At 68.3% G+C, this 56,444-nt stretch carries 55 protein-coding genes (2 of these 55 running past the window's edge); 21 read left to right on the plus strand and 34 right to left on the minus strand.

Features of this window, described 5'->3' with window-relative positions; genetic code table 11:
- The 3 genes in view from alc to GON09_RS11615 are tightly spaced (each overlapping or abutting the next) and all read right to left on the minus strand, a layout consistent with a single transcriptional unit that may run on beyond the window.
- Window positions 1-624 carry the 5' portion of an allantoicase gene (gene alc / locus GON09_RS11605; protein WP_213931907.1) on the minus strand. Its footprint begins 345 nt before the window's first position, so only the first 624 of its 969 coding nucleotides appear in the window; the start codon lies at window positions 622-624; the stop codon falls past the left edge of the window.
- Complete coding sequence (gene allB, locus GON09_RS11610) at window positions 621-1,973, minus strand: allantoinase AllB (protein WP_213931908.1); 1,353 nt, start codon at window positions 1,971-1,973, stop codon at window positions 621-623. The genes alc and allB overlap by 4 nt, the downstream gene beginning before the upstream one ends.
- Entirely contained in the window at window positions 1,970-3,244 is a 1,275-nt protein-coding gene (locus GON09_RS11615) for a DUF6986 family protein (RefSeq protein WP_213931909.1), read from the minus strand. Before GON09_RS11615 ends, allB begins: the two co-directional genes overlap by 4 nt.
- Window positions 3,245-3,410: 166 nt before the next feature.
- On the opposite strand from GON09_RS11615, the gene GON09_RS11620 reads away from it, so the two are divergent.
- A complete protein-coding gene (locus GON09_RS11620; protein WP_213931910.1) occupies window positions 3,411-3,791 on the plus strand; it encodes a helix-turn-helix domain-containing protein in 381 nt (126 codons plus the stop codon).
- Window positions 3,792-3,794: 3 nt separating this feature from the next.
- Here GON09_RS11620 and GON09_RS11625 read toward each other — a convergent pair whose 3' ends face one another.
- The 3 genes from GON09_RS11625 to GON09_RS11635 form a co-directional block, all read right to left on the minus strand.
- Window positions 3,795-4,388 (minus strand): ATP-dependent Clp protease proteolytic subunit, encoded by a 594-nt coding sequence (locus GON09_RS11625; protein ID WP_213931911.1) that lies wholly within the window; start codon window positions 4,386-4,388, stop codon window positions 3,795-3,797.
- The gene (locus GON09_RS11630; protein WP_213931912.1) at window positions 4,385-4,993 is read right to left on the minus strand and encodes a ClpP family protease; all 609 of its coding nucleotides are present in this window, start codon (window positions 4,991-4,993) and stop codon (window positions 4,385-4,387) included. Before GON09_RS11630 ends, GON09_RS11625 begins: the two co-directional genes overlap by 4 nt.
- Before the next feature lie 78 nt (window positions 4,994-5,071).
- Complete coding sequence (locus GON09_RS11635; protein ID WP_307854357.1) at window positions 5,072-5,509, minus strand: hypothetical protein; 438 nt, start codon at window positions 5,507-5,509, stop codon at window positions 5,072-5,074.
- A gap of 563 nt (window positions 5,510-6,072) precedes the next feature.
- Here GON09_RS11635 and GON09_RS11640 point away from each other — a divergent pair.
- Entirely contained in the window at window positions 6,073-7,599 is a 1,527-nt protein-coding gene (locus GON09_RS11640) for an AMP-binding protein (protein ID WP_213931913.1), read from the plus strand.
- Window positions 7,600-7,624: 25 nt separating this feature from the next.
- On the opposite strand, the gene GON09_RS11645 is transcribed toward GON09_RS11640, so the two are convergent.
- The gene (locus tag GON09_RS11645; RefSeq protein WP_213931914.1) at window positions 7,625-8,941 is read right to left on the minus strand and encodes an MFS transporter; all 1,317 of its coding nucleotides are present in this window, start codon (window positions 8,939-8,941) and stop codon (window positions 7,625-7,627) included.
- 33 nt (window positions 8,942-8,974) lie between these two features.
- The gene (locus GON09_RS11650) at window positions 8,975-9,463 is read right to left on the minus strand and encodes a VOC family protein (RefSeq protein WP_213931915.1); all 489 of its coding nucleotides are present in this window, start codon (window positions 9,461-9,463) and stop codon (window positions 8,975-8,977) included.
- Window positions 9,464-9,562: 99 nt separating this feature from the next.
- Between GON09_RS11650 and GON09_RS11655 the strand changes: the two genes are divergently transcribed.
- Complete coding sequence (locus GON09_RS11655) at window positions 9,563-10,081, plus strand: phosphatase domain-containing protein (protein ID WP_213931916.1); 519 nt, start codon at window positions 9,563-9,565, stop codon at window positions 10,079-10,081.
- A gap of 36 nt (window positions 10,082-10,117) precedes the next feature.
- Here the strand turns inward: GON09_RS11655 and GON09_RS11660 are convergent, their stop codons facing one another.
- Window positions 10,118-10,330: a hypothetical protein gene (locus tag GON09_RS11660; protein WP_213934631.1), complete on the minus strand. Its 213-nt coding sequence runs from the start codon at window positions 10,328-10,330 to the stop codon at window positions 10,118-10,120.
- A gap of 26 nt (window positions 10,331-10,356) precedes the next feature.
- On the opposite strand from GON09_RS11660, the gene GON09_RS11665 reads away from it, so the two are divergent.
- Together GON09_RS11665 and GON09_RS11670 are read left to right on the plus strand one after the other, a co-directional pair.
- Window positions 10,357-10,932 carry a CGNR zinc finger domain-containing protein gene (locus tag GON09_RS11665; protein WP_213931917.1) on the plus strand — a complete coding sequence of 192 codons (576 nt, stop codon included), beginning with the start codon at window positions 10,357-10,359 and terminating at the stop codon, window positions 10,930-10,932.
- A gap of 103 nt (window positions 10,933-11,035) precedes the next feature.
- Window positions 11,036-11,698, plus strand: coding sequence for a pentapeptide repeat-containing protein (locus GON09_RS11670; RefSeq protein ID WP_213931918.1), 663 nt, complete (start codon window positions 11,036-11,038; stop codon window positions 11,696-11,698).
- A gap of 161 nt (window positions 11,699-11,859) precedes the next feature.
- Here GON09_RS11670 and GON09_RS11675 read toward each other — a convergent pair whose 3' ends face one another.
- The 3 genes from GON09_RS11675 to GON09_RS11685 form a co-directional block, all read right to left on the minus strand.
- Entirely contained in the window at window positions 11,860-12,525 is a 666-nt protein-coding gene (locus GON09_RS11675) for a potassium channel family protein (RefSeq protein ID WP_213931919.1), read from the minus strand.
- Complete coding sequence (locus tag GON09_RS11680) at window positions 12,518-13,873, minus strand: TrkH family potassium uptake protein (protein ID WP_213934419.1); 1,356 nt, start codon at window positions 13,871-13,873, stop codon at window positions 12,518-12,520. The genes GON09_RS11675 and GON09_RS11680 overlap by 8 nt, the downstream gene beginning before the upstream one ends.
- Before the next feature lie 76 nt (window positions 13,874-13,949).
- On the minus strand, window positions 13,950-15,173 hold the full coding sequence (locus GON09_RS11685) for an MFS transporter (RefSeq protein ID WP_244865494.1): 1,224 nt from the start codon (window positions 15,171-15,173) through the stop codon (window positions 13,950-13,952).
- A gap of 76 nt (window positions 15,174-15,249) precedes the next feature.
- Between GON09_RS11685 and GON09_RS11690 the strand changes: the two genes are divergently transcribed.
- Window positions 15,250-16,128, plus strand: a complete 879-nt coding sequence (locus GON09_RS11690) for a LysR family transcriptional regulator (RefSeq protein WP_213931920.1) — start codon at window positions 15,250-15,252, stop codon at window positions 16,126-16,128.
- Between the two features lie 22 nt (window positions 16,129-16,150).
- Here GON09_RS11690 and GON09_RS11695 read toward each other — a convergent pair whose 3' ends face one another.
- Genes GON09_RS11695 through GON09_RS11710 form a run of 4 tightly spaced genes read right to left on the minus strand, consistent with a single transcriptional unit; the run spans window position 16,151 to window position 21,001 of the window.
- Complete coding sequence (locus tag GON09_RS11695) at window positions 16,151-17,578, minus strand: xylulokinase (protein WP_213931921.1); 1,428 nt, start codon at window positions 17,576-17,578, stop codon at window positions 16,151-16,153.
- Entirely contained in the window at window positions 17,575-18,507 is a 933-nt protein-coding gene (locus GON09_RS11700; protein WP_213931922.1) for a carbohydrate kinase family protein, read from the minus strand. The genes GON09_RS11695 and GON09_RS11700 overlap by 4 nt, the downstream gene beginning before the upstream one ends.
- A complete protein-coding gene (locus GON09_RS11705; RefSeq protein WP_213931923.1) occupies window positions 18,504-19,976 on the minus strand; it encodes a mannitol dehydrogenase family protein in 1,473 nt (490 codons plus the stop codon). Before GON09_RS11705 ends, GON09_RS11700 begins: the two co-directional genes overlap by 4 nt.
- Window positions 19,967-21,001 (minus strand): NAD(P)-dependent alcohol dehydrogenase, encoded by a 1,035-nt coding sequence (locus tag GON09_RS11710; RefSeq protein ID WP_213934421.1) that lies wholly within the window; start codon window positions 20,999-21,001, stop codon window positions 19,967-19,969. The genes GON09_RS11705 and GON09_RS11710 overlap by 10 nt, the downstream gene beginning before the upstream one ends.
- A gap of 129 nt (window positions 21,002-21,130) precedes the next feature.
- Here GON09_RS11710 and GON09_RS11715 point away from each other — a divergent pair, with 129 nt between their 5' ends.
- The 7 genes from GON09_RS11715 to GON09_RS11745 all read left to right on the plus strand — a co-directional run bounded on the left by GON09_RS11715 (window position 21,131) and on the right by GON09_RS11745 (window position 27,758).
- Window positions 21,131-22,192, plus strand: a complete 1,062-nt coding sequence (locus GON09_RS11715; RefSeq protein WP_060651860.1) for a sugar-binding transcriptional regulator — start codon at window positions 21,131-21,133, stop codon at window positions 22,190-22,192.
- An 11-nt stretch (window positions 22,193-22,203) separates the two neighbouring features.
- A complete protein-coding gene (locus tag GON09_RS11720; protein ID WP_238588621.1) occupies window positions 22,204-23,559 on the plus strand; it encodes an ABC transporter substrate-binding protein in 1,356 nt (451 codons plus the stop codon).
- Window positions 23,556-24,521, plus strand: a complete 966-nt coding sequence (locus GON09_RS11725; protein ID WP_016693894.1) for a carbohydrate ABC transporter permease — start codon at window positions 23,556-23,558, stop codon at window positions 24,519-24,521. Before GON09_RS11720 ends, GON09_RS11725 begins: the two co-directional genes overlap by 4 nt.
- On the plus strand, window positions 24,518-25,408 hold the full coding sequence (locus tag GON09_RS11730; RefSeq protein ID WP_374195310.1) for a carbohydrate ABC transporter permease: 891 nt from the start codon (window positions 24,518-24,520) through the stop codon (window positions 25,406-25,408). The genes GON09_RS11725 and GON09_RS11730 overlap by 4 nt, the downstream gene beginning before the upstream one ends.
- A gap of 33 nt (window positions 25,409-25,441) precedes the next feature.
- On the plus strand, window positions 25,442-26,521 hold the full coding sequence (locus GON09_RS11735; RefSeq protein ID WP_016693896.1) for an ABC transporter ATP-binding protein: 1,080 nt from the start codon (window positions 25,442-25,444) through the stop codon (window positions 26,519-26,521).
- A gap of 21 nt (window positions 26,522-26,542) precedes the next feature.
- Window positions 26,543-27,097, plus strand: coding sequence for a sugar O-acetyltransferase (locus tag GON09_RS11740; RefSeq protein WP_060651770.1), 555 nt, complete (start codon window positions 26,543-26,545; stop codon window positions 27,095-27,097).
- A gap of 76 nt (window positions 27,098-27,173) precedes the next feature.
- Window positions 27,174-27,758, plus strand: a complete 585-nt coding sequence (locus tag GON09_RS11745) for a hypothetical protein (protein WP_244865495.1) — start codon at window positions 27,174-27,176, stop codon at window positions 27,756-27,758.
- A 21-nt stretch (window positions 27,759-27,779) separates the two neighbouring features.
- On the opposite strand, the gene GON09_RS11750 is transcribed toward GON09_RS11745, so the two are convergent.
- The 8 genes from GON09_RS11750 to GON09_RS11785 form a co-directional block, all read right to left on the minus strand.
- Window positions 27,780-29,207, minus strand: coding sequence for a lipase maturation factor family protein (locus tag GON09_RS11750; protein ID WP_060651772.1), 1,428 nt, complete (start codon window positions 29,205-29,207; stop codon window positions 27,780-27,782).
- Window positions 29,208-29,322: 115 nt separating this feature from the next.
- The gene (gene recD, locus GON09_RS11755) at window positions 29,323-31,203 is read right to left on the minus strand and encodes an exodeoxyribonuclease V subunit alpha (RefSeq protein WP_213931925.1); all 1,881 of its coding nucleotides are present in this window, start codon (window positions 31,201-31,203) and stop codon (window positions 29,323-29,325) included.
- A gap of 8 nt (window positions 31,204-31,211) precedes the next feature.
- The gene (locus GON09_RS11760) at window positions 31,212-34,544 is read right to left on the minus strand and encodes a UvrD-helicase domain-containing protein (protein ID WP_213931926.1); all 3,333 of its coding nucleotides are present in this window, start codon (window positions 34,542-34,544) and stop codon (window positions 31,212-31,214) included.
- Between the two features lie 14 nt (window positions 34,545-34,558).
- The gene (gene recC / locus GON09_RS11765; protein ID WP_213931927.1) at window positions 34,559-37,852 is read right to left on the minus strand and encodes an exodeoxyribonuclease V subunit gamma; all 3,294 of its coding nucleotides are present in this window, start codon (window positions 37,850-37,852) and stop codon (window positions 34,559-34,561) included.
- A gap of 129 nt (window positions 37,853-37,981) precedes the next feature.
- Complete coding sequence (locus GON09_RS11770; protein WP_213931928.1) at window positions 37,982-38,212, minus strand: RNA-binding S4 domain-containing protein; 231 nt, start codon at window positions 38,210-38,212, stop codon at window positions 37,982-37,984.
- Between the two features lie 99 nt (window positions 38,213-38,311).
- The gene (locus GON09_RS11775; RefSeq protein ID WP_026061505.1) at window positions 38,312-38,509 is read right to left on the minus strand and encodes a hypothetical protein; all 198 of its coding nucleotides are present in this window, start codon (window positions 38,507-38,509) and stop codon (window positions 38,312-38,314) included.
- Between the two features lie 165 nt (window positions 38,510-38,674).
- Window positions 38,675-39,175 (minus strand): DUF2505 domain-containing protein, encoded by a 501-nt coding sequence (locus GON09_RS11780; RefSeq protein WP_213931929.1) that lies wholly within the window; start codon window positions 39,173-39,175, stop codon window positions 38,675-38,677.
- Window positions 39,176-39,241: 66 nt separating this feature from the next.
- The gene (locus GON09_RS11785; RefSeq protein ID WP_213931930.1) at window positions 39,242-39,577 is read right to left on the minus strand and encodes a hypothetical protein; all 336 of its coding nucleotides are present in this window, start codon (window positions 39,575-39,577) and stop codon (window positions 39,242-39,244) included.
- A 341-nt stretch (window positions 39,578-39,918) separates the two neighbouring features.
- Between GON09_RS11785 and GON09_RS11790 the strand changes: the two genes are divergently transcribed.
- Window positions 39,919-40,878 carry a ferritin-like domain-containing protein gene (locus tag GON09_RS11790; protein ID WP_213931931.1) on the plus strand — a complete coding sequence of 320 codons (960 nt, stop codon included), beginning with the start codon at window positions 39,919-39,921 and terminating at the stop codon, window positions 40,876-40,878.
- A gap of 129 nt (window positions 40,879-41,007) precedes the next feature.
- Window positions 41,008-41,721: a type 1 glutamine amidotransferase domain-containing protein gene (locus GON09_RS11795; protein WP_059381546.1), complete on the plus strand. Its 714-nt coding sequence runs from the start codon at window positions 41,008-41,010 to the stop codon at window positions 41,719-41,721.
- On the opposite strand, the gene GON09_RS11800 is transcribed toward GON09_RS11795, so the two are convergent.
- Window positions 41,711-42,733, minus strand: a complete 1,023-nt coding sequence (locus GON09_RS11800; RefSeq protein WP_213931932.1) for an alpha/beta hydrolase — start codon at window positions 42,731-42,733, stop codon at window positions 41,711-41,713. The genes GON09_RS11795 and GON09_RS11800 overlap by 11 nt on opposite strands.
- Before the next feature lie 328 nt (window positions 42,734-43,061).
- On the opposite strand from GON09_RS11800, the gene GON09_RS11805 reads away from it, so the two are divergent.
- Window positions 43,062-43,586: a CarD family transcriptional regulator gene (locus GON09_RS11805; protein WP_060651779.1), complete on the plus strand. Its 525-nt coding sequence runs from the start codon at window positions 43,062-43,064 to the stop codon at window positions 43,584-43,586.
- 61 nt (window positions 43,587-43,647) lie between these two features.
- Here GON09_RS11805 and GON09_RS11810 read toward each other — a convergent pair whose 3' ends face one another.
- Window positions 43,648-45,351: a cation:proton antiporter gene (locus tag GON09_RS11810; RefSeq protein WP_213931933.1), complete on the minus strand. Its 1,704-nt coding sequence runs from the start codon at window positions 45,349-45,351 to the stop codon at window positions 43,648-43,650.
- Between the two features lie 196 nt (window positions 45,352-45,547).
- Here GON09_RS11810 and GON09_RS11815 point away from each other — a divergent pair, with 196 nt between their 5' ends.
- A complete protein-coding gene (locus tag GON09_RS11815; RefSeq protein ID WP_213931934.1) occupies window positions 45,548-47,005 on the plus strand; it encodes a benzaldehyde dehydrogenase in 1,458 nt (485 codons plus the stop codon).
- 67 nt (window positions 47,006-47,072) lie between these two features.
- On the opposite strand, the gene GON09_RS11820 is transcribed toward GON09_RS11815, so the two are convergent.
- Genes GON09_RS11820 through GON09_RS11830 form a run of 3 tightly spaced genes read right to left on the minus strand, consistent with a single transcriptional unit; the run spans window position 47,073 to window position 49,096 of the window.
- Window positions 47,073-47,270, minus strand: a complete 198-nt coding sequence (locus tag GON09_RS11820) for a helix-hairpin-helix domain-containing protein (RefSeq protein WP_060651782.1) — start codon at window positions 47,268-47,270, stop codon at window positions 47,073-47,075.
- 9 nt (window positions 47,271-47,279) lie between these two features.
- On the minus strand, window positions 47,280-48,254 hold the full coding sequence (locus GON09_RS11825; protein ID WP_213931935.1) for an NAD(P)/FAD-dependent oxidoreductase: 975 nt from the start codon (window positions 48,252-48,254) through the stop codon (window positions 47,280-47,282).
- Window positions 48,251-49,096, minus strand: coding sequence for a class I SAM-dependent methyltransferase (locus GON09_RS11830; protein ID WP_213931936.1), 846 nt, complete (start codon window positions 49,094-49,096; stop codon window positions 48,251-48,253). Before GON09_RS11830 ends, GON09_RS11825 begins: the two co-directional genes overlap by 4 nt.
- 48 nt (window positions 49,097-49,144) lie before the next feature.
- Here GON09_RS11830 and GON09_RS11835 point away from each other — a divergent pair, with 48 nt between their 5' ends.
- Entirely contained in the window at window positions 49,145-49,729 is a 585-nt protein-coding gene (locus tag GON09_RS11835; protein WP_200359644.1) for a helix-turn-helix domain-containing protein, read from the plus strand.
- An 18-nt stretch (window positions 49,730-49,747) separates the two neighbouring features.
- Here the strand turns inward: GON09_RS11835 and GON09_RS11840 are convergent, their stop codons facing one another.
- From GON09_RS11840 to map, 4 genes are all read right to left on the minus strand, one after another.
- Window positions 49,748-50,236, minus strand: coding sequence for an FBP domain-containing protein (locus GON09_RS11840; protein WP_200359642.1), 489 nt, complete (start codon window positions 50,234-50,236; stop codon window positions 49,748-49,750).
- A gap of 86 nt (window positions 50,237-50,322) precedes the next feature.
- Window positions 50,323-51,576, minus strand: a complete 1,254-nt coding sequence (gene fmdA / locus GON09_RS11845) for a formamidase (protein ID WP_213931937.1) — start codon at window positions 51,574-51,576, stop codon at window positions 50,323-50,325.
- A 54-nt stretch (window positions 51,577-51,630) separates the two neighbouring features.
- Entirely contained in the window at window positions 51,631-51,921 is a 291-nt protein-coding gene (locus GON09_RS11850) for an FmdB family zinc ribbon protein (protein WP_213931938.1), read from the minus strand.
- Window positions 51,922-52,042: 121 nt separating this feature from the next.
- Window positions 52,043-52,822 (minus strand): type I methionyl aminopeptidase, encoded by a 780-nt coding sequence (gene map / locus GON09_RS11855; protein WP_213931939.1) that lies wholly within the window; start codon window positions 52,820-52,822, stop codon window positions 52,043-52,045.
- A gap of 92 nt (window positions 52,823-52,914) precedes the next feature.
- On the opposite strand from map, the gene GON09_RS11860 reads away from it, so the two are divergent.
- A complete protein-coding gene (locus GON09_RS11860) occupies window positions 52,915-53,181 on the plus strand; it encodes a helix-turn-helix domain-containing protein (RefSeq protein ID WP_213931940.1) in 267 nt (88 codons plus the stop codon).
- An 81-nt stretch (window positions 53,182-53,262) separates the two neighbouring features.
- Entirely contained in the window at window positions 53,263-54,177 is a 915-nt protein-coding gene (locus GON09_RS11865; RefSeq protein ID WP_213931941.1) for a hypothetical protein, read from the plus strand.
- Between the two features lie 16 nt (window positions 54,178-54,193).
- Here the strand turns inward: GON09_RS11865 and GON09_RS11870 are convergent, their stop codons facing one another.
- The gene (locus GON09_RS11870) at window positions 54,194-55,465 is read right to left on the minus strand and encodes an MFS transporter (protein ID WP_213931942.1); all 1,272 of its coding nucleotides are present in this window, start codon (window positions 55,463-55,465) and stop codon (window positions 54,194-54,196) included.
- A 134-nt stretch (window positions 55,466-55,599) separates the two neighbouring features.
- On the opposite strand from GON09_RS11870, the gene GON09_RS11875 reads away from it, so the two are divergent.
- Window positions 55,600-56,444: the 5' portion of a pseudouridine synthase gene (locus tag GON09_RS11875; RefSeq protein WP_213934423.1), read on the plus strand. It continues 130 nt past the right edge of the window; 845 of the gene's 975 nt are visible here — the first part of the coding sequence; its start codon is at window positions 55,600-55,602; its stop codon lies beyond the right edge, outside the window.

A 56,444-nucleotide genomic window follows, 5' to 3' on the forward strand; every position in this document is an offset into this window, starting at 1 on the left:
GCGACCGAGGCCGATGATGTTGCGCGGCGACGAATAGAAACGGTTCGAGCACGCGACGACGTCGCCGCCGTTCTCGAGGGCCGCGAGATCGATCGTGCCCGTGAGGAAGGCCGGGTCCGGGCGTGCATGTCCGTGCACCCGGAAGCGGGCCACACCGCCGTCGGGAAAGATGTTCAGGCGCAGGTGCGTCCAGCGCCGATCGTCGTCCACCGCGAAGGCGTTCGCTGTGTCGCCCTTCAGGGCCACCCGCTCGAGGACCGGTTCCCACGGTGCGTCCAGGAGTTCCTGATCGGTCGGGTAACCATCGAGATTCACCCCCTCGACGGATGCGAAGGGCGGGTAGTTGCCGGTGAACCAGGCGGTGTCGATCACGACACCCTCGACGACACCGGGAACGCCGAGCCGGACCACCGCGAAGTCGTGCCCGGGTTCGCGGCGACGCCGGGTCTCCCACCCATCGTAGACCTTTCCCTTGTGCCCGAACTCGGACGGATCGAAATCGGGTGCGCCCGGCGAGATCAGGTTCTCGCGACTCGCGAAGAACTCGTCGTTCGCGTACACGACGGCACCGCCCAGCGATCGCGCGGCGAGATCGGGCAGTTGCAGGAAATCTGCTTCGGTCAACGGTTTTCCTTTCGGGAGAGCAGCTCACCACGCGGTGCGGGGTCGGTGGCGCCGAGGGTGACGGTGAGTGGTTCACCGGCGAGCCAGGTCTGCCGCACGACCCCGGCCAGCGCGCGTTCGGCGTAGGGCGTCACCGCGTTGCGGTGGTGCAGCCGCTCCGGGAAGACCACGAAGGCGTCGTCGGGCGCGAAGACGCACAGGTCGGCACTGTTGCCCACGGCGATGGCACCGCGGTCGGCCAGGCCCACGAGGTCGGCGGTGCGACCGGCCATCCAGCGCACCACGTCGACGAGTGTGTGCCCGCGCTTGCGGGCCTCCGACCAGACGATGGGCAATCCGAGTTGCAGCGACGAGATTCCGCCCCAGGCCTCGCCGAAGTCGCCGGTGACGAACTTCTTCAGCTCCGGCAGGCACGGAGAGTGATCGGAGACGATGCAGTCGAGCGTGCCGTCGGCCAGGCCGCGCCACAGCGCTTCCCGGTTACGGGCCTCACGAATCGGTGGGCAGCACTTGAAATGTGTGGAGCCGTCGAGGATCTCCTCACTGAACAGCGACAGATAGTGCGGGCAGGTCTCCGCGGTGACGGGCAGCCCCTCGGCCTTCGCCGCGGCGACGAGCGGGAGGCTTCCCGCGTCCGACAGGTGCAGGATGTGCACGCGGCATCCGGTCTGCCGCGCGCCGTCGATGACCTGGGCCACGGCACGAGATTCGGCGACCGGTGGTCGCGAGTACAGGAAGTCGTCGTATCGAGGACCGGCCGGCGGGTCCTGCGCATCGAGGGTCGGTCCGTCCTCGGCATGCACGATGAGCAGGCCGCCGAAGCCGGCGATCACACGCATCGCCTCGACCATCTGCTCGCGGTCCAGCGGCGGGTACTCGTCGAGACCCGAATACGCGAGGAAGCACTTGAAGCCGTACACCCCTGTGTCCCAGAGAGGTTCGAGCTCGGCGAGGTTGCCGGGGACCGCACCGCCCCAGAATCCGACGTCGACGGTGACCTGCTCGGCCGCGACCTTCTGCTTCACCTCGAGGGCCGCCACGTCTACGGTGGACGGGATGGAGTTGAGGGGCATGTCGACGATCGTCGTCACTCCCCCGGCCGCGGCGGCACGTGTCGCCGTCGCGAATCCCTCCCATTCGGTGCGGCCGGGTTCGTTGACGTGGACGTGCGTGTCCACCAGGCCGGGGAGCAGCATCTCGTCGTCGGCGAGGACGATCTCCCGTGCACCGGCCGGAGCGGCGTCGTCGTACTCCTCGATTGCGACGATGCGACCGTCGCGCACGTGGACGGCGCAGCTGCGTTCCTCGTCCCCCACCACGGCGCGTCGCGCGCGGATCATGGTGGTCATCGCGTCACCGCCGTCGGTCGACCCGCGAGCCGGGCCAGGTGGTCGAGATTCGTGCCTGTGCGATCGCATACTTCCTTCTCGGTGAGGGCTCCGCAGCTCGTTCCCCGCAGGAGGAAGGCGGCGAGAGCACGGGCAGTGGCGGGTTCGTCGAGATATCCCGACGACAGGGCCGGGTCGATGTAGGCCGCGACGCGTCCCGCGGCGGTGGACAGCGACCGGCGGTAGAACGCGAAGGTCGCGGCGTAGCGGGTGGGCAGCTGCGCCGGGTGCAGGTCCCAGCCCTGGTAGAAGCCGCGGCGTAGCGACCGGTCGATCAGGCGGGCGTGCAGTCCCCATGCCGCGCGGATCTCGTCGCGGGTGCCGACGGGAAGGCGGTTGGTGGACCCGTCGGACAGCCGCACCCCGGTGCCCGCTGCCGCGACCTGCATCGTGGCCTTGGCGTGGTCGGCGACGGGGTGGTCCATCGCCTGGTACTCGGCGGCGATGTCGCACGCGGCCGAGTAGTCGTAGGTGCCGTAGTGCAGCCCCGAACAGCGCCCCCGGGCTGCTCGGATCATGGTGGCGACGGCAGCGGTGCCGTCGGGTCCGCAGATCGCCTGCGGCGTCTCGATCTGGATCTCGAAGCGCAGGGGCCCGGCGAGCGAATGGGTGGACTCGAGATGTTCGCAGACCGTCACCATGGCGGCGACCTGTTCGGGTGCGGTGACCTTGGGCAGCGTGACGACGAATCCGTCGGGCAGAGCGCACTTTCCGGTCAGTTCTGCGACGAAGGCGTCGAGCGTGCGGAGGCCGCGGCGCCGGGTGGCGGCCTCGAAGGACTTGAACCGGATGCCGACGAAGGGTGTCGCGGTGGGATCGGTCGCGAGTTCGGCGGCGACGCGGGCGACGTGAGCGTCCTCATCGGCGTCGCGTTCGTGCTCGGGAATGCCGGGGCGCCTGAACCCGTCCTCGAAGTCGATGCGCAGATCCTCGATCGGTTCGGTGCGCAGTTTGGCCTCCACGAGCGGGAGGACTGTCTCGGCGAGTTCGGGTTCGATGCCGGTGACCGCGGCGAGGTCCGCGGGGCCGTCGATGCGGGTGTCGAGGACGTCGAGCGCGTCGGCTCCCCACCGTGCCACGATCCCGACGTCGTAGCGGTCGGCCGGGACGTAGACGGTGTGTACCGGTTGGCGGGCACCGTCGGTCCCGGGATAGGTCGCGGCGTATGCCGCGTCGGTGTCCGCGAGCTGCGCGTCGAGCGCAGCCGCAAGCCTGTGCAATCCTGTCGGCACCCGAACTCCCGTCCTGTATCCACGGCTGTATACGTCGTGGTGCGCCGACGTTATCGGCGCCAGGTCATGTGTTCGGTTAACTGCGGTTACGGGCCCGTTACACATCTGCCGGGGCGGTGTTCGTCCTCGGCTGAACCCGGTCCCTCGCCGTCGGGTCGACGGCACAATGGTCGGCATGGAGCAGGAGCAGGGTCGCGTGATCGATCTCGCCGCCGGAGCAGCGCGGGTGGCGCGGCTCCCCGCACCGGGAACCGAGAACGCCGAGCCCCGCTTGCTCCGCCAGATCTACGGGGAGATCCTGCGCGACGAGCGTCGCGATCAGGACCGCAGCCTCGGCGACGTGGCCCGCACGGTCGGGATGTCGAAGCAGTATCTGTCGGAGGTCGAACGCGGGCGCAAGGAAGCGTCCTCCGAGATCCTGCGGTCCGTGTGCGATGCGCTGGAACTTCCGATGGAGCAATTGCTGGCGCGCGGCATCCGTCGGATGACCGCGCACCGCACACTCCGGACCACGAGCCACGCCGGCGTCGAGTTGTGCGCGGCGTGACGGTCATCCGTCCCGGTCGACGATGACGTGATCGGCGAGGCCGTAGACCACCGCCTCCGTCGGCGAGAAGATCCGGTCCCGGTCGGTATCGCGGCGCAGTTGTTCGATGTCGCGTCCGGTGTGCGCGGCCAGGATCTCCTCGGTCTGCGCCCGCACCCTCATCACCTCCGCCGCCTGCAGCGCCAGATCGGAGATGGTGCCCTGTCCCTGCGCCGACGGCTGGTGCAGCAGCACCCGCGAATGCGCGAGCACGTGCCGACGACCGGGTGCCCCCGCAGCGAGCAGCACGGCGGCCGCGGAGGCGGCCTGTCCCATGCAATAGGTCGCGACCTTCGGACGCAGGAACTGCATGGTGTCGTAGATCGCGAGCATCGCGGTGGACGATCCGCCGGGTGAGTTGATGTACAGGCCGATCTCCCGGTCGGGGGATTCCGCTTCGAGGTGCAGCAGCTGCGCCATCACGACGTTGGCGACGCCGTCGTCGATCTCGGTGCCGAGAAAGACGATGCGTTCGTTCAGCAGTCGGCTGAAGACGTCGAACGAGCGCTCCCCCGACGGCGTACGCTCGATCACGTTCGGAATCGTGTAGGTGCTCATCGTCCCAGTCCCATCTGTCGTCCCGAGGCGAACGGCGCCAGTTCGGCGAGCGAATCCACGACGGCATCGACGATGCCGTAGTCGCGTGCCTGTTCGGGGGTGAACCACCGGTCGCGGTCGCTGTCGCGTTCGATCTCTTCGAGCGAACGTCCGGTGGCGTCCGAGAGGATCTGCTGCGACTGCAGTTTCATGTACTCGAGGTTCTCTGCCTGGATCGCGATGTCGACGGCCGTCCCCGAGAAACCGGCCGACGGCTGGTGCATCATGATCCGGCTGTGCGCGAGACTCGTCCGTTTGCCCTTCGTCCCTGCCGCGAGCAGGACCTGCCCCATGCTGGCGGCGAACCCGACCGCGACGGTGGCTACGTCGTTCGGGACGAGTTGCATGGTGTCGTAGATGGCGAGGCCGGCCAGCACGGATCCACCCGGCGAATTGATGTGCAGGACGATGTCGCGCCGGTCGTCGGCGGAGGCGAGCAGGACGAGTTCCGAGCACACACGCTCGGCCGTCTCGTCGTCCACCTCTCCGGTCAGTCGCAGGATGCGTTGACGGAAAAGCCTGTCGGCCAGTTGGTCCCGGTACGAGAGTGGTTCGGTGGTCGTCATGCATCGAGCCTGACCCCGATCGGGCGCGAACCGGCGGTTCGTCTGCTCACGGCAGACGGACCGGACCGTCCCCGACGTTCAGTCGCCCGCGGATCGGACGGCGCTGATCACCGCTGCGACGAGGACGGCCAGCACCAGCACCAGGAGCAGCACCGGTCCGAGCAACAACACCAATGCGATCAGGACGGCCAGGCCGATCTTGGCCTTGGTGCTCAGTCCGGAGATCAGCCCGCCCAGCGCGGCGAGGGCTGGATTGCGGCCCTCCAGCGCGGCCCGGATGCCCGCGAGGACCGCCTGCAGTCCCACGCCGCCGCGAGTGACCTCACCGAGGAGCGAGTCCACCCATTCGCGGATGCGGCGGGTCGGTCTCTTGCCGAGTCCCCGCAGCGCACCCAGTGCGGTGCGGACGAAGGCCCGCACCGCATCCTTCAGCATGTCGACGGGCGATTCCGGTTTCGGCTGTGCCTGCTCGGGCCGGGTCTGCTCGGGCCGGGTCGGTCGTCCGGTCTCCGTCACGGGCCGACGTGGCCGGTGCGTCTCCCTCGGCGGGGTCGGCTTCGAACGGCGGCGGGGCGCCGTGTCGGTCCGGGACGATGTCCGGGCGGTCGATCGGGTGGTGGATCGCGTCGAGGTGCGCCTCGAGGCGGGCGCGGGATCGCGAGATCGACGCCGCGACGCGGGTTCCGCGTCGCGCGAGCGACGCCGCGTCGCGGCATCGGGGTCACGAGATCGACGGCTGCGCGTCCGCGCGGGTTCGCTCGTGGTCTCCGTCTTCTCGCGCGTCGCGGTCGGACGCCGCGCCGGACGAGAGGTTCGGCGGGGTTCGTTCTGCCGAGCACTCATACCGCTCGCCTTCTCTCGTGGACGGGCACGGTGCCTTTCAGTGAACGCCGGATTCCGGGCCCGGTCAATGTAGGGCGGCCACGTCGACCGATTGCGGAACAGGTGGACCCTGTTCAAGATCGGCAACAGCCCTTGGGAGAATGAGGATTGCCCTCACAGCACACGGGGAGGTGTGCGCATCATCGTTCGCGATGGGGAGTGCGCGCGCGTCGTAATCCGAAGGAGCACCGACAGACGTGACCGAGCAATTCAGTTTCGAAACACTCACGCCCACGGCATTTCTCGACCGTTCCGCCCGGGTCTTCCGTGACGACCTCGCAGTGGTGGACGGAGACATCCGCCGCACCTACGCCGAACTGCGCGATCGCTGCCTGCGACAGTCGGGCATGTTGCACGCTCTCGGTGTCGAACCCGGCGACCGTGTCGCGGTACTCGCGCCGAACACCTCGTTGATGCTCGAGGCGCACTACGGCGTGCTGTACGCGGGCGCTGTGCTCGTCTCGCTCAACACCCGTCTCACCGCGCCGGAGCTCCGGTTCATCCTCGAGCACTCGGGCAGCCGGGTCCTGCTCGTCGAGCAGTCGTTGGCCGACCTGGCCCGCGAGGCGACAGCCGACCTGCCGTCGATCACTGTCGTCGGCGACGACTACGAGGACAAGCTCGCGGCCGCTCGCCACCGTTACGTGCCGCTCGCCGACGAGCGCAGCATGATCGCCCTGAACTACACGTCCGGCACCACGGGTGATCCGAAGGGCGTGATGTACCACGCGCGGGGCGCTTACCTGCAGTCCCTCGCGATGGTCGCGCACTTCGGGCTCGACAGCGCGTCCACCTATCTGTGGACGCTGCCGATGTTCCATTGCAACGGCTGGACGTTCACGTGGGCGGTCACCGCTGCCGGTGGTACCCACGTGTGCCTGCCCAAGGTCGATCCCGAACGGATCTGGGAACTTGTGCGCACCGAGGGTGTCACGCACCTGTGCGGCGCGCCGACCGTGCTCGCGTCGCTGGTCGACGCACCCAACGCCGGTGGGATCGACCACCGGGTCGTCGCCGCAATCGGTGGTGCCCCGCCTGCCCCTGCCCTGATCGAGCGGTGCACCGCGCTCGGACTCGACATCACGCACCTGTACGGGCTCACCGAGACGTACGGTCCGGCAGCGATCTGCGAGTGGCGTTCGGAGTGGGACGTCCTTCCCGAGGACGAGAAGGCACGGCTGCGCTCCCGGCAGGGTGTCGGCAATGTCGTGGCCGGTGAACTCCGCATCGTCGACGCGATGGGATCCGACGTTCCGGCCGACGGCGAGACGACCGGCGAGATCGCACTGCGCGGCAACAACGTGATGCTCGGCTACTACAACAACCCGGACGCGACCGCGCGCGCAGTGCCGGACGGCTGGTTCCGCACGGGCGACATCGGCGTCATGCATCCGGACGGCTACATCGAGATCCGCGACCGCGCCAAGGACGTCATCATCTCCGGCGGTGAGAACATCTCGTCCGTCGAGGTCGAGGCCGCTCTCATCAGCCACCCGGCCGTTCTCGAGGCGGCCGTCGTCGCGGCACCGAGCGAGAAGTGGGGCGAACGTCCCGTCGCCTACGTCGCGTTGCGCAGCGGCGCGAATGCCGACGAGGCGGAACTGCGGGCACACGTGCGTTCGCAGCTCGCCGGCTTCAAGGTTCCCGACAGCATCGTCTTCGGTGCCCTGCCGAAGACCGCGTCCGGCAAGATCCGCAAAGTCGAATTGCGCGAGCGCCTCTGAGCTCCGACCGGGACGGTTCCCGACATCACTTCTCGTCGAGGACCGTCCCGGCCCGCTCGGGCAGGGTGAACGCGGCGAGCGCGGCGACGACGAACGACGCCGCGAACGCGCCGAAGACGAGACCGTTGCCCCCGGTGTCCAACAGCACCGGCACCAGCAGCGGCGCGATGATCGACGCGAGCCGGCCGAAAGCCGCGGCCGAACCGGTGCCGGCCCCGCGGACGGGTGTGGGATACAGCTCGGGGCCGATCGCATACAGCGCACCCCAGGCTCCGAGATTGAAGAACGACAGCGCCATACCGGCGGCGACGATCGTTCCCGGCGTCTCGGCGAGGCCGAACAGTCCCGCCGACACCGCCGAGCCGGCGAGAAAGACGCCCAGCGTCATTCGTCGTCCCCACACCTCGATCAGCCACGCCGCGACGCCGTAACCCGGCAACTGGGCGAGCGTGATGAGCAGCGTGTATCCGAACGAGGTCACCAGATCGAAGCCCTGCGCGACGAGCAGGCTCGGCAGCCAGATGAATGCGCCGTAGTACGAGAAGTTGATGCCGAACCACACGATCCACAGCGCGGCTGTGCGGCGGCGCAGGTTCGGCGCCCACACCGATCCTCGGGCGACCGGCTCTGCCACGGTCACGGGTTCGTGGCCCTCGTCCGGTACATAGGCGACACCGGCCGATCGTTCGTAGTCGCGCACGATGGATTCGGCTTCCGCCTGCCGTCCGCGACTTTCGAGGTACCGCACCGATTCGGGTAGACCGAACCGCACGACGAGGGCGTAGGCGGCGGGGACGAGACCGACGGCGAGCGCCCACCGCCATCCGTTGTCGCTCGTGGGGACGACGAAGTATCCGATCAGGGCGGCCAGGAGCCAGCCGACCGCCCAGAACGCCTCGAGGGCCACGACCACGCGCCCACGTATTCTGCGTGGCGCGAACTCACTGACCAGCGTCGACGCGACCGGCAGCTCGGCACCGAGACCGAGTCCGACGACGAACCGGAGGACGATGAGCATCGCCACCGAGGTCGACAGCGCCGCAGCGCCGGTCGCGAGCCCGTAGACGAGCAACGTCGCGGCGAACACCTGCCGGCGTCCGATTCGGTCGGCGAGCAGACCACCGAGCGACGCCCCGATCGCCATACCGACGAAGCCGATCGATCCGATCCACGACAACTGCGTGGACGACAGATCCCACTGCACGGCCAGCGCCGCCATGACGAACGAGATCAACCCGACGTCCATGGCGTCGAGGGCCCAGCCCACGCCGGAGCCGGTCAGCAGGCGGCGGTGTCTGCCGGTGAACGGCAGGTCGTCGAGCCGCTGGGTGCGAGTGGTCATGCACCGAAACGTACCGCAGCCCCGGGGCGCCGATCAGCCGCGCGCGGCGGCCTCCAAGGCCGAGACGTCGAGCCGGCGCATCGTCATCATCGCGGCGGTCACCCGCTGCACGACGGCCGGATCGGGGTCGGCGAGCAGTTCGTTCAGCCGTTTCGGTACCACCTGCCACGACAGGCCGTACTTGTCCTTCAACCATCCGCAGGCGGATTCCTCGCCGCCGTCGGCGGTCAGTGCGTACCAGTAGTGGTCGGCCTCCTCCTGGTCGGCGCAGTCGATCTGGAAGGACACCGCCTCGGAGAACCGGAACTGCGGGCCCCCGTTGAGTCCGTAGAAGACCTGACCGTCGAGGAAGAACTCGACCGTCATCGGAGTCCCCGCCGGAACCGAGATGCCACCTCCTGTGGACTCCTCGATGTAACGGGTGATCTCACCGATCTTGGAGTTGGGGAAGATGCCGACGTAGAAGTTCGCGGCGTCCTCGGCGTTCATGTCGAACCACAACCACGGAGTGATCCTGGGCATCGTGACTCCTCGTGTCGTCGAATGTGTTCCACCGTCACGAAGGCAGACCCTGTCCGGTTCGGATTCTCATCGCGGAGCAGGAGTGGGTATACGACTTCCATGACGAAGAAGACGCGCGGTCGCGGGGAACAACCGAGGCAGCGGCACCGGCCGCCGGGCAACGCGCCCGCACCACCGGCACGGTACGTCGAGGATCCGGCCCTCCCGGCGGCCTGGCTCGTCGACATCGACGGAACACTCGCGCACATGAGCGACCGGAGCCCCTACCACTGGCACCGGGTGGGTGAGGACACCGTCTCCCCGGCGGTCGAGGCCGCGGTGCGGGCGTTCGCCGCTGCACCCGACCGGGCCGCGATCGTGCTGCTCTCGGGTCGCGACGGCGTCTGCCGGCCGGAAACCGAGGACTGGCTTGCCCGGCACGCGATCCCCTACGACGAGCTCCACATGCGAGCGGCCGGCGACAACCGGAAGGATTCGATCGTCAAGGCCGAGCTGTTCGACCGTCATATCCGGCACCGCTACCGCATCATCGCGGTGCTCGACGACCGCGATCAGGTGGTGCGCATGTGGCGGCGGATGGGACTGGTGTGTTTCCAGGTCGCCGAGGGCGATTTCTGACAGGCACTTGTACACGCCGGGTCCTCGACCGGTGGCTCAATCATCCAAGGACACTTCGATACTCAGCGCGGTCGGCGGAACGAACGGCACCCCGCCGAGATCGACGCGTCGGGCCCCGCATCCGACGCAGCGCACGTACAGCACCTGCCCGATCGACGTGGTGTGGCTCGACTCCACACTCCACGCGTGTTCGTGAGCGGGGGTCCGGGTGGGGCATTCCTGTGGGTTCCGAGCTTCGATAGCAGTCATGTCCACCACCATGATGTAATGCCCTTATGCATCTCAACCCTTACGGAGAGTATGCGGTCCTCCTCGCGGCGTCGCTGGCCGACGACTGGCCCGAGGATCGGGCAGGCATCATGGCCCGTACGCGCGAGGTGGGCATGACAATGGACTTCCCGACCGCGCCCGACGACCATCAGCGCACCCGCGAGGTCATCGACGACTGGCTCGCCGTCGTCGACGCGTCCGACCCCCGGGAACGTGCGCGCCTGCTCAACGAGCAGATGGCCACCGCAGCGGCCTATCCCCGACTGACCGATCACGACGGCGAGGGCTGGCACCTGCACTACCGCGACGAGGTCCAACCGCTCCCCGACGTGCTCCGCGCGGTGATCAGCGTCGGCACGGCACTGCATCTCACCACGCGCGGAATGCACCGCCTCCACCGGTGTGCGGCATCGGACATGCCGCGGAACCCGTGCACGGCCGTGGTCGTCGATGTCACCCGCAACGGTCGCCGGCAGTACTGCTCCGTGCGATGCGCGAATCGCGCCGCGGTACGCCGACACCGAGCGAGGGCGGCGTCGGACCGCCGACCTGCACATCCGTCGACCCGCACAGCCGAGTAGCACATCACGGCACGCGCGAATCGTCCCTCCCCGAGTCTCTGCGAACCCGGCGTCTTGGGAAGCTGAACCGCAGACACCCCACCGCTCCGGAGGCTCCGACACCATGGCCGCTCGTTCCACCACCCGCCCGCCGAGGATCGACGCTCCGAAACTCGGTGGTCTCATCGACTCCGACGGCGACGAATTGCTGGCGCACGGAATCGTCGAGAACAACCGCTACACGAACACCGATCTGTCGGAACGGGATCTGACGGGGATCGCCCTGTCCGAATGCGTCCTCTCCGCACCGATCGTCGCCGACAGCGACCTCACGAGCGCACGGCTGCGCGACATTCTGTTCGAGCGTATGCAGGCACCGAGCCTGTTCGCACCGCGCAGCAGCCTGCACCGGGTGTGCATCCAGGACAGCCGGATCGGTGCGATGGACCTCTTCGATGCGGATCTGCGCGGTGTCACCGTCGCCGACTCCAAACTCGGCCTGGTCAATCTCCGTGCCGCTACCGGACGGGACGTGCTCTTCCGGGGTTGCATCATCGACGAACTGGATCTGGGAGGTGGCACGTTCACGCGCGTCGCCTTCGAGGACTGTTCCGTCGGCGTCCTCGACGTCCACCGCGCTGTCCTGGACCAGGTCGACCTCCGCGGCTTGCGGATCGGCTCGATCCGCAACATGGGCGGGATGAAGGGAGCAACGATCGACGCCCACCAAGTCGTTGCCCTGGCAGGGCAGTTCGCCGCCCATCTCGGTCTGCGAGTGGAGGATTGATCTCGCCGACCACTCGACGGGTCGGACTCGTTCGGATGGGCCCGACGCGGCGTCGAACGACGACAACTCCCGCAACATCCGGTCCGTCGACCACGGCCAGTTGAAACTGTTGCGGCCATTGACATCGAAGAAATAACTACGGCAGCCGGCGTTGTACACCGTCAGGCCAATTCGGCGAACCGTTCGGTCTCGCGCGCCTGCCCGGAGACGATGATCGTGTCGCCGGGAGAAATCACGGTGTCGGCCGTCGCGTAGGTGAATCCCTCCCCCGGCCGCTTGATCGCCACCACCGTCACACCGTATCGACTTCGGACCGTCGTCTGCGACAAAGGCTTTCCCACAGCGAATGCCGGTGCGACGGTCTTGACCATGGCGAAGCCGTCGTCGAACTCGATGTAGTCCATCATCCGCCCACGCACCAGGTGCGCAACGCGTTTGCCCATGTCGTGCTCGGGTCGCACGACATGATGCACGCCGATCTGGGTGAGGATCCGGGCATGCGCATTGCTGATCGCCTTGGCCCACACGTCGGGTACCGCCATGTTGATCAGCGCCGAGGCCGTGAGCAGACTCGCTTCGAGGTCCGAACCGATGCCCACGACCGCTCGGCCGTATTCGTGCACCGACAACTGTCGGAGCGATTCCTCATCCGTTGTATCGGCGACGGCCGCGTGCGTGAGGCGACCCGATATCTTGTCGATCACCGCCTCGCTCGCATCGACACCGAGCACCTCGGTGCCCTGAGCCATCAGTTCGAGAGCAAGCGATTTGCCGAACCGTCCGAGCCCCAGGACGACGACGACGTCAGCGGCTGGTTTCCTAGCCAATGAAGGGCCTTTCTATGGGTAGTTCGTAGCGGCGACCGCGATCTCGGGCCGCCAATGCACTGACGAGCGTGATAGGTCCGATCCTGCCCAGATACATCAGCACCACCAGGATCAGCTGTCCCCAGGACGGCAATTGGGCGGTGATGCCGGTGGACAGCCCCACGGTCGCGAACGCCGAGGTGACCTCGAACAGCAGTACGTCGAGGTCGAACGCGGTACCGGCGAGAAGCACGAGTGTCGGCACCATCACCAGCGCCACGCCGATCAGTGCCACCGCCAGAGCTTGGCGTTGGAGACGCGGATCGATGCGCCGGTCGAACACCGTCACGGACTTCTCCCCTCGCACCTCGGCCGCGATCACGAACAACAGCAAGGCGAAGGTGGTGACCTTGATACCGCCGGCGGTGCCACCGCTCCCACCTCCGATGAACATCAGGACATCGGTCACCAGTAATGTCGCATCATCCACCTGGGCATAGTCGACGCTGTTGAAACCCGCGGTGCGCGGCATGACGCCCTGAAAGGTGGCCATGAGCAGCTTCGCGCCCCAGTCGTGGCCACGTAGGGTGTGATTCCACTCGAGAAGCAGGATCAACAGCGGGCCGACCACCAGAAGCACCGCGGTGACCACCACCGTCAACCGGGTATGCAGAGACCAGCGAGTTCGGTGTCCCCGCAGATGCCGGCCGAGTTCGAACAGCACCGGAAACCCGATGCCGCCGAGGATCACCGCAGCCATCAACGGCACACAGATCCACGGATCGTCGGCGAACCCGACGATGTTGTCACTGTAGAGCGCGAACCCGGCGTTGTTGAACGCCGAGATCGCGTGGAAGACACCCAACCACACCGCGCGGGCCGGAGTCTCGTCGTAGCCGACCGCAAAGCGGATCGCCAGTGATATCGCCACGACGGTTTCGATGAGCACGCTGGTACGCACCACACCGACGACGACGCTGCGGACGTCGCCGAGTCCGGACGTACGGACCTCCGCCGCAGCATTGAGCCGGGCCTTCAGGCCGATCCGATCTGCCAGCACCAAACCGATCAGCGAGGCCATCGTCATGATGCCGAACCCGCCTACTTGGATCAGCCCGACGATCACCCCCTGCCCGAATCCGGACCAGTAGGTGGGAGTGTCCACGACGATCAGACCGGTCAGGCACACCGCGGAGGTCGCGGTGAACAGCGCCGCCATCACGCCTGCTCCGACACCGGACTGCGTTGCGGCCGGCGTCAGCAGCAGGACCGTGCCCACCACGATCGCCGCGGCGAATCCCAGCGCCACCACCCGGGCAGGGCTGTGCGTCAGCCGGGTCGCGAGCCGCCGAATCGGCGCGGACACCACATCGGTGCGACTACTCACACCGCCGAACACTAGACCCGTCGGCCGCGAACCCGGAATCCCGGGGGACCGCTACCGTTCAGGCGTTCCCCCGGTGCTCGACGGGAGGGCACTCCCGCGCGCGCCTCACGACCCGCATCTCATGAATCCAGAGCCCCACACCGCATGCGGGGAAGACGGCACCCAGCACGCACACCGCCGTCCACCCTCCACCGAAGTACACGAGGGTGGACAGCACACTCCCGAGCGATCCCGCAAGAAAGTAGCAGGTCATGTAGGCGGTATTGAGGCGACTCCGAGCGTCGGACCGAAGCGGATAGATCAGACTCTGATTGCTGATGTGCGTTCCCTGGATGCCCAGATCCAACAGTGCGACCCCGATCGCCAACGCGGCGACATGACTTTCCCCCACGGCGAGCAGGACGAAGCTCGCCGCGGTGACGGCGACGAAGAAGCCGGTCTGGCGACGCGCATATCCCCGGTCGGCGAGAGCACCCGCCACACGGGCGGCCAACGCACCCGCGACACCGAAGAGGGTGAACATCCCGATGCGCGCATCGGACCATCCGTATCCCGGTCCGGCAAGGAGGAATCCTACACTCGTCCAGAACACCCCGAACGATGCGTACGTCAGTGCACCGTACGCGATCCGTTGCCGCAGAACAGATTCGGCGGACACCAATCGAATCACCGAAGCCAGCACCGCACGGTACCCGGCATCGGTGGTGGGGGCCGACTCCGGCAGAGTGCGGATCAACAGCACAGTGAGCAGCATCAGCGTCGCTGCGCATACGAACACCGCTCGCCAGCCTGCAACCTCGGCGATCAGTCCTGCCACCACCCGGGACAGCAGGATGCCCAGCAACAGACCGGTCATCACGTTGCCGATGACACGTCCACGTTCGTCGTCGCGGGCGAGACTCGCCGCGAAAGGCACCAGCACCTGGCCCACGACCGATCCCGTACCGACCAGGACGGCACACGCTGCCAGGATCCGCCAGTCCGGCGACCACGCCATGACCAGCAATCCGGCAGCGGTGACGAGGAGCATCCAGCGCAGGAGTGTCCGTCGTTCGACCATGTCCCCGATGGGAACGAGGAATGCCAGGCCGAGCGCGTACCCGATCTGTCCGGCCGTGACCACGAGTCCGACCTCGGCAGTGGAGGCGTCGAAGGTGTCGGCGATGGCGCCGACCAGTGGCTGCGCGTAATAGCTGTTGGCCACCACCATTCCCGAGGCGAGGGCCATCACCACGACGAGTCGACGATCCATCCGAGGCGTCGAGATATCGGTGCGTGACATGTATCAGATCGTCGAACGGCGCCCACTGATCTGTCCAACGGGATAAATCGATCGATCCCAGAAGTAGAATCGATCAATGGAGTTTCGTCAGCTCCGCCATTTCCTGGCGGTCGTCGAGCACGGTCACTTCACCCGTGCCGCCGAATCCGTGCACCTGTCCCAGTCGGCTCTCAGTGCCTCCGTCCGCGCGCTGGAGAACGAATTGGGAACACCGTTGTTCGAACGCACCACCCGCTCGGTGGTCCCGACCGATGCCGGCAGGGTGCTCTATCCCTATGCGCAGAGAATGCTCGGGGAAGCGCAGGACGCGGTGGCCGCCGTCGGACGGTTGCGGACCGGAGAACTCGGCACATTGACGCTGGGGACAGTGCAGACGTTCACCGCAGTGGACCTTCCCGCACTACTGGCGCGCCTGCACGGCAGGTTTCCGGGAATCGGAGTGACGCTGAGGGAAGCGACTACGGACGAACTTTTCGATGCCGTGACCACAGCGGAGCTGGACCTGGCGTTCGTCGCGCTCGATGCACGCCCGCTCCCGTCGGGGCTGACTGCGCTCCGGACCTACCGTGAGGAGCTGACCGTCGTCACGGCCCCGGATCATCCGCTCGCAGCCGTGACGGAAATCGACATGCACGCCCTGCAGACCTGTTCGTTCGTCGACTTCCAGGCGGGCACCGGTCTGCAGACCACGATCGAGTCGTTGTTCGCGGCCGCAGGAGTGCAGCGGCACATCACGTTCCGGGTCGGTGACATGGACCGTCTCCTCGAACTGGTCCGCTACGGTCTCGGTGTGGCGGTCGTGCCCGAACCGATCGCAGAGCGCAGCGGGCTTCGACGGATCCGCATGAACACCGGAAACCGTTGCCGCACTCTCGCACTCGTCGGACGTACCAACGCGTCCCACAGTAGGGCCGCACGACTGTTCCTCGAACTGCTCACCGATCCGATCGCGTGACGCCGGTGCCGAGCGAGTGTTCTCATCCCACCGAGGGTGTTTTCCGGGTGATCTCCGAACCGTCCGTCAGGTCCCGCACCTCCGCGTAGCGCTCCCGCACGTGCGGTGTCGGGTCGGCCTCGTAGTGGCGTGTCGCGCCGGATTCCCACGACGGGGGCTCGTCGCCTCCGCGCAGCACCCACGCCGCCTGCCTGGCGGCGCCCCGCGCCACGTACTCCCCCGGTTCGGGCACGTCGACGGGCACGCCGAGCACGGCCGGCGCCAGCTCGCATACCGCCTGCGAGCGCGCTCCTCCCCCGACGAGCAGCACACGGCAGACCTCGGTGCCCTGCGCCCGGATGTGGTCGATGCCGTCGGCCAGCGAACACAACAGACCTTCGAAGGCTGCCCGGGCGAGATGCGCGGGGGTCGCTGTGCCGAGCCGGAGTCCGTGCAGCGCTCCGGTCGCGCCGGGACGATTCGGGGTGCGCTCCCCTTCCAGATACGGGACCAGCACCAGTCCCTCACTGCCGGGCGGTGCCGAGAGCGCGAGCCGGGTGAGTTCGGCATGGTCGACGCCGAGCATCGTCGCGGTGGCATCCAGCACGCGAGCACCGTTGAGCGTGCACACCAGCGGCAGGTGCCGACCGGTCGCGTCGGCGAAACCCGCGACGTACCCGTCCGAATCATGGGCCGGGGTGGACGACACGGCGCACACCACTCCCGACGTGCCGATCGAGACGATCACGTCGCCCTCACGGACGTCGAGGGCGAGCGCGCCCGCGGCGTTGTCGCCGGCACCGGGCCCGAGTAGGGCGCCGGAACTCGTCTCGCCGACGCGCTCGGCCGGCCCGGCGACCCGCGGGAGGATGGGACTCGGCCGGCGCAGGGCCAGTTCGAGCAGGTGGTGGCGGTAGGTGTTCGTGGAGGCGTCGAAGTAGCCGGTGCCGCTCGCGTCGCTGCGATCGGTGGTCAGCCGGTCGAGGTCGCGGTCGGTGCGCATCGTCCACGTCAGCCAGTCGTGCGGCAGGCACAGCGCTGCGGTGCGATCGGCGTTGCCGGGTTCGCGGTCGGCGAGCCAGCGGGCCTTCGCGACGGTGATCGCGGCGAGCGGGACCACGCCGACGGCATCGGCCCACGCGGCCGGGCCACCGGCCTCGGCGACGAGATCGGCTGCCGCCGTCGCGGATCGCGTGTCGTTCCACAACAATGCGTCGCGGACGACGTCGCCGCGTTCGTCGAGGCACACCATGCCGTGCTGCTGCGCTCCCACCGAGATCGCCGCGACGTCGTCGAGTCCCCCCGCTTCGGAGCACGCCCGGTCGTAGGCGGCACGCCACTCCAGCGGGTCCACCGCGGTGCCGGGTGGGTGGGGGGCGCGGCCCTCGCGCACGATGCGGCCGGTGTCGGCGTCACATACGACGACCTTGCACGACTGGGTGGACGAGTCGATCCCGGCGACGAGCGTCATCGCGCCGCCTCCCGGGCTGCGGTGCGATCGGCCAGGGTGGGCAGATCGGCGCCGGCACGCGCGACGGTCAGACCGGACGTCCACGCCGCGGTGTCGAGCACGTCGCGCAGTTCGGCGATGCTGATGCCTCGCAAGCGTTCCCTCCGGTCGGCGCCGAGGAGGCCGCAGGTCCACAATCCGTCGAGCAGACCGGTGGTGAAGGCATCACCGGCCCCGACCGTGTCGACCACCTCGACCCGCACGGCGGGCACCTCGACCGTTCCGTTCGCGCACAGTGCCACCGCACCGTGCTCGCCGCGGGTCACCGCGACGATCGCCGGTCCTCGCGAGAGCCATTCCCGTGCGGTGTCGACGGGATCGCGATCGGGCGCGAACCACCGCAGGTCCTCGTCGCTGGCCTTGACGACATCGGCGAGCGAGACCAGGTGTTCGATGCGTGCCCGTCCGCGTGCGGGGTCGTCGATCAGGGCAGGTCGGACGTTCGGGTCGAAGCTCACCGTGGACGTCGTCGACTGTTGCGCAACGAGTTCGGCGACGAGATCGCATCCGGGTTCGAGCACCGTGGCGATGGATCCGGTGTGCACGAGCACAGCGTCCGCCGAGGGTGGCGGCTCGACCGGATCCCAGACGATATCGAACTCGTACTTCGCGGAGCCCTTCTCGTCGATCTCCGCCTGCGCGGTCGCGGTACGGGCGGCTGCCGCACTCCCTGGGGTCAGCGCCACACCGGAGGCGGTGAGGTGATCGACGATCCGCAAGCCGCGGGCGTCGGTGCCGACGCGTGTCGTGAACCGCACGGGCCGGCCGAGCCGTCCGAGGCCCAGTGCGACGTTGAGCGGGCTCCCGCCCACGTGCTCGACGGGAGCGGATCCGCCGCGATGGACGATGTCGACGAGGGCCTCACCGACGACGAGCGCGTGGCCGTTCATTCCGGCTCTCCTGGAAGTTCCTTCAGGGTGGCGCGTGCGCCGTCGCCGTGCAGGGCGTTCAGTGCCCACGCGTACGCATCGACGAAGCGACGGTGCTGCGCGAGATCGCCGAAGACCTCGACGTTCTCGATGAACGCCGTGGGATGCGTGAGTTGTCGTCGCGCGATCGGGACGAGCGTACCCGCCAGGCGGTCGACGACCTCGATCGGCTGCCCCTGTTCGTCGACCCCCTCGGCGTAGCGGGCCCACGAGGCGACGATCGCCGCGGACAGCACCACGTGCCCGCCGGTGGCCAGGTTCTCACGGATAACCGGCACCAGCCATTTCGGGATGCGGTCGGACGATTCGGCACACAATCGTGCGATCGTGTCCCTGATCTCGGGGTTCGCGAACCGTTGGATGAGGGTGGTCTTGTACTCGTCGAGATCGATGCCCGGCACCGGTTTCAGGGTGGGCGTCGCCTCGGTGTCCATGTAGGCGCGCACGAACCCGGCGAGGAGCGGATCCTGTGCGGCCTCGTGGACGAGTCGGTATCCCATGAGGTACGCGAAATAGCAGAGTCCTTGATGACTCGCGTTGAGCAGGCGCAACTTCATCAGTTCGTAGGGAGCGACGTCGTCGACGATCTGCACTCCCGCGTCCTCGAACGGCGGCCGCCCGTCGGCGAAGGATTCCTCGAGTACCCACGAGGTGAACGGTTCGGCAGCCACCGGCCAGCGGTCCTGCACGTCGAAGCGCTCGGACAAGGCCGAGACGACCTCGTCGGTGGTCACGGGGGTGATCCGGTCGACCATCGAGTTGGGGAACCGGACGTGTTCGGAGATCCACTGGGCGAGTTCGGGATCGACGAGTCGAGCGTACTCGGTGAAGACGCGGCGGGCGACGGTTCCGTTGCCCTCGATGTTGTCGCACGACATCACCGTCGGGGCGCGAAGTCCCCGGGCGCGGCGCCGGGCGAGAGCTTCGGTGACGAGACCGAATACCGTCGCGGGTGGTTCGCCCGAGTGCAGATCGTGTTGCACGGCCGGATCGTCGACGTCGAATTCGCCGGTGTCGTGGCGGATGTTGTAGCCACCCTCGGTGACGGTCAGCGAGATGATACGGGTGGCCGGAGCCGCGAGAAGTTCGACGACGGCCTCGGGATCGTCGGGGGCGTAACGGTAATCGACGATGGAGCCGATCACGCGCGGTTCCCACGTGCCGTCGGGGTGGGTGAGCACGAGTGTGTACAGGTGGTCCTGGGCGGCGAGCGCCTCCTGCATGCGGCGGTCACCGGGGAGCACCCCGACGCCGCAGATCCCCCATTCCTTCGCCTTCCCCTGTTCGAGGAGGCGGTCGACGTACATCGCCTGGTGCGCGCGGTGGAAACCACCCACACCGAAGTGCACGATGCCGACGGAGACGTCGTCCCGCCGGTAGCCCGGGACGGGCACGTCCAACTCCGGGAGCGTCTGCTCACTCACACGCATGATCTTCGGTCCTTTCCCGCCGGATCGGTCACGTCCACGACGGCCTTGATGTTTCCGGGTGTCCGATCGGATTCGAGCGCGTCGGCGGTCTTGTCGAGGGGGAACCGGGCGGTGACCATCGAGTCGAGATCGACCCGGCCCGACTCGACGAGTGCGAGCGCAGTCGGCCACGTGTTCGCGTAGCGGAACACCCCGGTCAGGATCAGTTCGCGGTTCTGGACGAGCTGCACCGGCAGGGTCATGGTCTCGGCGCCGGATCCGACGAGGACGACGGTGCCGCCGGGACGGACCGCGCGGATACCCGAATCGACGGCCGCAGGGGCACCGGACGCGTCGATGTAGGCGTCCACGCGCAGGGCCGCCGGGTCGTCGACGCGGGGATCGAGCGCAGCGCTCGCCCCGAACGACAGTGCGGTCTCGCGTCGTCGTTCGTCGAGGTCGGTGACGACGACCTCGACCGCACCGAAAGCGCGCGCAACCTGGGCGACGACGATGCCGACGGGCCCGGCGCCGGTGACGAGGACGCGCGAGCCTGCGGTGACGCGAGCCTTGCGGACGGCCGCGATACCGACCGACAGGGGCTCGCACAGGGCGGCTGCGTCGTCGGACACGGTGTCCGGAACGCGATGTGCGAAGGCCGCCCCGATGGTGACGTATTCGCACAGGGCGCCGTCGACGGGCGGCGTGGCGTAGAAGCGCATGTGCGGGCACAGGTTGTAGTCGCCGCGGCGCGTCTCCTCGGTGAGCGGGTCGGGACGTTGCGGTTCGATCGAGACCCGTTCGCCGATCCGGCTCTGCGGAACACCGTCCCCGACCGCGACCACGACCCCGGACGCCTCGTGGCCGAGCACGATCGGATCGGTCACGACGAACTCGCCGATCCGCCCTTCGCGGTAGTAGTGCGCGTCCGAGCCGCACACCCCCACGGTGGTTACCCGGACGAGGACGTCGCCGGGCTCCGGTGCAGGTAGAGGCCGTTCCTGCATCTCGATGCGGCCCGGTTCGAGAAGCACGGCAGCACGCATCGTGTCCGGGAGCGTCGGGCGAACTGTTGTGTGGGTCACACTCCGATGCTAACGTACTGAGCAGATACACGCACCCCTGAGCAGATGCTCACGGAGCGCGACGAAGACTGCTCGCACCAAGGAGAGCTCGTGACCGCCCCCGGCCCCACCAACATCCCGGACACGGAGAGCCCGGTATCCACCGAGGATCTCCGTCTCGCCGTGCGGGCCGCGACGCTCTACTACCTCGACGGCCTCACGCAGGCGGAGGTGGCGCAGCGCCTCGGCGTCTCCCGCCCCACCGCCGGCCGGCTCGTCGCGCGCGCTCGCGCCCAGGGACTGGTGCGCATCGAGGTCACCGTGCCACCCACCTGGCGCGACGACCTGCACGCCGAGACCGAACGGGCACTCGAGGAGCGCTACGGACTCGTCGAGGCCGTTGTGGTCGGGCGCCGCGTCGACGACGCCGGCCCGATCGAGGACTCCGCGAGCTTCACCGCCCTCGGACGCGCCGCCGCCGGCCTGCTCACCCGCCGCCTCCGTCCGTCCGACACCCTCGGATTCACGTGGGGTCCGGAGACGGTCGCCGTGGCGCAGGCCCTCCCGTCGGGTGTCGCCAGTTGCGCGACGATCGTCCAGCTCGACGGATCCATCTCCACGAGCGCCTATCAGACCGGCACCGAGTTCGTTCTCGGCCGCTGCGCCGAACAACTTCGGGCGCAACCGCTCCGGCTTCCCACGCCGCTGTACGCCGATCCGTCCACGGTCGCGTCGATGCGCACCGACTCACTGATCTCCCGCACGCTCGAGGTCGGACGCCGCGCCGAGGTGATGATCTTCGGCGTGGGCGCGGTGTCGACCTCGACCACTCTGTTCGAGGGCAGCTTCCTCGACACCGCGATGCTCCACGAACTCGACGGCCTCGGTGCGGTCGGCGAGATCGGCGGACGGTTCTTCCGCGCCGACGGCACCGCTGTGCACGGCGAACTCGAGACCCGCACCATGTCGGTCCCCCTCGACGACGTCCGCGACTGCCCCGCCACCATTCTCGTCACCGGCGGACAGTCCAAGCACCGCGCTGTACTCGGTGCTCTCCGAGGCGGTCTCGCGAACATGCTCGTCTGTGACATCGCGTGCGCTCAGTACCTGCTCGACCATCCCGACCACGCCCTCGAGAACGGCACCCCGAAGGACGAGGCACCACCGAAATGAGGTAGACCATCGTGCCTACAGCAAGAAGATCCATCCGCGCGGCCGCGGCAGGAGCCGTGGCCCTGAGCGTCGCACTGACCGGTTGTGCCGGTGCAGGATCGATCGGTACGTCCGGCCGCACCGTCACCATCGCGATGGTGTCGAACTCCCAGATGCAGGACGCACAGCAACTCGCGTCGCAGTTCGAGGCCGAGAACCCGGAGATCGACCTGAAGTTCGTCACCCTCTCCGAGAACCAGGCCCGCGCCAAGATCACCGCCTCCACGGCGATGGGCGGTGGCGAGTTCGACGTCGTGATGATCAGCAACTACGAGACTCCCCAGTGGGCGGAGTACGGCTGGCTCACGAATCTGTCACCGTACATCGAGCAGACCGACGGCTACGACGCCGACGACATCATTCCGTCGCTGCGCGAAGCACTCTCGTACGAGGGCGATCTGTACTCGGTGCCCTTCTACGGCGAATCGTCGTTCCTCATGTATCGCAAGGACCTGTTCGAACAGGCCGGCATCACGCTGTCCGACCCGCCGACCTGGACCGAGGTCGCCGAGGCCGCAGCGCAACTCGACAGCCCCGACATCAACGGCATCTGCCTGCGCGGCAAGCCCGGCTGGGGTGAGTTGCTCGCACCGCTCGACACCGTCATCAACACCTTCGGCGGACGGTGGTTCGACGAGAACTGGAACGCACAGCTGAACAGTCCCGAGGTACGCGAAGCGGTGCAGTTCTATGTCGACCTCGTCCGCGAGTACGGTCAGCCCGGTGCCGCGACGAGCGGATTCAGCGAGTGCGCAACGCAACTCGCGCAGGGCCGGGTCGCCATGTGGTACGACTCCACCTCCGCCGTCTCGACCCTCGAGGATCCCGCGTCGAGCAACGTCGTCGGGAAGATCGGCTACGCGGCCGCGCCCGTCCAGGAGAAGGACCCCTCGGGCTGGCTCTACACGTGGTCGCTCGGCATCCCCGCGAGCAGCGAACACACCGAGGACGCGTGGAAGTTCATCTCATGGATGACCGACCAGCAGTACCTGCGCACCGTCGGCGAGCAACTCGGCTGGGAGCGGGTGCCGCCGGGCAGCCGACTGTCGACCTACGAGATCCCCGAATACGCCGAGGCCGCCGCGGCCTACGGCCCGATCACCCTCGAATCCATCGAGGGAGCCGACCAGCAGAACCCCACGGTCGACCCCGTCCCGTACACGGGCATCCAGTTCGTGGCCATCCCCGAGTTCCAGGATCTCGGCACCCGGGTCAGCCAGCAGATCAGCGCCGCCATCGCCGGACGGCAGAGCGTCGAGGAAGCCCTCGACCAGGCACAGAAGTACGCCGAGGCCGTCGGCGCGACCTACCGGGAGAAGGACCAATGACCGCACCTGCAGCGCAGCGTCCCGCACCGGACGCCGACGAGCGAATCCGCGCCGTACGGGAAGCGAAGGAGGAGCAGATCTCCCGCGCCGAAGGATGGCGCCGGCGCGGACCCCTGCTCCCGGCCCTGATCTTCACGATCGTGGTCACGCAGATCCCGTTCTTGTTCACGCTGTACTACTCGACCCAGTCGTGGAACCTCGTCAGCCCCGGCTCCCGCCGGTTCGTCGGGCTCCAGAACTACGTCGACGTCTTCCAGGACAGCCAGTTCTGGCAGGTCACCCTGAACACGGTGATCCTCATCGTCGGCACGGTCCTGATCTCCGTGATACTCGGGCTGCTCCTCGCGCTCCTGCTCGACCGGGCGTTCCTCGGACGCGGTATCGCACGGACCCTGCTCATCACGCCGTTCCTCGTCACCCCGGTCGCCAGTGCGCTGATCTGGAAGACGTCGATGTTCGATCCCGTCTTCGGCATCGTCAACTTCGTGCTCTCCCCCTTCGGAGTGGGCGAGGTGGACTGGATCAGCCGATTCCCGCTCCCGGCCGTGATGGTCGCGCTGGTGTGGCAGTGGACGCCGTTCATGATGCTGCTCATCCTCGCCGGCCTGCAGTCGATGCCCCGCGACATCCTCGAGGCCGGCCGCGTCGACGGCGCCGGAGCCTTCGCACTGTTCCGCGAACTGACGCTGCCGCACCTGCGCCGATTCATCGAACTCGGCACCGTTCTCGGAGCGATCTACCTGGTGAACACGTTCGACGCGATCTATATGATGACCCAGGGCGGACCCGGCACGGCCAGCTCCAACCTGCCGTTCTACATCTACCAGCGCGCGTTCCTCGGCTTCGACATCGGCCAGGCGGCGGCAATGGGTGTCGTGGTCGTCATCGGCACGATCGTCATCGCCACATTCGCGCTGCGCCTGATCTTCACATCGTTCACCGGCAAGGAGGAAGCGGCATGAGCACCACGGCCACGCAGCCGCAGGCTTCGGACACCACGGAACCCACCGGCCGTGTCATGCGCACGGCCCGGAAACGCAAGAACCGCAAGTTCAATCCCTGGGGTGTGGTCGCGTGGATCGCCGCCATCGGATTCTTCTTCCCGGTCTTCTGGATGGTGCTCACCGCCTTCAAGCAGGAGGCCGACGCCTACTCCGACCCACCGAAGTTCTTCTTCACCCCCACCCTCGACCAGTTCCGGGCGGTGTTCGAGACCGGAGTGGGCACGGCCCTGCTCAACTCGGCCTTCGCCACGATCGTCTCGACGGTGCTGGTCCTGCTGCTCGGCGTGCCGGCGGCCTTCGCGCTGTCGCTGCGGCCGGTGAAGAAGACCAAGGACGTGTTGTTCTTCTTCATCAGCACGAAGATGCTGCCCATCGTCGCGGCGATCATCCCGCTGTACGTGATCGTCGCGAACGTCGGCCTGCTCGACAACATCTGGGCCCTGATCATCCTGTACACGGCGATGAACCTGCCCATCGCGGTGTGGATGATGCGGTCGTTCTTCCTCGAGGTCCCGGGCGAGCTGCTCGAGGCGGCGAGCATGGACGGCGCGAACCTGTGGACGGCGGTACGCGAGCTGATCCTGCCGCTCGTCTCCCCCGGCATCGCCGCGACCGCCCTGATCTGCGTGATCTTCTCGTGGAACGAGTTCTTCTTCGCCGTCAACCTGACCGCCGTCCAGGCGCAGACGATCCCCGTCTTCCTCGTCGGTTTCATCACCGGTGAGGGCCTGTACTGGGCCCGGCTGTCCGCCGCCGCGACGATGGCGGCGCTGCCCGTCGTGCTCGCGGGCTGGCTCGCTCAGAACAAGCTCGTGCGCGGCCTGTCGTTCGGCGCCATCAAGTAGACCCGATTCCCTTTACCAGCAAGGACTTCCATCATGGCCGACATCACCTACCGCAACGCCTCGTGCATCTACGAGAACTCCGACACCTTCGCGGTCGATTCGCTGAACCTCGACATCGAGGACGGTGAGTTCGTGGTCCTCGTCGGACCGTCCGGATCCGGCAAGAGCACCGCGCTGCGCATGCTCGCCGGGCTCGAGGACATCGACGAGGGGTCGATCTCCATCGGCGGCAAGGACATGACCGGTGTGCCGTCGAAGGACCGCGACATCGCGATGGTCTTCCAGAACTACGCGCTGTACCCGAACAAGACGGTCGCCGAGAACATGGGCTTCGCCCTGAAGATGCGCGGCGTGAGCGCGGACGAGCGTCGCCGCAAGGTCGAGGAAGCGGCGAAAATCCTGGACTTGACCCAGTTCCTCGACCGCAAGCCCGCCAAGCTGTCCGGTGGTCAGCGCCAGCGCGTCGCGATGGGACGCGCGATCGTGCGTGAGCCGCAGGTGTTCTGCATGGACGAGCCGTTGTCGAACCTCGATGCGAAGCTGCGCGTGCAGACCCGCACCGAGATCGCGGCGCTGCAACGCCGTCTCGGCACCACCACCGTCTACGTCACCCACGACCAGGTCGAGGCGATGACGATGGGCGATCGCGTCGCCGTCCTGAAGAACGGAGTGCTGCAGCAGTTCTCCAGCCCCACCGAACTCTACGACCGTCCCGCCAACGCATTCGTCGCCGGTTTCATCGGCTCGCCGTCCATGAACCTGCTCCGCGCGAAGGTCGTCGACGACGGAGTCGTCGTGGGCAGCACCGTCATCCCCGTCGAACGCGACCGCATCGCGCGACTGCACTCCGCAGGCATCGAGGAAGTCACCGCCGGGATCCGGCCCGAGGACTTCGAGATCGCCGACGAGGGCGTCGAAGCCGTCGTCGAACTCGTCGAGGAACTCGGCAGCGAGTCGTACCTGTACACGCGGGTGCCCGGCACCGGCAATCAGGTGGTCGCGCGGGCCCTGGTCCGTACCCCCGCACGCCTCGCCGACACCGTGCACCTGCGCAAGCGCGAAGGTACGGTGCACCTGTTCCACGTCGACACCGGAGAGCGGGTGGGCGACTGACCCGGCGACGGAAGGATCACTGTGGGCGAGCAGAAGGAACGGATGCTGGCCGGCGAACTCTACATCGCCGACGATCCCGAACTCGCCGCCGACGCGCTGCGGGCAGCGCTGCTGACCGAAAAGTACAACGCGTCGAGTGCAGCGGATCCGGATGCGCGTCGCGCGCTGCTCGAGGAGTTGTTCGACTCGATCGGTGACGACGTGGAGATCCGGCCGCCACTGCAGGTGGATTACGGGTACCGGATCACCGTGGGGAACGGGACATTCGTCAACTTCGGCGCGATCATGCTCGACGTCGCGCCGATCACGATCGGCTCGGACGTGCAGATCGGCCCGAACGCGCAACTCCTCACCCCCACTCATCCGCTCGATCCCGATCTCCGCCGCGCGAAGTGGGAATCGGCGCAACCCATCACGATCGGCGACAACGTGTGGCTCGGCGGTGGCGCGATCGTCGGACCGGGCGTCACGATCGGCGAGAACACCGTCGTGGGAGCCGGCGCGGTGGTCACCCGAGACCTGCCGCCGAACGTCGTGGCGACGGGCGTACCTGCGCGGGTGACGCGCCGGCTCTGAGCCGATCGAAGCCGCCGGCTCAGAGACGATCGGAGCGGAACTTGCGTCGATTCCGCCTCTCGCTATGCTGCCCCGCATGATCAGTCGCCGCGCACGTCTCGTCAGCTTCGTCGTCGTCGCGGGTGCGGCACTCGTCGCGGCAGGGTGTTCGCGGAGCGTGGAGGGTGAGGCCACCGCATCCGAAGCACCCACCGAGCCGGCGAGCACCACCGCCACCTCGTCGGCGCCGCCCGCGACCCCGACCACCGCGGCCGCGCCGAAGCCGGTCGACCCCGACGACTACGCCGCGACCAGCGAGGGCGTGTACTACTTCGCGTCGCCGGGCGGGCAGTTCGGATGCGCCATCCTCGTCCACACCGCTCCCCTGACGGGCTGCCAGGGCACGATGCCGACGAGTGCACCCCGGGTCCCCGGCAGCGGCGCGCCCGACGTGCTGGTGCCCGCGAACGCCCTGATGCTCGAAGGCGACGGTCCCGGAGAGTGGGTCAGCATCGGCGACATCGCGTTCACGGATTTCGGGGGTGCCCCGAAGACGCTGCCGCACGGCAGCACTCTCACCGTCGATCCGTTCACGTGCACCGTCGACGAGAAGACCGGTGTCACGTGCGAGACGGACGCCCACGGATTCACCGTGTCGGCGACCGGCGGCGAAGTCTGGTGATCGCGGCGGTGCTCGGGGTGGTCAGGGCAGGTCGTCGCGCGCCATCGGCATCATGAAATCGCCGACCTCGTCCCGCATCCACCACTGGCCCGTCGCGCGCCGCTCGGCGTGCGTCGCGAACCGGTAGCGGAACAGACGGGCCCGCACCAGACGGGGCGGTTCGTCCGGGAACGGGTTGTGCCGGAGCAGTTTCACGGTGGCCGGATCGTTCTCCAGTAGTTTTCCCGCGAACCGCGGGAACCACCCCGCGGCGTAGTCGCGGGAGATCCCCGCGAACCACATCAACCAGTCCAGACGCAGGTGGTACGGCGCGTACTGACGAGGCCTGCGGTACACGTCGCCCGGTTTGCCCTTGAACTCGTACTCGCGCCACTCCGTCGCCGGTGTCACCACCGCATCGGTGGTGCCTTCGACGATCACTTCCCGCCGGGTGCGTGTGACGGTGCCGAACGCGCCGTAGGTGTTCACGAAGTGCCACTTGTTGAACGAGGCGTTCATCGCCTGCCGATGCGACATCATGTTCGCCACCGGCCAGTAGCTGAGCACCGCGACCAGCACGGTCAGCGCCACCACGACGACGGTGAACGCGATCGGTGTCGGACCGTAGGTCGTGGTGGAGTCGATCAGCAACCCGTAGAAACTGTCGGGCACCACCGACAACGCGATGACGATGGTGATCCAGTTGAGCCACGCGAAATTGCCGCTCGTCACCAGCCACAACTGCGTGACGATCATGATCAGTGCGGCGATCCCGGCGACCGGCTGCGGCAGGAACAACCCGAACGGCACGACGAGCTGGGTGAAATGGTTACCCGCCACCTCCACCTTGTGCAGCGGCCGCGGGATCAGGTGGAAGTACCGGCTGAGCGGGCCGGGCATCGGCTGGGTTTCGTGGTGGTAGTACAGACAGGTCAGGTCGCGCCAGCACCGGTCGCCGCGCATCTTGATCAGCCCGGCACCGAACTCGAGCCGGAACAGCAACCAGCGCAGCAGGATCAGCACGAGCAGCGGCGGCGCGGTATCGGCGTTGCCCAGGAAGATCGCGAGCACGCCGGCCTCGAGCAGCAGCGACTCCCAGCCGAACGAGTACCAGACCTGACCCACGTTGACGATCGACAGGTACAGCAACCACATCACGAACCACACGAGCATGCAGACCACGAGCGGCAACTGCTCGGTGACACCGAGCATCGTCACCACCGACAGCACGAGACCCACCGCGGCGACCGCGGTGAACAGACCGTCGGAGTATCTCCAGTGGAACAGGCTAGGCGACTGCCGGAACGACGTGAGAGACAGGAATCGCGGGGCGGGAAGGATGCCGCGTTCGCCGATCAAGGCCCGGAACTGCAACAGAGCTGCGAGGAAGGCGACGGCGTACAGCGCCGCGAGTCCACGGGTGACCAGCAGCCGCCCGATCGTGTACCCGTCCGCGTCCAACCAGTCCATCGCTCGGCTCGTTCGTCGTCTGTCGTGCGCGCCGATTCGAGCATGCCACGTCCGGTTCGCCGGTGGAGACGGTCTCGCGAGGATGGGAGACCGACGACCGACTGTAGACGACCGGCTACACGCGGATCTCCCGCCGCAGCCCGCTCGCTCGGAGCACCTGCCGTGCCACGCCCGCGCGTACCGCGTCCTCGGTTCCGATGATCCGCACGTGCGACCGCGCACGCGTGATCGCGGTGTACAGCAGTTCGCGGGTGAGCAGCGCCGATCCGGAATCGGGCAGCACCACCGAGACGGTGCCGTACTGACTACCCTGGCTGCGGTGGATCGTCATCGCGTAGACGGTGCTCACCGCGGGCAGCTGACTCGGGCGCAGTTCGAACGGCGTCTCGCCGCGCGCGAACGCCGCGACGAGTTCGTCGCCGCGCCGCACGACCACGCCGGTGTCGCCGTTGTAGATCTGCATGTCGTGGTCGTTCGCGGTGACGAGCAGCGGCCGGCCGGGATACCAGCTCTCGGGGTCGAGGCGCTGCCCCACGGCCTCCCCGATCCATTCGGCGGCCTGCCGCGCCCACCACTGCACACCGGCCGGGCCGTCGCGGTGCGCGCACAACAATCGGTGTTTCTCGAAGCTCTTCAGCGCCGGATCCACCTCGCCCGCCTCGGCGGCCTTGGTGACCTCCTCGGCGGAGCGGACGATGTCGTCGCGCAGGGCGTCGAGATCGTTGGGAGCGAGGAACGACACCTTCGGATCACCGCTGCGCAGGATCCTCAGTACCTCATCCGCCTTACCCTCGCGTACCGCAATGGCCAGGTCCGCGATCGCTTCACCGAACCTGCGTCCCCGACTGAGGCGCACAACGCCGCCACGCAACCGGTCGCGCTCCTTGTCCGAGAAGCCCTTTTCCTTGGCAGGATCTCCAACCGCTGCCAGATCGCGGGTGACGACCCGCTCGAAGACCGGATCGAGGGTGCCGCTGACCGGGCGTCCCACGAGGTCGGCAAGCACCGCACCGGCGTCGACCGAGGCGAGCTGGTCGGGGTCGCCCACGAGGACGAGCCGGGTGTCGGGCCGCACCGCCTCGAGCAGGCGGCACATCATCGTCAGCGACACCATCGACGTCTCGTCGACGACGATCACGTCGTACGGCAGGTGGTTGCCCGCGTGGTAGCGGAAGCGGGTGCGGCCGCGCTGCCAGCCGAGCATCCGGTGCACGGTCATGGCGGTGAGATTCGGCGGCAGACCCAGCTCGATCTCCTGCTCGCGCACCGACTCCTGCAGGCGCGCGGCGGCCTTGCCGGTGGGAGCGGCCAGACCGATGCGCAGCTCGTGCCCGTACAGACGGGTGAGCAGCGCGAGGATCCGCGCGACCGTGTGGGTCTTGCCGGTGCCCGGCCCGCCCGCGATCACCGTGGTCGGTCGAGTGGCGGCGAGCGCCGCGGCGACGCGCTGACGGTCGGGTGCCGGCGCGGGCCGGGAGGGATCGTCGGGATGGTGGAACAGCTCGTCGAGCGTCGCCGAGATGCGCTCCTCGTCGAGGTCGGGGAACGTCGCCGTGCGTTCGGCGAGCACCCGGCGGATCGTCTGCTCCTGTCGGAAGTACCGGTCGAGATACAACAGCGGACCTTCCGCGGTGTCGACGAGACGCAACGGACGCAGAGGTCCGCGGTCGCCGCCGACCACGAGGGGGCTGCGACGCAGCGCCGCGAGCACGTCTTCGTCGCGGGGCCACGGCAGGCTCGCGGGGTCGACGACGGGATGGCCGTCCGCGTCCTCCTCGACCGTGACCTCGCGGAAACGCGTGAGGTCGAGGCACACCGACCCGGAGCGCACGGCACGCACGGCCAGCGCGGTGGCGAGATGCACGTGCGGGTCGTCCTCGCCGCCGAGCGCCGCGAGTCGCAGGGCGACGTGCACGTCGGCGGCGGAGAGTGCGCCCACCTCGTTGAACTGCCGCAGAGCGCCCTTGCCGCGCTGGGCGATCCGAACGTCGGTCATGGACTCGATCACGAGATCACGGCCTTTCCGGCGAGGAGGTCGGACAGGTCGGTGACGAGAGCTGCCGGCGGATGCCAGTCGAACACGCCGCTGCCGGGTGGGCCGTCCGGTCCGGCCATGCCACGGACGAACAGGTACTGCACACCACCGAGGTGGACGTGCGGGTCGTAGTCGCGCATCCGCCACCGCAGATAGCGGTGCAGGGCAACGGAATAGAGCAGCGCCTGCATCGGATAGTGGGCGCGGAGCATCTCCGCCGCCATCGACTCGCGGGTGTAGTGGGCGGTGGTCAGTTCGTCGACGGGCGCGAGCCGGTTGGTCTTGTAGTCGACGACGACGAATCTCGGCCCGTCGGTGCGCAGCACGGCGTCGATACTGCCGTTCAGATAACCCCGCAGCGGCACCGGTTCGAGGGTGCGCACCAGATCGGCGTAGGCCGCCATCGGGTCGTCGGCGGGCAGGTGCCGGCGCAACAATCCGCCGACCGCGTCGAGGGTGACGGTGACGGGCACCGGACTGTCGCCTCCGGTGAGCGGCAACTCGAAGTCGAGTTCGGAGAGCCGGTCGGACGGAGCGAAGTCGGCGAGGGTCCGGCCGAGCGGCCCGAGCGGGGTGCGCATCACCGGGAGCAACGCCGCCGCGAGTTGGGCGGGATCGATCGGCGACATCTGACGGCGCACCGTCTCGCGGCAGCAGTCGAGCAGTTCGGTCTCGAGGTCGGGTGCGGAGGTGTCGACGACCTCGAGGACCGCGTGCACCAGCGTGCCGAAGATCGTGCCGCCGGGCAGTCCGTTCATTGGTGACGGAATGCCTTCGCGCGCCGGTTCCGTTGCGCTCGGCGGAGGCTCGGCCGGCTCGTCGGTGGTCACCGGTTCCTCCACCTCACCGCTCACCACGGGCGCATCGTGCACCGAGGCGGTGAGCGCCGAATAGGAGGTCCTGCGCCAGTTCTCATCGACGACCCGATCGAAGCGCGCGGCGGCGAGTGGGCCGGTCTCCACGCGGGGGCGGGTCCAGCGCAGCACCGGAATCGGGTGCGACCCCACCGCTTCGGCGGCGATGACCCCGTCGGCGCGCGCGGCCCACCGGTCGAATTCCTCGGCCATGGCCTCGTCGTGGCCGATCCGGCCTTCCGCGGCGACCTCCGCCGAACCGGGGTCGCGGGCGAACAGCAACCGGTGCAACGGCGACCGTGAGGTGGGGGTGGACGGCGCCCACCAGAGGGTGAGCGCACACTGCGCGCGCGTCACCGCCACGTACAGCAGGCGCAGTTCCTCCCCCGCCTCCTCGAGTTCGTGCTGGCGCCGCCGCGCGACGTAACCGGGACCGCTCTTGCCGCCCACATCGAGGATGCGTCGGCCGTTCTCGTGCAGCAGCAGCTTGTCGGGCTCGGGGTTTTTCGCGGCATCCCACCCGTACGGGACGTGGACGACGGGGAATTCGAGCCCCTTGCTGCCGTGCACGGTGAGGATCTGGACCGCCGCGGCGTCGCTGTCGAGGCGCCGGATCCGGTCGGCCCCACCGCGGTCGGGGTCGTTGATGCGGTCCTCGAGCCAGCGGGTGAGTGCGGCCAGCCCCAGCGACTGTGCCGAGGCGACGTCCTCGAGCAACTGGGCGACGTGCCGGATGTCGGTGAGGGTGCGTTCCCCGGACGGCTGATCGAGGAGGCGGGCCTCGACCGAACCGAAGGACGCGAGGCGTTCGAAGACGGCGGCGAAGCCGGTGCGGGCGTAGACGTCGTTCAGTTCGCGGAGCAGTCCGCCGACCTCCACTACCAGCGCTTCGCCCTCCGAATCGATGTCGGTCATCGTGCGGCCGAGCAGCGGGGTGAGCGCGGCGAGCCGGACGCGATCGGCGCGGTGGGGCTGCTCGAGCGCATAGAGAACCCACAGCCAGTGCTGTGCGGACGGTGTGGCGAACACACTCGTGCCCCCGGCGACCACGCACGGCACGTTCGCCTTCGTCAGCGCGTCGTGGACGAGCGTCACCTGCTTGTGTTTGCGCACGAGGACCGCGATGTGCCCGGGTTGCACACGCTCGGGACCGGAACCGAGGTCGACGGTGACGTTCTCATCGTCGAGCAGGCGCACGATGTCGGCCGCCACGTCGCGAGCGACCCGCCCACGTAGGCCGTCGAGGTTCTGCGGGAAACCCCAGTCGTTGAGCGGACCGGCGCCGGCGCGGGGCAGGTGACGCACCCGCAGGGGCGCGATACCTGAGAGCCGGGAATCGGCGGCTGCCGCCTTCACCGGGTTCACCACGATGCGGGGGTCACCGAGGGCCGCACCGAGATGGACGTGTTCGAGCGCCCGGACGAGATCGCCGTCGCTGCGCCAGTTGGTGGTCAGCTCGCAGTAGGTGTCGGATTCGGAGACGGCGTCGAGATAGCTGAGCACCTCCGCGCCGCGGAAGGCGTAGATGGCCTGTTTCGGGTCGCCGACGAGCACGAGCGTGCTGTGCCCGTGGAACGCCCGGCGCAGGATCTCCCACTGCTTGGGGTCGGTGTCCTGGAACTCGTCGACGAGGACGACGGAGAAGCGCGCACGCATCCGCCGGCAGGCGGCGTCGCCGTGCTCCGGATCGCCGAGCACCGCGTGCAGCAGGGACAACTGGTCGTCGAAGTCGCGCAGGCCGAGGCGGCGCTTGCGTCGTTCGACCTCCTCGCGGACTGCACGCGCGAATTCCACACGCTCGCCGGCCGCGGTGCCGTCGGCGTCGTTCGGTGCGAGTTCGGCCTGCGGGTCGAAGATCGCCTCCTTCGCGGCGACGGCCGCCTCGGCGTAGGTGATGGGGGCCTGTCCCCTGCCGTAGCGCCGCAGGTAGAGATCGTCGACGACCTCCACCCGCAGGTCGTCGACGTCCTCGACGACCGTGACGTCGGGTTCGCGTTCACCGGCGATCCCGAGTTCGTCGAGCATGCGGCGGCAGAAGCCGTGCGTGGTGGAGATGGTGCCGGAGTCGAAGTCGGACAACGCCTGTCGTAGGCGGGCTCGCCGCGCGTCGACGTCCTCGCTCGCGAGATGACGGACGAGCATGTCGTTGCTCGCCCGCGCACTCTCCGGATCGGCGAGGGCTGTGGCAACCTGCGCGAACCGGTTCCGGGTGCGTTCGCGCAGTTCCTGCGTCGCGGCCCGGCTGAAGGTGACGAGCAGCAGATCCGACAGGCGGGCGTGCCCTTCGGCGACGAACCGGGTGGCGAGCCCGACGATCGCGTACGTCTTCCCCGTTCCCGCGCTGGCCTCGAGAACGGTGGTGCCGCTCGGGAGCCGGCCGAGCAGATCGAAGCCTGCCGGCGGCGGACCGCCCGCGGCGCGCGGATCGGTGATGGCGGTATCGGGCACGCTGCGTCCTTCTCTCACGGGCGTCCCTGGTTCTCGGAGGCGAGCAGGGGTTCCCACAACCGTCGGGCGAGCACACCGAAACGGGTGGGGTCGTCGAACCAGCCGGTCTCGACACCCTCCGGTGCGTCGGCAGTGAGCTGCCCGAGCGTCACGTCGGGCCCGTACAGATACTGCACGTGACGGTCCTTGCCGTCGCCGAACGCGCCACCGAACGCCTTCCCGGCGGCCGACAGTGCCATCTCCACGGAATCACCGCGGTGGCGGCGATCGGCGTACTCGGCCGACGCGCCCGTCACGAGCGGCAGCGGCCGGCACAGTCCACGATCGCGCAGATCGACGAGTGCGGCGAGCAGCGCGACGGGATCGGCAGGAGCCAGAAGGGTCGAGCGCCAGGCCGGATACGAGCGCGAACGGCTGCGCCCGGTCGTCACCGCACGCCACTGCCCGGGATGACCCGAGGCGACGACGGCGAGCAACCGGATCCATGCTTCCAGCCGGTGTTTCGGGGACAGCTTGGAATACGTGCTGCGGGCCAGTACCTCGCCGTGTACACCTCCGACGGTGCCGGTGAGCCGACGACCGTCGCCGAGATCGACGCGGATGTCGACGGTGCGGGCCTGCCCGGTGTGCACACCGGCGCAGGCGTGCACGAGGCGTTCGACGTTGTCGCTCACCGCGTCGAGGGTCCTGCGGCCGAGCGCGAACGGCGGGAGCGTGCCGCGACGCCATTCCGCGTCCTGGAAGGCACCCGCGGACATGCCCGCCAATCGCGCTTCGAGCATGCGGTCGCCCAGTTGCCACTGGGCGAGACCGTCGAGTTCGACGTCGAGTGCGTCGGCGATGCCCTCGTCGGTGTCGGGGATCCACAGACCGAGTCGCTGCCGGAGGAATCCCTGCGTCGGATGTGTCAGGAAGGAAACGAGTTCGTCGAGATCGACATCGGTGCGTGCCGGGGCCGGAAGGTCGTCGACGAAGAGCGCACCCGACCGGTCGCGCGCCACCGAACCTCCTTGTCCGGCACGGGCTCCCGCGAGTGCGGTGACACCGAACCCGAACGGGTCGTCGGCCCGGAAGTTGCGCGGATCGAAGGGCTGCAGGGGATGTCGCCGCACGATGCGCTCGTCGTCGACGTCGACGCCCGTCATCGTCGACACCACGTCGCGCACCTCGGTGAGCGGAATCGCCGGTGGGCGCAGTGCTCCGGTGACGGCGTCGGCGCCGGTGTGGAACAACAGCACACGCTCCTCCGCGGCCATCAGCGCGTCGAGCAGCAGCTGCCGGTCCTCGCTGCGCGGATCCCGCTCTCCCACACAGGGATTCTGGGTCAGGACATCGTCGCCGTCGATGTGGGCCGTGCGGGGGAAGACGTCGTCGTCGAGACCGAGGAGAACCACCACGCGATGAGGCACCGAGCGCATCGGCACCATCGTGCACACGGTCAGTTCGCCGGTCCGGAAGTTCGAGCGCGACGGATGCCCGGCGAGCCGGGAGGAGAGCATGGACCGGACGTCGCTCAGGGACAACTGCGTGTCGCCGGCGTGCTCGACGGCGTCGCCGATCTCGCGCCGCGCGCGGGTGAGTTGCCATGCGTCGGCGGCGGGAACGTCGGTGAGCAGATCGATGCCGTAACCGAGTTCGTCCGACCACCGCCCCGCCGGGTGCGGGCCGCGCAGCCGGAGCAGCACCACCGTCAGCCGGTCGATGAACTCGGCGAACCGCCCGGCGAGGTCGATGTCGTTGCTGTCGACGTCGTCGAGAGGCAGCGACAGCGACAGCCACTCCCCGTCCGCGCCGTCGGCGGCGACACCGAGCAGGATACGGTCGAGCGCCGCCCCGAAGGTGTTCTGCATGAAGTCGCCGAGACCGAAACTCTTGCGCTGCCACGGGCCGAGACCCCAACGGGCACCGGTCTCGGTGGTCCACTCCTGCAGACGTTCGAGTTCGTCGTCGTCGAATCCGAACTTGCGGCGCACCGGGGCGGAGGCGGCGAGATCGAGGACCTCGCTGGCGGTGACCCGGCCGTCGGCGAGCGCGAGCAGTTCGGACACCACCGCAAGGATCGGATCGGTGCGGCGCAGGCCGCGATCGGCGAGACGGACCCGCAGCGTGTGGCCGGGATGCTCGCCGACCCCGGCACCGAAGGCGGCGTGGACGAGCGGCGCGTACGTCTCGACGTCGGGGCACATGACGATGACGTCGCGCGGCTCGAGAGTGGGGTCGTCGCGGAACAGATGCAGCAGGCACTCGCGGAGCACCTCGACCTGCCGGGTGGGGCCGTGACAGGCGTGGATCATCACGGTCCCGTCGGGCTCGGCCGATCCGGGTTCGGGGGCGCGATCGTCGCGGAGATCGGCCTGCAACCGGCCGAGGAGCGTCGCCGGCGGCCGGGATGAGGTGTGAGGAACGTCGGTGCAGTCGAGGCCGGAGAGGCGGCTCTGGAGTTCGCGCACGTCGCGGCCGAGCGCGGCGAGCAACGGGTGCTGCACCCCGAGAGCGCTGTGGTCGTCGGCGCGACGCATCGACGCCGGGCGCCGGGTCAGTCCGTCCCACATCACCGGGCTCGGATGCGGAAGCCAGATGTGCACGTCGCGGTGGTGCCCGAGCGCGGACAGCACCTCGACGAGGACGGTGTCGAGGCGCGTGGGACCGAAGATCGAGAGTCGTTCGGGCAGGTCGACGACGTCGGGGTCGTCCCACAGCCGGCCGCACAGTTCGTCGAGTCGCTGCGACGGACTGGCGACCCCGATGCGGGCGCGCAGGCGTCGCCACAGCTCGGCCTGCCACCGCAGATGGTCGTCGAGGGGCGCACCCGTGCCGTCGGTGTCGTGCCCTGCCGCCCACTGGGCGATCATCCCGGGGCGCTGGAGTCCGTAACTGCGGAGCAGCCCGGCGAGATGCGCTGCGGTGGCGTACCGGCGCCCGGCCCGATGGTCGTCGGCGCCGTGACCGAGGTGCCGCGCGAGGGTGGCGCACCACGGTTCGCCGACGCACTCGTCGATCACCCCGAGCAGCGACCACAGCATGCGGGAGGGATGCCACGGATCGTCGTCGGCGGTGATGCCGGAGGCTGCGGCGAGCGCTTCGTCGACGAGGCGGGACGGGGACGGGAAGTCGATGTTGGCGGCCACCCCGTCGCCGGCGGACGAACCGAGCAGGCCCGACAAGCGCTGGGTGAGCCATCTTTCGACACCGCGCGCGGGCACCGCGACGACCTCCCGCGCGAACGGATCGTCGAGGGGTTTCGCAAGCACCTCGGCCAGCGCATCCGCCAGGATGCCGGTGCGCTCGGCACGGTGCAGTATCAGCACGCGTCGCTCTCCCTCGTCGTCGCTCGTTCCCGTCCGGTACGGCTTATCACACCGCCCGGACAGGCGACTGCGTCGCAGGTCGCGAGTGCTCCGTGCCGCAGGTTGCGGGTGCTCCGTGCGACGGACGAGCTACAGAACGGGACGAACCCCGCCGGGAGAGACACCGAAGACCGGCATCGATCGCGTACCTGCGATCGAGACGACGTCCCCGGCACGAAGTGGGGTGCGGGGACTGCGGACCTGGCGATGATTGACGCGGACGAGACCTTCCATGAGCAGCGCCGCCGCTTCACCGCCCGAGCCGGCGAGTCCGCTCTCCTGGAGGAAACCGAACAGGGAGTCGCGCACGAGTGCCTCCATGACACCTACTGTCCCCTCCGGAGGCGACGATGCCTCTTCGCACGGGGTCCGTGCGGGTGCACATCCGATGAACACACGACGAACACCGGCGGCCGGGATTCAGGTCTCGGTCGAGATGTCGAACAACGACAACTGGTTCCTCGTCATCTCGGCGGTGATATCCGCGTGGTAGCGCTCCCCCAGATTCTGTGCGACATGGGCAGGGCAACCGAGTTCGCTGCCGATCTGCTCCCAGGTGTATCCGGCCTCGCGGCGTTCCCACGCGTAGCCGCCGTCCTCGTCCCACGGCATCGACATGATCCGATGGTGGCCTGGGTCACACCCCTCTTCAACGACCTGCCTCGGTGTGTCGCCGACGAATCCGGCGGGAACGACGATGCCGCCGTACCTCGGAAGAGGAACGGCGGCATCGGAACAGATGATCCGTCGATCGGAAGCCGATCGATCGGGCGCCCCCGCGAATCAGTTCTCCGTGAGCCACTTGTCGATGTCGGTCCGATCGTTCTGGATGATGCTCTCGACGAGCTGGACGATCAGGCCCTCGATCTGCCCACCGACGACGGGGACCTTGACGGTGGCCTCGCCACGCACCTCGATCTCCGTACCGCCGTCCGCGTTGCCACGAAGCTCCGAACGGGCCGCGATCGTGATCGGCAGCCCCGACGTGCTGCCGGCGAGGGTTCCCTGCGCCGTACCGCCCTCGAGCCCGCCCCACTCGTCGGTGCGCTCGATGATCAGAGGTCCTCGCACCACGCCCCGGACGACCGCGGGCAGAGTAGAGGTGTCGACCTGGTCGGAGACCTTCGCGCGGAAGGTTCCGCGGCCGGAGCCGACCTCGAGCTGCCCCACGCCGGTCTGGCTCGCAGCCAGTCGGCTGTTCCAGAAGTCCTCGCTGGTCAAAGCGCCGTGGACGCGTTCGACGCTGTGGTCGAGCGTGGACGTGAAAACGAATTCCTTGGACATGACCGGAGACGATATCCTCCCGCTCGGATCTGGACGAAACGGGCCTACCGGTGTCGTTCTGCCACGTCAGAGAACAGCGACGAGAGTCGCCGCCGCCCCTCCGACGACACCCACCAGAGCGAGCCCGGCCGCCACGGATCCTGCGACCACCGCGGCGGCTGCGAATCCGCAGACGGCGAGGACGACGAACATCAACATGCCCGCGATCGGGTGCTCGAGCAGAGCCGGCATCTCCTCCGTCACCGGAGAGTCCATCTCCCTCGACGCCACGGCGGACGGCGGCGGGGCCTCGACGGACCGCGCGTCGATCGTCTGCGCCGGAATGTCGGCCGACTGCGACGGAGCAACCGTCGCCGGAGCGGTGATCACGTCCGTGGGCATGACGGGTGCTGCCGTGGTCATCGTGTCGTCCCCGCTTTCCTTTGTGCTGCTTGCGGCCGTCTCACGGTCGCCGATCACCTGAAGAGTCAGGCGGACCGCGTCTCGTCCCGGCCTCGATCTCTCACGTCAAGGTGTGCTCCGAAGTTTCCCCGCGAGTAACCGGCTCAAACCGAGACCCGTGCGACTCGCGTGCGCCGAGTGGTCACTGCAGCAACGAACCCGACCAAGGGGTGTGTTATGGATCACATAGACGTTAGCAGTTCCGGGGGTCGGGTAGCCGACAGTTGTCACGTCATTTCTCGATGGATGTGAATTCGTCGGTAGATCACCGACTCTTCCAGTGCGAAGGAGGCGAACGCACGATGACCGAGAACCGAACTCCCGCGTTGCTCACCCAGTTGCGCACTCTCCACGAACTGACTCATGCAGAGACCCAGGTCGCCGAAACGCGTGTCGCGCAGGCCCGAACCGAAGCGGTACGCAAGGAGCTGACCGAGAACGCCGAGAACTGCCGCATCCGTGCGGTGGCGATCGAAGAGGTGATCCGCGATCTGGGCGGACTTCCCGATGTGGTCGGGCCGTTCATCGGCCGCGCCGCCATCATGGTGAAGACCCTCACCGAACAGGCGCAGCCGTTCGACGAAGCACTGCTGTCCGACCTCGCCCTCGAACATCAGCTCCTCGACCGTGCCCGTTACGTGAAGGCGCTGGCCACCGCGGGCGGACACAAGTCGATCGTGTCGCTGGCGGACCGTCTGATCACGGCTCACACAGCGACGGTCGAGTGGCTCACCACCGTCATCGCGGAGGAGGCGCTCGGCGGTCCTGCCGCTCTGCGTCGTACTCCCCTGCAGGCCGCGGCCGGCGCAGCGGTGCGCCTGGTCAACACGCCGGTCACCTGGTCGGCGCGCAGCATCGATCGAGCGATCGACGTCGCCCGCTCGACGCGTCCCCGCATCGAGTCGCTGCTCTCGCGCGGCGCGCACGCCGGTGACGTCGCAGCCAAGACCATCGGTGCGTCGCGCGATGCGGCTCTCGAGACGGCCGAGCGCGTGAGCCGTCGTGAAGGTGCCGACGGCACCGCCGACGCTCTGCACAAGGCACGCAGCGCCTCGGGTGTCCTCACCGAGGAGGAGCTGCCGATCCGGAACTACGACGATCTCACCGTCCCGAAGGCCGTGGCGGCGGTCAAGGAACTGACCGAGCCGGCGGACATCCGGGCGATCGTCGCCTACGAGGAAGCGCACAAGGCACGACACGGCGTGATCTCCGCGGCCCAGACCCGTCTGGCCGCCATCGCGCAGGAGGTGGTCGGCGTCTGATCCGCCGCGCCCCCAGTCACGTCACACGATCGCCGGGTCCCTCGTGGGCCCGGCGATCGTCGTCACCCCCCGTGTCGGTCCCGTTCACAGCGGGTACGCGACCTCTACGTTCATTCGAAAGGACACGCCATGACCCGCATCCTGTTCGTCGTCAGCTCCGCCGATCATTGGACGTTGCAGGACGGCACCCGCCATCCCACGGGCTTCTGGGCGGAGGAACTCGTCGAGCCGTACACCGTCTTCGACGAGGCCGGCTACGACATCACCGTTGCCACTCCGGGCGGCCGCACGCCCGTCGTCGACCAGGCCAGCCTCGAACCCGACGCTGCGGGCGGCGAGGACCGCGTGGCCGAGTTGAAGTCGTCGCTCGAGAAGCTGCAGCCGGTGCTCGCCGGTGCGGCGGTGCTCGAGGACCAGCGAGCAGAGGACTTCGACCTGCTGTTCGTGCCCGGTGGCCACGGCCCGATGGAGGATCTGGCCGTCGACGAGCGGTTCGGTGAACTCGTGCGGCACTTCGTCGAGGCCGACAAGGTCGTCGCGATGGTGTGCCACGCCCCGGCGGCCCTGCTCACCGCCCACGAGTCCGGCGGCCGTTGGCTGTTCGAGGGTTACAGCCTGACGGCGTTCACGAACATCGAGGAGGTCCAGGCAGGACTGGCCGACAAGGCACCCTGGCTGCTGCAGGACCGACTCCAGGAGGCGGGCGCGGTCTTCTCGTCCACGGACGCCTGGCAGCCGCACGTGGTGGTCGACCGCGTCCTGTACACGGGCCAGAACCCGGCCTCCTCGCGGCCGCTCGCCGAACGCGTCGTCGCCGAGATCCCCGCGCGCGCTACGTCGTGACCTTGCGGACGAAATCGATCGTCCGCTCGAGCGCGGCACGCGCATCCGGTGTCGACAGATCGAACTGGTACTCGTGTGCCAGTTCCGGTGTGTGATCGTCGGGATAGAACAACGCATCCACCTGCACACCCAGTCCGGTGAGCCGCTGCGCGAGCCTCTCGGACTGGGTGGCGGTGAGCGGATCGGCGTTGCCACCGGAGATGTAGGTGGCCGGGAAGTTCTCGGTGACCGAGTTCAACACCGACATCTGGCCCGCCGCATCCGAAGTGGCGAACTCCCGGGCGCCGGTGTAGGCCCACATCGCCTGCTCCACGCCCCATCCGATCAGCCCGCCGCTCCCACCGATCGCGGACACGTCGTAGATGCCGCAGTTGAGCACGACACCGCGAACGTTCTCCGGAGTGAAGGCCGGGTCGACACCGAGGGTCGCGGCGTAGTCGGGATCGGTGATCGCGGCGGCGATCTGCGCGGACAGTTGCGCCCCGGCCGAATCACCGGCGAGCACGATCCGGTCGGTGTCGATGTGCAGTTCGTCGGCGTGCTCGAGCAGGTAGCGCTGCGCATCGACGAGTTGCCGCACCGGGGTCGGATAGCGGTGGCCCGGTGCGAGCGAGTAGCCGACCGACACCACGGTGAATCCGGCGGCCGCGAGACGCCTGTAGTAGCCCGCGTAGTTGGTGCGGTTACCCGACAGCCATGCGCCGCCGTGCGTCCACACGATCGTCGGCAGCGCCTCGGTGGTCCCCGGCGGTGTGTACACGTCGAGGTAGGCGTCCGGGTCGTCCTCCCGGTAGTGGAGGTCGGCGACGAAGTCCGTCTCCGGAGCGTCCACCGCGAGCTTTGCGGTCTGCTCCCGCGCGTCGCGTTCGAAGACCTTCCGCACCACCAGTGATCCCGGCACGGGGGTGAGGACGAATGCGGCGGCCGTGACCACCACGACGAATGCCGGAACGAGCACGACCCGGGGTCCGATCGGGCGACGGGGCCTGTTCTCGGTGACGTCCTCGGCCAATTGTCACTCCTGCTCTGCGTTCGCACCGGCGCGTCCGGCCCGCCGATCGTGTCAAATGTTTCCCCCATGTGTGGCTCGACCGCGGGGCGTCGACCACTGTCGAGCCCGTGTGACCTACCTCACAGCGGGCGTGTGCGCGGGCCACCTGCGATGATGGGACATGTCACCTCGCGGGTTCCGGCTCGATCATCCGAATGGATGAGCCTTCCCGCGTCCGCATCAGTCCTCGTTCCCGGAGCGCTGCAGTGATGCGACGGTCGTGCGGTTCCGTTCGTGCCCTTACGAATCGGACGACCGGGTGTGACACCCACCGACAGAGAGAAGTCGTATGCAGTTCTCGACCGGACAGATCGTCGTCCACCCCCACCACGGACCTGCCACAGTGTCCGCGATCATCACCCGGACGATCAAGCAGTCACCCGTGCCGTATCTGCAACTGAAGATTCATCGCTCCGACCTCATGGTCGCCGTGCCGGTGGGGAAGGCCGAGGAGATCGGACTGCGTAACGTCTACGACTCGAGCGAACTCGCAGAACTGTTCGCGATCCTGCACGCTCCTACCGAACACGAAGAACAGACGTGGTCGCGGCGATTCAAGAACAACCGGGAGAAGCTGAATGTCGGCGATCTCCATGTCACCGCCGCCGTGGTCCGCGACCTGACACGTCGCGGACATCAGAAGGGCCTGTCGGCGGGCGAGAAGGGCATGCTGAAGACTGCGCACGGTTCCATCCTCGCCGAACTCTCCCTCGGCATGTCGCTGTCGGACGAGCAGGCGGAAGAGTTGCTCGAGTCGGCGATCCTGTCGTCCGAACCCACCCCCGAAGAGCGTCGGCTCGTCGCTGCCGGCTGACGGCTCTCCCCTCGATGCGCGACCGCGCCACGCGGACCCGTCCGCGTGGCGCGGTCGTCCGTCAGGGCTGTTCGCTCAGTGCCTGCAACCGGGTCTCCTCGAGGTCGAGGCGACGCTGGGCCGCACCGAGCGTCTGCGAACTGTAGGTACCGCGCGCCCGGGCTTCGAGCAGGGCCCCGCGTTCGGCCGCGATGGTGAGCAGCCGCAGCCGGATGTACTGCTCGCGCCGTTCGTCGTGGTCCGGATCCGGCGACGACGCGCCGCGTTCGTCCCGCACGCCGATCAGGCTGTCCGCTCGGACCCGCTCCACGGTCTGAGGGTCGACTCCGGACGACGACCCGGTGAGCTCCTTCTCCCCCGCGTCGGCCAGCTCGGCGAGCAGCGTGCCGTATTCGGTCCGGAGGCGCTCCTGGTCGTCGGCCGGGATCTTCACGAGCCGGATCACCGCCGGCAGTGTCAGACCCTGCAGCAGCAGTGTGGTCATGGCGACGACGAAGGCGATGAGGATCAGTTCGGCTCGGAAGGGCGTGTCGCTGGGGAGCGACTGGGCCGCTGCCAGTGTGATGGCCCCGCGCATACCGGACCATGCGAGCACCACCCCGCCACGCCACCCCAGTTTCTCCGTGACGAGGAAGTCCGCGTCGGCGGTGGCACGGTCGAACCGGCGTCCGATGTATGCCCTCCGGAGGGAAGGAACGTCGGCGTCGGCGAAGCGCTGCGCGATCCTCTCGCGGCGCTGTTCGAGCACCGGGAGCGCCTCCGCCGCCTTCCGCTCGTCCCTTTTGAGGACGGCGACGAGCGGGACGACGAAGAGCATGCGCACCGCGATGACGAACGCGCTGGCGACGAGGCCGATGAGCAGCCCCTCCGTGGTCGACAGTCTCGCATCGTCGACCTCGTCGAGGAGATGTTCGAGACTCAGACCCATGAGCAGGAAGATCGCCGATTCGAGCAGGAAGGCGACGGTCCGCCAGTTAATCTCCTCCGTGACGCGGTCCGCGGCGCGCAGGTATTTCGGACCGAGGTGTCCCGTGACGACCCCGGCGACGACCACTGCCAGCACGCCGGACGCACCGAGTTCCTCCGCGGGCACGAAGGCGACGAACGGCAGGATGAACGATGCGGCAGTGTTGAACACCGCGTCCTGGAACAGACCTCGGATGCGGACGTTGACGATCCCGACGACGATGCCGATGACGGTGGCGATCACGACCGAGTAGAAGAAGTCCCCGGCGACCTGCCACAGCGAGACCGCTCCCGCCATCGCGGCGATCGCCGAACGCAACAGGACCAGCGCCGACGCGTCGTTGACGAGCCCTTCACCCTCGAGCACGGTCAGCAGACGTGACGGCAGACCGAGCCGGCGGCCCACCGAGGTGGCCGCGACGGCATCGGTCGGGCTGACGACCGCGCCCAGCGCGAAACACGCGGCCCACCCGAGATCCGGGATGAGCAGGTGGAACAGCGCTCCCGCACCCGCCGTGGTCACGACGACGAGAAGGACCGCGAGTCCGCTGATGGCCTTGAAGTTCCGGCGGAAGTCCTGGGCCGGCATGCTCAGCGCGGCCGAGTACAGCAGAGGCGGAAGAATGACGGCCAGAACGAGTTCCGGCTCGATCTCCACGTCGGGGACGCCCGGGACGAAGCTCAGCACCGCCCCGACCACCACCAGACCGAGCGGCGCCGCTACTCCGAGACGTTGCGAGAACGCCGCGATGCTCACGATGCCGGCGATCCCGACCACTGCCATGAGAACCAGATCCATTCGGATCATTGTGCTCGCTCATGACCTCTCGGCCGTGGAGCGGTGCGCGTGGTGTTCGTCGTAAGTGGACGGATATCGCAGGCTTTCTCGTTGAATGAGAAGAGCCGATCCTGTGAGCCGTCATCGCTCCCACACTCGTGGAACACATCGTGTCCCACGCGCGCGGGACGGCGACGACCACGCTGAGGAGAACCCTATGGCCTTGCTCGACGAAGCCCTGTGGACGGGAAAGATCCATCTCGACGGCTGGCGCCCCGGCAACGGCGGCACCACCAAGGTCACCAACCCCTCGACCGGAGAACAGATCGCCGAGATCGGCCTGGCCGACCCCGATGACGTCTACGCCGCCGCCCGCGCTGCCGCCGCCGCGCAGAAGTCCTGGGCAGCCACCGCGCCGTCCGAGCGTGCGGAGATCCTCCGTCGCGCCGGTGAGAAGTTCCGCGAACACGCCGACGAACTCATCGGCTGGGGTCTCCGCGAGGCCGGGTCCATCCCGGACAAGGCCGCCATGGAGGTGTTCGGTTCCGCCACCGAGTGCTTCGAGGCGTCGGCGCTGCCCACCCATCCGCACGGTGAGTACCTGCCATCGGACAACGGTCACTGGTCCATCGCGCGCCGCCTGCCCGCCGGCGTCGTCTCGGTGATCGCGCCGTTCAACTTCCCGTTGCTGCTCGCGATGCGCTCGGTCGCCCCGGCCCTCGCCCTCGGCAATGCGGTGCTGCTCAAGCCGGATCCGCGGACCACCGTCATCGGCGGTGTCGCCGTGGCCCGGATCTTCGAGGAGGCCGGATTGCCCGCCGGTGTGCTGCAGGTGCTGCCCGGTGGTGGTGACGTCGGCGCCGCGACCGTCGATGCTCCCGAGGTGCGGGTGGTCTCGTTCACCGGATCCACCGCCGCCGGACGCCACGTCGGCAAGGCCGGCGCGGAACATCTCAAGCGCACCCACCTCGAGCTCGGTGGCAACAACGCGATGATCGTGCTCCCCGGCACCGATGTCGATCTCGCTGCCGGTGTCGGAGCGATGGGATCGTTCTTCCACCAGGGCCAGATCTGCATGACCACCGGCCGGCACCTGGTGCACGAGTCCGTCTACGACGACTACGTGCGCGCCCTCGCCGCGAAGGCGGATGCGCTCGTCGTCGGCGATCCTGCAGGCGGCCCGGTGCACCTGGGCCCGATCATCGACGAGCGTCAGCTGGCAAACATCGACACGATCGTGCAGGCCACGGTCGCCGCGGGCGGCACTCTCGCTGCCGGCGGCACGCACGAGGGGCTGTTCTACCGGCCCACCGTCCTGACCGATCTGACCACGGAGATGCCCGCCTGGGGCCAGGAGATCTTCGGGCCCGTCGCTCCGGTGCTGAAGTTCTCCGATCCGGACGAGGCCGTCGAACTGGCCAATGCATCCGAATACGGCCTGTCGGTGAGCATCGTCGGTGACGTGGGACAGGCGATGAAGATCGCCGACCGCATCCACTCGGGCAAGATCCACATCAACGAGATGACCGTCGCCGACGAGGCCAACGCTCCCTTCGGCGGGGTCGGGGCATCCGGTACCGGTTCCCGCTTCGGCGGTCCGGCCGCGAACATCGACGCGTTCACCGAGACCCAGTGGGTCACGGTACGTCCCGACATCGCGCCCTACTCGTTCTGACGCAGATCGCTAATCGGCCCGGGCGAGCGTGTGCTCGCCCGGCCGTTCTCGTATGTCCCCGGCAGGGTTACTCGGCGAAGGTGAGTCCGCGTGCGGCGAGTGCTTCCTCGAGGATGCGGAGCGCTTTCGGCCCCACCCCGTGCAACGCCGCGAGTTCCCGTCTCGAATGCCGCGCGACGTCGTCGAGGGTCCTGATTCCTTCGGCGAGCAGAGCGCGGGTCGCGGGACTTCCGATGGCGGGGAGGTCACCCGGGGGCGTCGTCATGGTGTGATGCTAGATCCGCGCTTCCTGGCAGGCGGCTCGTTCCTCCACCGCCGCGGCCGTCTCCTCCGCGATCAGGTCGGCGTTCACGGCCGCCCCCGTCATCACGCCGGCGCCTGCAGCGACCACGACCACCGCGGAGAGATCGGCGGAGTTGCCCGCCGCCCACACACCGGGCAGAGCGGTCTTCCCCGTCGGGTCGGTCTCGATGAGGGTACCCACGGGATGGTCGGTGACCGTTCCGCCGAGCTGCTCGTACAGGTCGGCGCGGGCGACGAAACGCGGCGCGACCACCACGGCGTCGACCTCGATCTCGGTGCTGTCCTCGAGCACCACGGCACGGACCTCCTCGCCGTCCGCTCGCAGTTCCGCGACCGCGCCGTCGACGATCCGCACGTCGCGCGCCTCGAGCTGGTCGCGGGCCTCGGCCTCCAGGGCGGGCGCCGAGTGGGTGAAGAAGGTGACGTCGTCGCTGAGCTGACGGAACAACAGGGTCTGGTGCACGCTCATCGGCCCCGAGGAGATCACGCCGATGCGCCGGTCCCGAACCTCCCAGCCGTGGCAGTACGGGCAGTGCAGGACACTCTTGCCCCACAGTTCGCGGACTCCGGGCAGGTCGGGCAGCTCGTCGACCAGTCCCGTCGCGAGGATCAGTCGACGTGCCTGCACGCTGGTGCCGCCGGAGAGACCGATCTCGAATCCCGTGCCGCTGCGACGAGCGGATTCTGCTCGTGCGGACAGGATCTCGGCGCCGTATCCGACGGCCTCCTTCCGCCCGAGAGCCAGGAGTTCGGTCGGCGCGATGCCTTCGTGCCCGATCACGTTGTGCGCGGCCGCGGCAGGGGCGTTGCGCGGTTCACCGGCGTCGACGACGAGCACCGAGCGGCGCGAGCGTGCCAGCGCGGTTGCGGCACTCAGTCCGGCCGAGCCGCCGCCGATCACGACGACGTCGTAACCGTCCTGTGTGGGGTTCTCCTGGGTGTTCATCGGTTCTCCTCCTTGATTGCCCGTGCGATCCACACGGTTCGGGATCCACGCACCACCAGATCTGCCCGGTGCAGCACCGAATCGGGGCCGTCGCCGACGAGCCGATCGAGCGTGTCGAGATCCTCGTCGGACACGGCGTTGTCGAGGCCGGTGCGCATCCGGCTCAGCACCGCGTGGGCGTATCGGCGTGCGGTGTCGTCGACGTCGGCACCGAGTTCGTCGCGGCGCATCTCGACCATCTCGAATCCGGCGCGACGCAGGTTGTCGCTCCAGTCGGGCCATCTGTTCCACCCTCGGGACGCCGCGGCCTCGTGACATCTCGCTTCGAGTCCCGGCGTACCGATACCGATGTCGTCGGGCAGGAATCGTGGTTGCGACTCCATCTCGGTAACGACCACCGTCCCCCCGGGTGCCATCGCCTCGGCGAGTTGCCGGAGCGTCGCATCCGGGTCCTCGATGTGGTGCAGGGACAGGGCCGCCCAGGCGAGGTCGATCGCACCGACGGTCGGCAGTCCTGCATCGAGGTCCGCCTCGACGGTCCGGATCCGATCACCGAACCCGTTGTGCTCGGCGGTCTTCCGGAGTCGATCGAGCATCCCGGCGGAACGGTCGAGGGCGACGAGCTGCGCGTGGGGGAACCGGCGCGCCAGGGCGAGGGTGCCCGTTCCTGTGCCGGCGCCGATGTCGACGACGCTGCGCGGTTCGCGCTCGAGCTGTCCGGCGACCCGGTCGAGCAACGACTCGAAATAGGGCCGGTTCATCGCGGCGTCGAGGTCGAGCACCTCGGCCATCGACTCGTCGTGCGCGTGGTCGTGCGGTGCGTGGTGGGCGTGGTGGTGCATGACTTCACGTTAGGTCGCGTCATCCAGTTTCGGCATACACTCTTGCCTATGGAGCAAGAATCGTCCGATCTGGACCAACTCATCCGCCAGCGCATCCGCAGCCTGCGGCTCGCGCGGGGGTGGACCCTCGACGCTCTCGCAGCCCGGTGCCACATCAGCCCGTCGAACCTGAGCCGCATCGAGACGGGCCGGCGCAGGATCGCACTCGACCAGCTCGTCCCCATCGCGCGAGCACTCGACACCACGATCGACCAGCTCGTCGAATCCGGCGAGGACCAGGACGTGGTGATCAGACCCCAGCCGTGCGACACCCCGGGGTACACGACCTGGCTGTTGTCGCGGGAACGATCACTGGGCGGCGTCACCATCGCCAAGATGCGGATCACGAAGCAGGAGCCGGTGCCGGCCGACACGCTCCCCGTGCACCCGGGGCACGAATGGTTCACCGTCCTGACCGGCACCGCCCGGCTCCAGCTCGGCGAACGGACGATCCTCATCCAGGAGGGCAACGCCGCCGAGTTCTCGACGATGACGCCACACGCCATCAGCGCGCACGACGGACCGGTGGAGATCCTCACGATCCTCGATCAGAACGGGGAGCGTGCGCACCTGCGCAACCCCGCATCGCACTGAAAGGGCCGGGTTCACCCGTCAGGCGTACAGGCGATCGACGAACGCCCCGAGATTCTCGCGGACGCGCTCGGCCTTCTCCTCCGGCTCGAGATCCTCGCGGTACCGGCTGCCCAGTGCGGGCTTCTTCTTGCCGCGCGCGTACAGCGAACACTGCAGGTCGATGCACATGTACGTTCCGACCGCGTTGCCCGCTCGTCCCGAATCTCCGACCTTGTTCGCCGTCATCAAAGCGATGCCACCCCTGGTGTGGGTGGTGAGGCAGATCGTGCACATCTGCGTCTTGCCCGAGCCCTGCTGCTCGAACCGCATGGCGACACCGACAAGTTCGCCGTCGCGAGGGACGACGATGTAGCCGCGACCGGGGAACGACGGATCGGTCCAGCCGAGGAAGTCGAGTTCGTCCCACGGCCGGGCGTCGAGATCACGCGGCACCGGAAGCCGCTTCGCATCACCCTTGGAGCAGTTGACGAAGGATGTTCGAATGTCCCGTTCGGTAAGCGGGTCCATGGCCGGGACCACCTTTCGTTCGCGTATGTACCGACCCGAGGACGGTACGCGCACCGCTCACTCCGGACAAACGATTTTCGCGGCCCTCACGCCGACGAACGCGGCGCTCCGATACCCGGATCGATCGTCACCGGACCGGACGCGGTGGGCGCGACCGGGAAGTCGAAGATCGCCGTCGGAAGATATACCGTGGCACACGAATTCGGGATGTCCACGACACCCGACAAGCGTCCCTCGATGGGTGCAGCCCCGAGCAGGAGATACGCCTGCTCGGGGCTGTAGCCGAATTTCGTCAGATAGTCGATGGCGTGCAGACACGCCCGCTGGTACGCCAATTGCGAATCCAGATACCGCTGTTCGCCGTCGAGCGTCACGGACGTGCCGGAGAACGCGAGCCACTCGGAGTACTGCGGGTCGGTGTTGCCCGGCATGAAGATGGCGTTCTCGCTCACCCCGTAGGTCTCCATGCCACCGGGGATCAGGTCGACGCGCAGGTCGATGAACCCGCCCATCTCGATGGCACCGCAGAAGGTGATCTCGCCGTCACCCTGCGAGAAGTGCAGGTCGCCGACCGACAGATTCGCGCCGTCGACGAAGACCGGATAGAAGATCCGGCTTCCCTTCGTGAGGTTCTTGATGTCCTGGTTGCCGCCGTTCTCCCGGGGCGGCGCGGTGCGCGCCGCTTCGGCCGCGACCCGGTCGAAATCGGCGCCCGACAGGCTGCCGAGAATCGCGCCGTTCGGCTCGGGCGGCAGCGCCAGCGCCGGTTCACGGTCGGGATCCGTCGCGATCAGCGCGGCTTCCCGTGTGTTCCACGTCGACAGCAGTTCGTGCGACGGCGCCGTCCCCATCAGGCCGGGATGCACGATGCCGGTGAACGACACATGGGGCACATGGCGGCTCGTCGCCTTCTGCCCGGAGAAGTCCCAGACCGCCTTGTAGGCGTCGGGGAACTGGTCGGTGAGGAATCCCCCGCCGTTCGTCTTCGCGAAGATGCCGGTGTAGCCCCAGCCCTGCCCGGCGAGCGGACCCGAATCCTCCTGCGGGATCGGGCCGAGGTCGAGGATGTCGACGATCAGCAGGTCGCCGGGCTTTGCCCCTTCCACCGCGAACGGTCCCGACAACGCGTGCACGATGTGCAGCGGAGCGTTGCGGATGTCGTCGGCGGAATCGTCGTTGTGGATCTCGCCATCGAACCATTCGCGGCAGTGCACGCGGAAGGAATCCCCCGGTTTCAGCGTCGCGACGGGTGGGATGTCCGGGTGCCAACGGTTGTGGCCGATCTTCTCCTGATCGGTGAACCGGCGGGTCGAATCGAGGGGGAACACGACGTCGGGCACGGGACCTCCTGCAGCGGTGACGGATCAGGGCTGTGACGATCTGGGACGGTGCGATCAGGGGCGGGGTAACGATCGGTGTCGGGGATCGGTGGTGACCGGCCGCGCCGGGCGTCTCGGCGCACCCGGGAGGGCACCCGAGACGACGTCGGGTTCGGAGGCGGTCCGCGCCGCGGCGTCGTGCAGGCGCATCGCCGCCGAACCGCCCCGGCCGAGACGGGGCGCGGTGAGCGAACGACGAGCCTGCCGAGCACACTGCGGGCACGGCGTCGACGAGGAGACCTCGCTCATCGGAAGGGAGACGTCGAACGGCCCGCAGTCGGCGCATCGGAACTCGTACAGCGGCATCGGCATCGCCTTTCGCCCGTCGGTGCACCGACCATAACGGACCGAACGGAAACCCGCGCGTCTACTCCGAATGTTCCTGTTGTCCGGAACTGTTCGGTGACACCTCTGTTCGGTGACATCTCTATCCGGTGACCCGCTCTCGCTTCGTCAGCACCAGCGGTTCACCCTCGGTGATCGCGATCGTGTGTTCGCTGTGCGCGGTGTGCGAACCGTCGGCGGAGCGGATGGTCCAGCCGTCGGGGTCGTAGACGATCTTGTCCGTTCCCGCCGCGAACCACGGTTCGAGGGCGAGCGTCAGGCCGGGACGGAGCACGAGCCCGCGGCCCTTGCGCCCGGCGTTCGCCACGTGCGGATCCTCGTGCATGGTGCGACCGAGTCCGTGGCCACCGAACTCGGTGTTGACGGGATAGCCGTACTCGGCTGCGACGGCGCCGATCGCCGCAGAGATGTCGCCCAGGCGGTTGCCGGGGAGCGCAGCGGCGATGCCTGCGGCCAGTGCCACCTCGGTCGCCTCGACGAGACGCCGGTCCTCGGGACGCTCCGCGCCGACGATGATGCTGCGCGCCGAATCGGCGACCCAGCCGCCGATCGAGACGGCGATGTCCATGCTGAGCAGATCGCCGTCCCGGAGCACGTAGTCGTGCGGGAGTCCGTGCAGCACTGCGTCGTTGACGGAGAGGCAGATGACGTTGCGGAACGGTCCGCTTCCGAACGACGGCGCGTAATCCCAGTAGCACGAGACCGCGCCGCGTTCCTCGATCATGTCCCGTGCGCGCTGTTCGAGGTCGAGCAGGTTCACGCCGGGACGGGCGCGGCCCGTCAAGTCGTCGAGCAACTCGGCGATGAACGTACCGGTCACATCCATTGCCGCGATCTCACCGGGGGTCTTCAGTTCCAACACGGGTGTACTCCTCAGGATCACAAGACGGTATTTAAATACCACCCTAACGCGACGATCGGTATTTTCATACCGACGCGGTTAGACTGCAGGTCATGGTGCGACTCCCCCTGACCCCGGAACAGCTGGCCGCCGGCAAACGCCTGGGTGGACGGCTGCGCGAAGCCCGAGGCAGCAGGACGCTCACCGAGGTGGCCCGGGCCGCCGACATCTCACCGGAGACCCTTCGGAAGATCGAGACCGGACGACTGGCGACGCCGGCCTTCGCGACGATCGCCTCCCTCGCACGGGTGCTGCCCGTCTCCCTCGACGATCTCGCCGAACTGACCCTTTCCTGCACCGACCTGCAGCGCACCGGCTAGTCCCGCCCCGCGTGACGTAACAGCGGGAGACATCGGCAGCGATATCAGGAGGCACACCACCGCGACAGCGAAGGGACCCCGATGTCGATGCAGCCTCCGCCGGACGGATACGGCTACGGCTACGGCGCTCCCCCGCCACCCTGGCCCACCCCGACCCCGCCGCGACGACCGAAGTGGCCGTGGCTCGTGGGCGGTGCCCTGCTCGTCGCCGTCGTCGCCGCGGTCGCCGCTCTGGTCGTCGTCCTGACCCGCTCGTCCGATCCGGGGTCGGAGAGCGGCGTCGCCGCGAGTCCGTCCCCGTCCACCGTGACGGTCACCGCGTCGCCGTCCGCGGCCCTGCCGACGGAGACGGATCCGCCCGCACCGCGAGCACAGGCGAGCCGGTCCGCCGCCCCGAGCGGCTTCCCTACCAACGGCACCCTGAAGGTCGGGGTGGACATCGCTCCCGGCGAATACGCGCTACGCCCGACGGATTCACTCGGAGGCTACTGGGAGCGGCTGTCGTGCCTGACCGGCGACTTCGAGTGCATCACGGCCAACAGCATCGTGCAGGGCAACAGCTACGTCACCGTGCTTCCGGGCGACGTGGCCCTGCGGATCGAGGACCTCGAACTCACGGCGACCGGCAATCCCGCACCCGCGACCGGACCCGCACGTCCGCTACCGCCCGTGTCTGCCTCCGAGGACACCGACCCCCAGGGTTTCGTCGGCATCCCCGAGGCACGGTGCAACCACACGAATCCCGCTGTCGCCATCGGGCAGACGGCCGACTCGCTCGTCGTGGTGTGCGAGACCGGGGCCGGGCGGTACTACTACAAGGGCGTCCGCACGAACGACGGGGCAGCGATCGAGATCGACGATCCCGTGCCTTCAGGAGACGGTTTCACTGCCACGAACGCCGGTGTGCAGTACAGCATCTCGTCGAGTGCTCTCATCATCTCCGAGGGGTCGACGGTGCTCGCTGAGGAGCCGATGCTGCAGTACTGGTCGCGGTGATCAGCAGTACCGGTGATCACCGGGGACGCGAGACCGCCTGCCCCGCGCCGCTCCGCCACACACCGTGCACCCCGCTCGGTCCGATGCCCCGATCGAGGGCGAGCAGCAGGACGGCGCATCCGATTCCCGACAGCACCAGGCTCGTGCCGAACAGCGCGGGATAGCCGAACACGTCTCCGACCACACCGGCGGTGAACCCCGCGATGCCCTGCACGACGACGATCGCGCACGCGAGCAGGGTGTAGTCGCTGCCGGCGTGGTCCCTGTCCGCGGCGTCCATCATGAGCGTGAACACCGCAACCGTCGCGGCACCGCCGAGGACGTGTTCGGCCAAGCTCGCGGAGACGATGAGCCCGAACCCGCCGTAGCCGAGCGACGCGACGACGTACAGCGCGAGACTCGCCGTCTGGGTCACGCCACCGATCAGCAGGGCCTGCCGGCGACCGCGACGGAAGCACAGCCACCCACCGAGTGCGGCGCCGCCGAGGGCGCCTGCCGAGGACAGCACTCCCTTGACCAGCGCGATCTGCCCGAGGGTGAGTCCGGAGTCGGACATGAACGGCCCGACCATCGCCGAACCCATCGAGTCGCCGAACTTGAAGCCGCCGATGAGCAGGATGAACGCGAGCATGCCGGGGCGGCGCAGACGCGCCCACCACGCGACCGTCATGCGGGTCGCGCTTCTCGGTTCCCGATCCGGCGTGGCCCGTCGCTCCGTGCGCGGCAGCCGCCACACCGGGATCGTCGTCAGCAACAGCAGGAACGCCATCGCGAGGAACAGGCTGCGCCAACCGGCGAGGGAGAACACCCACAGCAGCGCTCCCCCGCCGACGATCATCCCGATGCGGTACGCGCCGACCTGGATGCCGTTCCCCAGCCCGCGTTGTTTCGGTCCGAGCAGTTGCACGGCCAGACCGTCGGTCGCGACGTCCTGCGTGGCCGAGAGGGCGTTGACGACCGCGATGCCGACGAGCAGCCACCGCAGCGTCGACGACAGGTCGAGGCACGCCAGGATCAACGACACCGCCGACGCCGCGAGTTGGAGCGAGAGCAGCCACTGCCGTCGGGTCCCGTAGTGGTCGACGTACGGCGCCCACAGGAACTTCAGCGCCCACGGGGCGAACAGCACGCCGGTCGCGCTGATCGCGATCAGCGAGAAGCCGGACTCACGGAGCACCACCGGAAGCGCCTGGGTGAAGAACCCGTACGGCAGGCCCTGCGCGAAGTACAGGGCAGCCAGCAGTGCGAGCGTGCCGGTCGGGATGCCGAGCCGGGCCGGTGCAGTCATGCGGACATGGTGGCAGAACGGTGCGGGACGTCCCCGGCGAGCATGCGCGGAGCGCAGTGCCCGGATCTCGACAAGCTCTGATCGCATCGTCGCCGATGACCCGAGGCGCAGCTCACGTCGCGGTCGATGGGAGGATGGTGCCCGTGCCGATGCCCTCGCCGTTGCCCGTCAGGAGCGGGGTCGGACCCACGCGACTGCGTGTTCCGACCTCCGGCCCGTGGGCGACCGTCGCCGAGTACGTCGTCGCGAGATTCGATCACCTGGACGCCGACGATCTCTACCGGCGGTTCGACGCCGGCGAGATCGTGGGCATCGACGGAGAGCCCATCGGTCGCGGCACCGAGCTCGGCACACACCGATTCGTCTGGTACTACCGCGATCTGCCCGTCGAGGAACCGGTGCCGTTCCACGAGGAGATCCTGCATATCGACGACGACCTCGTCGTCGTCGACAAACCGCACTTCCTGCCGACCACGCCGGGTGGGCGGTACCTGCGTGAGTCGGCCCTCGTCCGGCTACGCACCCGCCTCGAGAACCCGGACCTGACTCCGATCCACCGCCTCGACCGGGCGACCGCCGGACTGGTGATGTTCTCGGCCCGGCCCGCGACCCGCGGTGCCTACCAGTCACTGTTCGAGAAGCGCCGGGTCACCAAGGTGTACGAGGCGGTGTCGGCTCTTCCGGCCGAGTGGGATCCGACAGCGCGGCAGATCGCGGGACGTCCGGCACCCGTGCTGTACCGCAATCACATCGAGTCGCGTCGCGGCGAGTTGCGCGTCGTCGTCGACGACACCCGTGAACCCAACTCCGAGACGCTGATCGAGGTGCTCGGGGCCGGTGTGAGCAGGTCGGGACGAGCCGTCCTGCATACTCTTCTCCGCCCGCACACCGGTCGGATGCATCAGTTGCGAGTGCACCTCGCGGCGCTCGGGATCGGAATCCTCGGCGATCACTGGTATCCCGTCCTGTTGCCCGAGAC

It is taken from the genome of Rhodococcus sp. B50, from assembly GCF_013602415.1.
Taxonomy (GTDB): domain Bacteria; phylum Actinomycetota; class Actinomycetes; order Mycobacteriales; family Mycobacteriaceae; genus Rhodococcus.

Excerpts from the sequence above, each read along its gene's own strand:
- allB (WP_213931908.1), bottom strand. The coding sequence starts at position 1,973 with ATGACCACCATGATCCGCGCGCGACGCGCCGTGGTGGGGGACGAGGAA.
- GON09_RS11620 (WP_213931910.1), top strand. The coding sequence starts at position 3,411 with ATGGTCGGCATGGAGCAGGAGCAGGGTCGCGTGATCGATCTCGCCGCC.
- GON09_RS11625 (WP_213931911.1), bottom strand. The coding sequence starts at position 4,388 with ATGAGCACCTACACGATTCCGAACGTGATCGAGCGTACGCCGTCGGGG.
- GON09_RS11630 (WP_213931912.1), bottom strand. The coding sequence starts at position 4,993 with ATGACGACCACCGAACCACTCTCGTACCGGGACCAACTGGCCGACAGG.
- GON09_RS11645 (WP_213931914.1), bottom strand. The coding sequence starts at position 8,941 with ATGACCACTCGCACCCAGCGGCTCGACGACCTGCCGTTCACCGGCAGA.
- GON09_RS11650 (WP_213931915.1), bottom strand. The coding sequence starts at position 9,463 with ATGCCCAGGATCACTCCGTGGTTGTGGTTCGACATGAACGCCGAGGAC.
- GON09_RS11655 (WP_213931916.1), top strand. The coding sequence starts at position 9,563 with ATGACGAAGAAGACGCGCGGTCGCGGGGAACAACCGAGGCAGCGGCAC.
- GON09_RS11660 (WP_213934631.1), bottom strand. The coding sequence starts at position 10,330 with ATGACTGCTATCGAAGCTCGGAACCCACAGGAATGCCCCACCCGGACC.
- GON09_RS11665 (WP_213931917.1), top strand. The coding sequence starts at position 10,357 with ATGCATCTCAACCCTTACGGAGAGTATGCGGTCCTCCTCGCGGCGTCG.
- GON09_RS11670 (WP_213931918.1), top strand. The coding sequence starts at position 11,036 with ATGGCCGCTCGTTCCACCACCCGCCCGCCGAGGATCGACGCTCCGAAA.
- GON09_RS11685 (WP_244865494.1), bottom strand. The coding sequence starts at position 15,173 with ATGTCACGCACCGATATCTCGACGCCTCGGATGGATCGTCGACTCGTC.
- GON09_RS11690 (WP_213931920.1), top strand. The coding sequence starts at position 15,250 with ATGGAGTTTCGTCAGCTCCGCCATTTCCTGGCGGTCGTCGAGCACGGT.
- GON09_RS11695 (WP_213931921.1), bottom strand. The coding sequence starts at position 17,578 with ATGACGCTCGTCGCCGGGATCGACTCGTCCACCCAGTCGTGCAAGGTC.
- GON09_RS11700 (WP_213931922.1), bottom strand. The coding sequence starts at position 18,507 with ATGAACGGCCACGCGCTCGTCGTCGGTGAGGCCCTCGTCGACATCGTC.
- GON09_RS11705 (WP_213931923.1), bottom strand. The coding sequence starts at position 19,976 with ATGCGTGTGAGTGAGCAGACGCTCCCGGAGTTGGACGTGCCCGTCCCG.
- GON09_RS11710 (WP_213934421.1), bottom strand. The coding sequence starts at position 21,001 with ATGCGTGCTGCCGTGCTTCTCGAACCGGGCCGCATCGAGATGCAGGAA.
- GON09_RS11725 (WP_016693894.1), top strand. The coding sequence starts at position 23,556 with ATGACCGCACCTGCAGCGCAGCGTCCCGCACCGGACGCCGACGAGCGA.
- GON09_RS11730 (WP_374195310.1), top strand. The coding sequence starts at position 24,518 with ATGAGCACCACGGCCACGCAGCCGCAGGCTTCGGACACCACGGAACCC.
- GON09_RS11735 (WP_016693896.1), top strand. The coding sequence starts at position 25,442 with ATGGCCGACATCACCTACCGCAACGCCTCGTGCATCTACGAGAACTCC.
- GON09_RS11745 (WP_244865495.1), top strand. The coding sequence starts at position 27,174 with ATGATCAGTCGCCGCGCACGTCTCGTCAGCTTCGTCGTCGTCGCGGGT.
- GON09_RS11750 (WP_060651772.1), bottom strand. The coding sequence starts at position 29,207 with ATGGACTGGTTGGACGCGGACGGGTACACGATCGGGCGGCTGCTGGTC.
- recD (WP_213931925.1), bottom strand. The coding sequence starts at position 31,203 with ATGACCGACGTTCGGATCGCCCAGCGCGGCAAGGGCGCTCTGCGGCAG.
- GON09_RS11770 (WP_213931928.1), bottom strand. The coding sequence starts at position 38,212 with ATGGAGGCACTCGTGCGCGACTCCCTGTTCGGTTTCCTCCAGGAGAGC.
- GON09_RS11775 (WP_026061505.1), bottom strand. The coding sequence starts at position 38,509 with ATGTCGATGCCGTGGGACGAGGACGGCGGCTACGCGTGGGAACGCCGC.
- GON09_RS11780 (WP_213931929.1), bottom strand. The coding sequence starts at position 39,175 with ATGTCCAAGGAATTCGTTTTCACGTCCACGCTCGACCACAGCGTCGAA.
- GON09_RS11785 (WP_213931930.1), bottom strand. The coding sequence starts at position 39,577 with ATGACCACGGCAGCACCCGTCATGCCCACGGACGTGATCACCGCTCCG.
- GON09_RS11790 (WP_213931931.1), top strand. The coding sequence starts at position 39,919 with ATGACCGAGAACCGAACTCCCGCGTTGCTCACCCAGTTGCGCACTCTC.
- GON09_RS11795 (WP_059381546.1), top strand. The coding sequence starts at position 41,008 with ATGACCCGCATCCTGTTCGTCGTCAGCTCCGCCGATCATTGGACGTTG.
- GON09_RS11805 (WP_060651779.1), top strand. The coding sequence starts at position 43,062 with ATGCAGTTCTCGACCGGACAGATCGTCGTCCACCCCCACCACGGACCT.
- GON09_RS11810 (WP_213931933.1), bottom strand. The coding sequence starts at position 45,351 with ATGGATCTGGTTCTCATGGCAGTGGTCGGGATCGCCGGCATCGTGAGC.
- GON09_RS11815 (WP_213931934.1), top strand. The coding sequence starts at position 45,548 with ATGGCCTTGCTCGACGAAGCCCTGTGGACGGGAAAGATCCATCTCGAC.
- GON09_RS11820 (WP_060651782.1), bottom strand. The coding sequence starts at position 47,270 with ATGACGACGCCCCCGGGTGACCTCCCCGCCATCGGAAGTCCCGCGACC.
- GON09_RS11825 (WP_213931935.1), bottom strand. The coding sequence starts at position 48,254 with ATGAACACCCAGGAGAACCCCACACAGGACGGTTACGACGTCGTCGTG.
- GON09_RS11830 (WP_213931936.1), bottom strand. The coding sequence starts at position 49,096 with ATGCACCACCACGCCCACCACGCACCGCACGACCACGCGCACGACGAG.
- GON09_RS11835 (WP_200359644.1), top strand. The coding sequence starts at position 49,145 with ATGGAGCAAGAATCGTCCGATCTGGACCAACTCATCCGCCAGCGCATC.
- GON09_RS11840 (WP_200359642.1), bottom strand. The coding sequence starts at position 50,236 with ATGGACCCGCTTACCGAACGGGACATTCGAACATCCTTCGTCAACTGC.
- GON09_RS11850 (WP_213931938.1), bottom strand. The coding sequence starts at position 51,921 with ATGCCGCTGTACGAGTTCCGATGCGCCGACTGCGGGCCGTTCGACGTC.
- GON09_RS11860 (WP_213931940.1), top strand. The coding sequence starts at position 52,915 with ATGGTGCGACTCCCCCTGACCCCGGAACAGCTGGCCGCCGGCAAACGC.
- GON09_RS11865 (WP_213931941.1), top strand. The coding sequence starts at position 53,263 with ATGTCGATGCAGCCTCCGCCGGACGGATACGGCTACGGCTACGGCGCT.
- GON09_RS11870 (WP_213931942.1), bottom strand. The coding sequence starts at position 55,465 with ATGACTGCACCGGCCCGGCTCGGCATCCCGACCGGCACGCTCGCACTG.